The sequence below is a fragment of the Pseudomonas sihuiensis genome (assembly GCF_900106015.1).
GTDB classification, from domain to species: Bacteria; Pseudomonadota; Gammaproteobacteria; order Pseudomonadales; family Pseudomonadaceae; genus Aquipseudomonas; species Aquipseudomonas sihuiensis.
The window spans coordinates 2,777,442-2,832,674 of record NZ_LT629797.1 but is presented as its reverse complement, the minus strand read 5'-3'; the positions used below and the strand labels follow the sequence as shown (position 1 = coordinate 2,832,674).

Genomic DNA, 55,233 nt, shown 5'->3' with positions numbered 1-55,233 from the left:
GAACACCAGCAGGGGCGCATCGTGGTCGATGGCACCGAATTGACCAGCGACCTCAAGCACATCGAAGCGATTCGCCGTGAAGTGGGTATGGTGTTCCAGCACTTCAACCTGTTCCCGCACCTGACCGTGCTGCAGAACTGCACACTGGCGCCGATGTGGGTACGCAAGATGCCCAAGCGTCAGGCCGAGGAAATTGCCATGCATTTTCTCGAGCGCGTGCGTATCCCCGAGCAGGCCAACAAGTTTCCGGGCCAGCTCTCCGGCGGTCAGCAGCAGCGTGTGGCGATTGCCCGCGCGCTGTGCATGAAGCCGAAGATCATGCTGTTCGACGAGCCGACCTCGGCCCTCGACCCGGAGATGGTGAAAGAGGTGCTCGACACCATGATCGGTCTGGCTGAAGACGGCATGACCATGCTCTGCGTGACCCACGAGATGGGTTTTGCCCGTACCGTGGCCAACCGCGTGATCTTCATGGACAAGGGCGAGATCGTCGAGGAGGCCGAGCCGAATGCCTTCTTCACCAACCCGCAGAACGAGCGCACCAAGCTGTTCCTCAGTCAGATCCTGCACTGAGCCGGCATTGCGCCATGGATCAGGGAGCCTTCGGGCTCCCTTTTTCGTTGCCGGTGCCGCTCCCTCTGGCGGCTATGCCACCAATCTGTAGGAGCGGGCCCCGCCGCGAACCGAGGTGGCGCTGATAGGAAAAGCTTCGCCCCGGGGCGGGGCTCCTACGAAAAGCCGTTTTGATTGGCATCAGCCATCGGACTTCCTTGGTTTGTTGCTGAGGCCACTCGATCAGGCGACCATGCCAACAATTTGTAGGAGCGGCGCCCCGCCGCGAACCGGGGCGGCGCTGATAGGAAAAGCTTCGCCCCGGGGCGGGGCTCCTACGAAAATCCGTTTTGATTGGCATTAGCCATCGGACACCTTGGGCGCCTAGTGGCGCCGCATGCGTTTGCGGAAGGCGCCCGGCGTTTCTCCGCATAACTGCTTGAAGCGCTTGGCGAAGGTGGCGCGGTCGGCGAACCCGACCTGACTGGCGACCTGCTCCAGCGACTGCGCCGAATCGGTCAGTGCCTGCTGCGCCAGACTGATACGCAGGCGCTGCAGGTAATCGCCAGGGGTCAGCCCGGTGGCCTGTTTGAAACGGCGTAGCAGGGTACGCGCCGAGCAATGGGCTTGTTGTGCCAGACGGTTGAGATCGATTGTCTCGGCGTGATGCTCGCGTAGCCAGGCCAGCAGCGGGGCAAGGGACTTGTCCTCGCTGCTGGGCAACAGCGGGGCGAAACGGGTCTGCGTACCGCGCTGACGCTCGATCACCATGGCGCTGGCCACCTGTTGCGCCAGCCATTCGCCGGCATGCAGGGCAATCAGGTGCAGGCACAGGTCGAGCCCGGCCTGAGCACCACCGGAGCAGAACAGCGGGCCGTCCTCGGTCAGCAGCAGGTCACTGCGCAGGTTCACTCGGGGGAATAGGCGGGAAAACGAATCGGCCAATGCCCAGTGGGTGGTCGCCTGGCGCCCATCGAGCAGGCCGGCAGCGGCCAGCAGGAAGGCGCTGCTGCACAGACTAGCAACCTGTTGCTGATCACGTTGGGCCAGCCAGGGCAGCAGCTTGGCGTTGCTCTCCAGCGTGCGGGTGATGGCGCTACCGGTGGCGGGAACGATCAGCAGGTTGGCCTGCTCGGCCAGCTCAAGGCCGCCATCGACCTGAACCTGCGCGAACTCCAACTGCACGGGTTGGCCATCAAGGCTGAAACGCTGCAACTGAAAACGGGGCGCGCCGACCAGGCGATTGGCCAGGCTGAAGGCATCCTGCGCCATGCTCAGGCTGGAGCAGATGGTTTGCGGGCAGACGTACAAGGCGATGCGCAGCATGACAGTGACCTGAATTGGATTGGCGATTATTGACACAAAGTTGTCTTTATAGCCAATCGCCACGTCCTCGCCGGACGAACAGACTGGGGTGAACCATCCTTGCGAACGTGTAGGGTGCGCTGTGCGCACCAGTGAGCGACGCCGTGACAGCGGTGCGCGCGGCGCACCCTACGTAATGAAAAGCCTGTAGGAGCGACTCATGAGCCACCCCAATGCCGATCTGATCCAGCGTTTTTACAGCGCCTTCCAGAAACTCGATGCCGAGACCATGGCCGGTTGTTACGCCGAGGACGTGCGTTTCTCCGATCCGGTCTTCGTCGACCTGCACGGCGCGGAGGCGGGCGATATGTGGCGCATGCTGTGCAGCCGCGCCGAAGACTTCTCGCTGACCTTCGACTCGGTGCACGCTGACGATCATGCCGGCAGCGCGCGCTGGGTCGCCAGCTACCGTTTCAGTGCCACCGGTCGTCAGGTGGTCAACCATATTCAGGCGCGCTTCGTGTTTCGCGACGGGCTCATCGTCGAGCATCGCGATCACTTCGATCTATGGCGCTGGGCACGTCAGGCGCTAGGTGGCAAAGGGCTTCTGCTGGGGTGGGCGCCACCGGTTCAGGCTGCCATTCGTCGACAGGCGGCACGCGGGCTGGCCCAGTTTCGTGGCACGCGCTGAGGCGGGCGAAGGAACGCAGTGGTAGGCTAGCCGGTCTTAGCCTTCAATAAAGAGTGCGCACACCGGGTGCCGCACCTCCACTGCCAATCGAGACCTGCCGTGACCGAATTGATCGTTGCCGTAAAACAGGCCAAAGCCTGGGGGGTCCATGCTGTTACCGCCAGTGGCGTGATCCTCGCCCTGCTGGCATTGCTGGCCGTACTCGACGGCCAACCCACGCAATGCCTGTTGTGGCTCGGCCTGGCGCTGCTGGTCGACGGTCTGGACGGCTCGCTGGCGCGCCGCTATGACGTCAAGGGTGTACTGCCGCATTTCGACGGCTCGACCCTCGACTTGGTGATCGATTACCTGACCTACGTATTCATCCCCGCCATCTTTCTTTACCGCTTCATCCCACTGCCGGATTACACGCCGCTGTTCGCCGTGGGCCTGATTCTGCTGTCTTCGCTGTTCTGCTTCTGCAACCTGAACATGAAGAGCAAGGACAACTACTTCGTCGGCTTCCCGGCGGCGTGGAACGTGGTCGTGTTGTATTTCTACATCCTCGACGTGCACCCCTGGATCACCCTGGCCATTATCGTCCTGCTGGCCGGCTTGACCCTGACCAAGATGAAGTTCCTGCACCCGTTCCGCGTGCGTCAGTTCATGCCGCTGAACATCCTGGTGACCTTCGTCTGGATGCTCTCCAGCGCGCTGTTGATCCTGCAGTACCCGGTCAATCAGTTCTGGCTGCTGGCGCTCTGGTGGTTGGCTTCGGCCTACTTCGTCGGCATGTGCCTGTGGCGCTCGGCGCGTGAGTGGTTTCCCGCGCGCTGATGAATGCAGCAGTCGAAAAGGCCTGGTTCGTCTATCTGGTGCGCGCCGCCAATGGTGCGCTGTATTGCGGCATCAGCGATGACCCGCAGCGGCGTTTCGCCCAGCACCAGAGCGGCAAGGGTGCCCGATTCTTCCATACCAGCCCGGCGCTGGCGCTGGCCTACGTCGAAGCCTGTGCCGGCAAGGGTGATGCGTTGCGCCGTGAACGGGCGATCAAGCGCCTGAGCAAAAGCGCCAAAGAAGCGCTCATTCTGGCCGTTGATGGCGTTTCATCAGCCTCAGGCGGTTGCGTGCAGGTGTCGCGCGGGTAAGCTGAGGACTTTTGAGCCGACGCGGAGCGCGCCATGCATGAGTTGATCCTTCATCACTACCCGACCTCGCCGTTTGCCGAGAAGGCCCGCCTGATGCTGGGCTTCAAGCAACTGTCCTGGCGTTCGGTGATGATCCCGCCACTGATGCCCAAGCCCGATCTCACCGCGCTGACCGGCGGCTACCGCAAGACGCCGGTGCTGCAGGTTGGCGCCGACATCTACTGCGATACCGCGCTGATCGCTCGCCGCCTGGAAGCCGAGAAGGCAACCCCGGCGCTGCTGCCCGAAGGTCAGGAGTTCAATGTCAGCCTGCTGGCGCAGTGGGCTGACTCGGTCTTGTTCCAGCATGCCGTGGCGCTGGTGTTCCAACCCGAGTCGATGGCGCTGCGCTTCGCCAAGGTGCCGCCGGAGTTCGCCAAGGCTTTCGCCGCCGACCGTGGCGCGCTGTTTTCCGGTGGTACGGCGACTCGGCTGCCACTGGAGCAGGCCAAGCACAATTGGCCGGCACTGATGGGCGCATTGCAGCGCCAGTTGCAGCGCGAGCAGGGCGATTTCCTCTTCGGTGAACCATCGCTCGCCGATTTTTCCGTGGCTCATTGTTTGTGGTTCCTGCGCGGCACGCCGGTTACCTCGCCGCTGGTCGACGATTACCCGGAAGTCGCCGCCTGGCTTGGCCGTGTGCTCGGCTTCGGCCATGGCTCGTTGAGCGAGATGAGCAGCGAACAGGCGATCGCGGTGGCGCGTGAAGCGACTCCGGCAGCGCTGCCGAACGAGGATTTCGTCGACCCCAATGGTTTCAAAGCTGGCCAGGCGGTGAGCATCGCTGCGGTGGACTATGGTGTCGACCCGGTGCAGGGCGAGTTGCTGCATGCCGGGCGCGACGAGCTGATTCTGCGTCGTGATGACGAGCGCGCCGGCATCGTGCACGTGCACTTCCCGCGTATGGGGTTCCGTATCGAGGCGCGTTGAGGCGTCTCGCGCCGTCTGTCAGTAGGCGGCGCGGATGGCGCGCACGTCGTAACCGTGAATGACCTGCCCGCGCAGGTCGATCACCGGCACGCCGCGGCCGCCGAGTGCCTGGTAACGGGCACGGCCGGCGGCATCGGTCTCGATATTCACTTCGCGATAGGCGATGCCATCCTCGGCGAACAGCTCGCGCGTCTTGGCGCAGTAGCCGCACCATTGCGTGGCGTAGAGCACGATCTCGCCGCTGCCATTGCCGGCCTGCGGTGGGTTGAGCCAGCGGTCGATCTTGTCCCAGTTCTGCCACAGGGCCAGGGCGGCGAGCAGCAGCACAATCGTCTTCATGGTTTCGCATCCTTGTGTGATTGCACGGTCCTGCCAGCCTAAACCGAGCCAGGCCATGCCGCCATATCAGTCTGTGGGGTAGGCGTAGGTTGGGCCGGGCGGCGATCCGTTTTAGTTTTCGTAGGGTGGGCTTTAGCCCACCGAAATAGAACAGATGGGTCAGGATCGTTTTGGTGGGCTAAAGCGGATCGCCGCCCGGTCCACCCTACAAATGCATCAATCCTGACGACGCTTGAGCTGATCCTTCAACTGGGTCGGCAACTGGCGAATGATCAGCATGTCGCGGCCTTCGTCGTACTCGATCTTGGAACCCAGCAGATGCGCCTCGAAGCTGATCGACAGGCCTTCGGCCCTGCCGGTGAAACGCTGGAATTGGCTCAGGGTACGTTTGTCCGCCGGAAATTCCGGGGCCATGCCGTAGTCCTTGTTGCGGATGTGCTCATAGAAGGCCTTGGGGCGCTCTTCATCGATCAGTCCGGAGAGTTCTTCCAGGGTGATCGGCTCGCCCATCTTGGCCTGGCCGGTAGCGTAGCCGACCAGAGTCTTGGTCTTCTCGCGGGCCTGTTCTTCGGGCAGATCCTCGCTTTCCACGTAATCGCTGAAGGCCTTGAGCAGGGTACGGGTCTCGCCCGGGCCGTCGACGCCTTCCTGGCAGCCGATGAAGTCGCGAAAGTAATCCGAGACCTTCTTGCCGTTCTTGCCCTTGATGAAGGAGATGTACTGCTTGGACTGCTTGTTGTTCTGCCACTCGCTGATGTTGATGCGCGCGGCCAGGTGCAGCTGACCCAGATCCAGGTGCTTGGCCGGGGTCACGTCCAGCGCGTCGGTCACCGCTACGCCTTCACTGTGGTGCAGCAGGGCGATGGCCAGGTAGTCGGTCATGCCCTGCTGGTAATGGGCCAAGAGCACGTGGCCGCCGGTGGAGAGGTTGGATTCTTCCATCAGCTTTTGCAGGTGTTCGACGGCCTGGCGGCTGAAGGCGGTGAAATCCTGCTCGCCGTCGAGATAGGCCTTGAGCCAGCCGCTGAACGGGTAGGCGCCGGATTCTTCGTGGAACAGACCCCAGGCCTTGCCCTGCTTGGCGTTGTAGCTCTCGTTGAGGTCGGCCAGCAGGTTCTCCATGGCTTGCGACGTGGCCAGCTCGCTGTCGCGAGCGTGCAGCACGGCGGGGCTGCCGTCGGGCTTCTTGTCGATCAGGTGGACGATGCAGTGGCGGATCGGCATGGCGGTCTCGTGGGCAAATTCAAACAGGGGCGCAGTTTACCCGAAGCGGGTGATGGATTCTGGTGCGGATACATCTGTGAATGGTGTGGACGTCATGTGGCAAGTCGCGGCTAAAGCCCCTCCCACAGTGCTGGCGCAAGCTATAGGAGGGTATATCCACTGCCGTGGTGGAACGATGAAGCGTGATCCACCCTACGCCTGCCGGCGCCGCTGCAGCACGCGCAGTCGTTCGATCACGTAGCGCACATGCATGTGCAGTTCGTACAACTCGTTGGAGTACGACAGCGGCACATCCACGGCCGCCAGCTCGTCTTCCATCTGCTCCAGGCGTTCGATCTCGCTGTCCAGTTCGTCGGGCAAGGAACCTGCGTGCAGCTTGCGGTCGATCTCGCGCAGGTACTTGTACCAGCGGTAGATGCGTGCGCGGATGCGCCACTGGTAAATCGGGCCGACAGCCTTGAACAGCGGAATCATCACCACGATCAGGGGGATCAGCAGGATGATGTAGCGGTCGGCCAGCGAAGCGATGCGAAACGGCAGGTAGCGCTGCAGGATAGGCAGGCCCTTGTCGTAGTAATGCCCGGCATCCTTGTGCAGCTCGAAGGTGCGCGGCTCGGCGCTGGGAAAGGTGCCTGCGGTATCGAGCAGGGTACCGCCCCGCATCACTTCACGGCTGGCCTCGAGAAACAGCGGCACCAGGCCTGGGTTGAAATCGTCGTTGACTACCAGGGTGGCGACCGGAGACAGGGTGATGATGTCGCGGTCCGGTGCGTTGCTGGCCAGATCCAGCAGGCCTTCACCGACCTTCACCTGATTGAAGAACGGCAGGCGCGCCTCGTAGGCGGCGGCGCGCCGAAAGTGTGCCAGGGCGATGTCCGGGTTGGCCGCCAGTTGCTGCACCAGTGAGTTTTCTGCCGGGCCGACAAAGAATGCTGCATCCAGTTCGCCGGCCATCAACGCGCGGGCAGCTTTGCCACCCCCGATGCTCTGCCAGCTTTCGGGATATTGTTCCGGCTCGATGGCATTGGCGCCGAGGATGGCGTCGCTGGCGGCGCGGGTGCCACTGCCTTCGCCGCCCAGACCGAGGCGCAGTGGCAGCAGGTCGGCAATGCGATCCAGCTCCACGTCACGTCGAAAGAACAGCCACAGCGGTTCCTGATAGATTGCCCCCAGGCTTTCCAGCTGACGCTGCTCCTCGGCTGTCAGCTGGCGCTCCAGGCCGCTCTGCACCAAGGCGATCTCCACTTGCGGATCGTTGGCCAGCAGGCGTTGCAGGTTGTCGCGCGAGCCCGAGGTCGGTACCAGATTCAGCTCGAAACCTTCCTTGGCCAGTTCTTCCTTCAGGCGTTCGGCGAACTGCTGGTAGGCGCCCCCTTGGGCGCCGGTGGCCATGCTGGCGCTCATCGGCGGTGGCGGCGCGACGAACTGGAACAGTGCCCAGACCAGACCAGCCACCACCGGGACTATCCACAGGTTGGCCAGAATCATGATTTTCAGGTCATTGAGTACGCGGCGCATGGGGCTTCCTTTCAGCGAGTTCAGGGTAAGGATAGAACCCCATACGCCTCACGGTCACCCTGGAGGGTGGATGACACTCTTTCATCCACCATCAGGTTCGCGGTGGATCGATTACGCCAGCGCCTTGTGCCTTGCACGCAGATGACTGCACAGCAGCAGGGCGGCGAGCAGCCCCAAGGCATACAGCGCATCGCTGCCAAGCATCGCCAGTACCGCGGCACAGAGCAGCCCACTGAGCCCGGCCAGCAGGCGCCAGATGCCACTGAGCAGCACCCAGCCGGCGGTCATGCTCAGCAGGTAGATCAACACGAAGTTGCCGTTGGCGTAGCGGATCAAATCGTCCACCGACAGGTTCAAGGTGGCCGAGAGCATGGCGCACAGCGCGCAGCTGATCACCACCAGCAGCAAGGCTCTGCCGGGTACGCCCTGGCGGTTGCGCACGGCCAGCCTGGCCGGCAGACGGCCTTCATCGGCCAGGCTCCAGATCAGCCGGGCGAAGCCCTGGATGTACACGTTCATCGAGGCGAAGCAGGCCAGGTAACCGAGCACCGCTACCAGGACACGGGCGCGCTCGCCCAGCAGTTGCTCGAACAGACGCGGCAGGGCGGTGGTGTCGCTGTGCACGTCACCGTAAGTGGCAAAGCTCAGCACCGCGACCGAGCAGGCCCAGTACACCAGGCCGGCCAGCACCACGCCGAGCAACAGCGCCAATGGGAAGTCGCGCTCGGGGTGTTTGAACTCCTCGCCCAGGTGGGTGAAGGCCTCGATGCCGACGAAGCACCAGAACATCACCCCCAGCGCCGTCGGCAGCAGGTGCCACTGGCCGTCCATTGCCGGCAGCAGCGGTTGGCTGGCGCGCGGCAGATCACCGACCCACCAGATCAGCGCCACGCTGGCGACGATGGCCAAGGCAATCAGCCCCTGCAGCATGCCCGATGCTTTCGGTGGACGCTGACCGAGCAGGAGGATGGCGCCCAGCGTGGCCAGTTCGATGAGCAGCAGGTCGGTGCGATCGAGATCGAACAGCGCCAGCCAGAAACCGCTGGCGATATGCAGCGCAGCGGGCAGACCGACCGGCAACACGGCAAGGAACAGCAGGGCGCTGACCCCTTCCATGCGCAGGCCGAAGGCGCGGCCGATCAGGTGCGGCGCGCCGCCAGCGTGAGGGAAGCGCTTGCCCAACTGGGCGAAGGTGAACGCCACCGGCAGCACCAGGGCAATCAGGATCATCCATGCCCACAGCGACGCTTCGCCGGCTGCCGTGGCTGCCAGCGCCGGCACCACGAAAATGCCGGTGCCGAGCAGCGAGGTGCTGAGCAGGGCGATGCCCTGCAGCAGGCCCAATTCCTTGTTCAATCGACTCATGGGGTATGCTCATCATTTTCCAGATACCGCCATGGTAGGGCGCCGGCCAGTTGCAGGCTGTCGCCTTTTGCCGACGAAATGGCGGTTTTCACCGTCAATCCGATTGCCGCCCGAGAAGCCCCGTGGACAAGTTCGATCGCCAGATCCTCGCTCTGCTGCGCAGCGATGCGCGCACCTCCGTCAGCCAGATCGCCCGTGAGGTCAACCTGTCACGTTCGGCGGTCAGCGAGCGGATTCGCTACCTGGAGAACAGCGGGGTGATTCGCGGTTATCACGCGCAGGTGGCCGAGCCGGGCGAGGCGGGCGTGAAGGCCTTTCTCGAACTCTTCTATCAGGGCCGCCGCTGCGAGGACTACGTCGAGCGCATGCGCGCCCTGCCCGAGGTGCGTCACTGCAGCGGCATCAGTGGGGAAACCGACATGCTGGTGTTCATCGAAGCCCCGAGCATGACGCGCCTGAGCGAGGTGCGCGGTGCCATCGAGGCGTTCCCCGGCATGCAGAAGGTCAAGACCCATGTGGTGGTCAAGGACTGGGCAATGTAGTGCTGCTCACTCGGCGTGTTCGCCCTGCTCGACGGCTTGCGGGCGCTGCAGGGCCAGCAACGGCAGGCCGGCACCGAGCACCAGCAGACCCAGCAACGCGCCGCTGCCGGCATACAGCGTGCTGGAATACAGCAGACCGAGGCAGGTGGCGGCGAACAGGATCGGCGTCAGCGGATACAGCGGCACGCTGAATGGCCGCCGTACCCAAGGTTGCCTTTGGCGCAGGCGAATCAGCGCCAGCGCGACGAGAAACATGAACAGCCAGAACACCGGCGCGGTGTAGGCCACCATGGTTTGTACGCCGTTCGTACTCAGGGCACCGAACAGGATCAGCGGCAGGGTAAGCGCGCACTGCAGCAGCAAGGCGCGTACCGGGGTGGCGCCGCGTTCGTTCCAGCGACCGATGAATGCCAGTTGCGGCACATCGCGGCCCAGCGCGTAGTAGACCCGCGCACCGGTGAACAGCGTGGCGTTCAAGGTACTTAGTGCGGTCAGGCAGACGAACACTGCCAGCATGGCCTCGGCCCATGGCCCGGCGACGATGTTCATCAGGTCCGCCGCCACGGCATCGCTCTGGCGCAGGCCGTCGAGGCCGAAGATATTGAGAAAGACCAGGTTCGCCAGCAGGTATATGGCTGTCACCAATGCCGTGCCAATCAGCAGCACGCGACTCATGTTGCGCGCCGGGTTGCGCAACTCACCGGACAGGTAGGCCGCCTCGTTCCAGCCGCCATAGGTGAGCAACACGAAGACCATACCCATGCCCAGCATCGCCGCCAGGTTGCCGCCGGCAGGTGCGGCGCTGGCGGTATGCGGCTGCGGTTCGGCCAGCACCAGGCCGACCAGCACCACCAGCAGCAGGGCCAGCACTGTCACGCTGGTGAAGAACAGCTGGGCGCGTCGCGATTCACGCGTGCCCAGCACATTGAGCAGAGTCAGCGCCACCACCACCAGAGCGGCGTGCCAGGCGCTGCCATAGTCTCCAAGCGGCAGCAGGCGCTGGGCATAGTCACCGTAGATGAACGCGACCACGGCGATGGCGCCGGTCTGGATCACCGTACCGCGCGCCCAGGCGAACAGCAGGCCGACCTGCGGACCCCAGGCCAGGCTCAGATAATGGTATTCGCCGCCCTGGTCCGGATGTGCCGCACCCAGCTCGCCGTAACACAGCGCGCCGATCAGCATCACCAGACCGCCGACCAGCCACAGGGCCAGATACAGCTCGGCGCTGCTGGCATGCTGCGCCACCAGCGGCGGCAGGCCGAAAATGCCGACACCGATCACCACGCCGACCAGCATGGCAACGGCATCGATCACCGACAGCCCGGCGCGCTGCGAGGACCCTAGCGATGTCATGGCTTAGCTCCTGCGCGCGACCCAACCCTGCTGTGCACCATCGGCCGGCACCGCCTCGATACGGTCACCGTTGAGCTGGCCGACATACAGCCTGTCGTCGAAGGTGAAGCGCAGCTCGTTGCCTTTCAACTGGCCGCTGAGCACGTCGGGCTGGCCGTCGACCTTGCCAACCACCTTCTGGAAGCGCTGATCGAGTTCGACCTGATGATTCCGGCCATCGAGCTCGAGAGTCCACTGACCCGCGACCTTGGCTGGCACGATCCACAGAAACACTGAACTGCCATTGATCACATCGCTCTGATCAGGCTCCCAGTCGCCGAGGTTGAAGGCGTGCGACACCACCCGAGTACCGGGCTTGAGGGTGTCGAGAATCACCGGACGCAGGCGCATGTTGACCGTGGAGAGCAGGTACATGGTCAGCACGTCGGCCTCGGAAATATCCTTCTGGAACAGGTCACCCTGCTCGAACGTGACCTTGTCCGCCACGCCCTCGCGTTCGGCGTTCTCCTGCGCCTCGCTGATGCGTTCAGGGTCCAGGTCGATGCCGTAGGCCGCTCTGGCGCCGTGGTCCTGCACGGCGGAGATGGCGATGCGGCCATCGCCCGAGCCCAGGTCGATGACATAGTCGTCCGGGCCGATTTCGGCCAGCTGGAGCATATGCGCCACCACAGGCTCTGGTGTGGGCACATAAGGGACGTCGAGTCTGGGCGGTTGGGCCTGCGCGGGGCCAACCACCAGGCTGGCCAACAAGCCGACGGGGAGGGTGAAGGAGGCGAAGCTACGAACGGATAGAGCGCTCATCGGGAAAATCTCCTCACGGGTGGCGATTTTTTTCCGACTGGTGAGCGGGGGCTAGGTTCGTACCGATGTGCAGCAGGATCGTGCAAGAACGCCCTTCAGGCCACTAACCGCAGCGCCTGCGGCTGTGTAACCGGATGTGATCGGTCTATCCGTTACTGCGGCATTGCCAGCCTGCGGGCGCGCAGGCACTGTAGGCGGGTTTTTCGCTTTGGTCGTTTTCGCATGCGCATCCTGCACACCTCCGACTGGCATCTGGGCCAGCATTTCATGGGCAAGACTCGGCAGGCCGAGCACCAGGCCTTTTGCGCCTGGCTGCTGGAGCAGGTGCGTGTGCACGACGTGGACGTGCTGCTGATCGCCGGCGACGTGTTCGACACCGGCGCACCGCCCAGTTACGCCCGCGAGCAGTACTACCGGCTGGTGGTGGAGCTGCGCGACGCCGGCTGCGCACTGGTGGTGCTCGGCGGCAACCACGACTCACCGGCCATGCTCGGTGAAAGCCGCAGCCTGCTGGCGCAACTGGGCACCCAGGTGGTGCCGAGCGTGGGCGTCGATCTGGCCGAACAGGTACTGGTGCTCAATGATCGTACTGGCCAGCCGGGCGTCGTTCTCTGTGCCATTCCCTTCATTCGCCCGCGCGACGTACTCGCCAGCCAGGCGGGGCAGAGCGCGCAGGACAAACAGCAGTCGTTGCAGCAAGCCATCGCCGAGCATTACCGGGCACTGTACGAGCTGGCGGCGAGCAAGCGTGACGAGCTGGGCCTGACGCTACCGATCATCGCCACCGGTCACCTCACCACGGTTGGCGCCAGCGCCAGTGAGTCGGTGCGCGAGATCTACGTCGGCAGCCTGGAAGCCTTCCCCACCAGCGCCTTCCCGCCGGCGGACTACATCGCCCTTGGCCATATCCACCGCCCGCAGAAGGTCGGCGGCCTGGAGCATATCCGCTACAGCGGCTCGCCGATTGCCCTGTCCTTCGACGAGGCACGTCAGCAGAAGGAAGTCCTGTTGCTGACGTTCGAAGGCGCCACCTTGCAATCGATCACGCCACTACCCGTGCCGGTGTTCCAGCCCATGGCCAGCCTGCGCGGCTCGCTCAAGGAACTGGCCGGCGCCATCGCCGAGGTAGCTGCTCAGGGCACGCCCGAGCGGCCCGTATGGCTGGAAGTGCAAGTGAGCACTGACGACTACCTGAGCGACCTGCAAAGCCGCATCAACGCTCTGTGCGAAGGGCATCCCGTGGAGGTGCTGCGCATCCGCCGTGAGCGCGGCAACGCCATGGCCAGTCTGGCCAGCGAAGCGCGGGAAACGCTGGACGAGCTGAGCGTGGAAGACGTCTTCGCCCGCCGCCTGCAGCAGGAGACATTGGAAGAAGAGGATGCCCAGCGCCTGCAGGGTTTGTATCGGCAGGTGCTGGAGGCGCTGCCCAAGGCTTAGCTGCAAGCCTCCGTAGCCCGGATGCAATCCGGGGGTGCCGTCGCGACAATCCGGCTAAGTGCTTGCCGCGCTCACCCCAGCGGGCTGACTACACCGGCAAAGCCCTGTCCCAGCACATGCGTATAAATCTGCGTCGTACGTATATCCGCATGCCCCAGTAGCGTCTGCACTGTGCGGATATCGCTCCCCCGACGCAGTAGCTCGGTGGCGAAACTGTGGCGAAAGGTATGGCAACTGGCAGGCTTGTGCAGGTTGGATTGCCGCACGGCATGTCTGACAGCTTTCTGAATGGCACTGACATGAAGGTGATGACGAACGATCTGCCCGTCCTCATCCGTGCAAAGCCCGGTCGACGGGAACAGCCACTGCCACTCGAAGGAACATCCGGCCTTGGGGTATTTGCGACGTAGCGCAAATGGCAGGCTGACGGGGGCGTGATAGAAACTGTACCGCTGCTTCCAGGCGCGGAACATCCGCTCTCTGCGCTCCAGCAGCGGCGTGATCAAGGGCGCTGGCAGAAGTGTCGTTCGGTCTTTGGCGCCTTTGCCGTCGTGAATGGTGATGACCTGCTTATCGAAATCCATATCCTTGATACGCAAACGTGCAGCTTCCACCACTCGCAAGCCAGCGCCGTACATCAACGAAGCCAGTAGTTGATGTGGTTGGCCAAGCCTGGCAATGAGCGCTGTGGCTTCCTCATGCGTAAGTACACAGGGAATATGTGCCGAGCGTTTTGCGCGCACCACCTCACCCACTTGCCGGAGGGGTTGTTGCAAGACCTTGTCGTATAGGAAAACTAGCGCATTGAGTGCCAGATTCTGGGTGGCGGCAGCTACCTGGCGCTCAACTGCTAGCCAGGTGAGAAAAGCATTGACCTCGGTAGCACCAAGCTCCAGTGGATGGCGCAGTTTATGGAAACGGATGAAATAGCGAATCCAGTACCAGTAGGACTTTTCTGTGCGGATGCTGTAATGATGCAAGCGTATCACCGCCCTGAACTGCTCTTGCAGGCGAGGTTTGCTGGAGGTTTCCATGGCCGACTCCTTGGCTGTGTTTTTGTACAGTGGTAATGGTAGAGCAAAAAGAGGAAGTCAAGCGAATACGTCCGGATATCAGGAGCTGGTTTGTAATACCATGATTTGAAAAGAATTTTTCAGGGCGGCGATGACGATAGTGCGGAGTTAGATAGAAGGCTCTACTATCGGATTAGTACCGCCTTCCATCTAATCACTGTTATACAAACATGCTGAACAAGGAGATCACATGAAAGTCACAGCACTTACGCTTCTAATCCTGCAAATCAACAGTCTGATTGACTCCGGAAAATATAACGACATCACTATTTCCGAAGTACATGAAGCCATTGAATCTCAAGGATTACTGCGTTTCATCAAAAAAAGATGCGGCTCGGATATAGATCTAAGCATTCACCTAGAAAGTACTGCTTATGGCAATTTTGAGAAATTCTATGAAGAACGAATCAATCAAATTTATGGCGGCTATGCCGGAGATGAGGGCCGTAAATGGGGCGTTAAAAACCTCGGTCTCTGCCTTGTTCTAGCCTGGACAAACGAAATCATACAATGGGGCGAAGGCCTAGAACTCTCTAATCGGGGCTAGTTCGTATAACAATGCGCTCAAATCGCTCACTTCGTTCGCTGGGACGGGCTAAAGCCCGCCCCTTAGCTTAATCGTTATGTACATTTAGCTAGTTCAGAGTAAGGAAACACGGACAGATGAATTACTCCACTGGCGAAGTAGTAGAAATCGGTGACTCGGTAGCGTTGGAATACGGTAAAACGCCTGGTGTTGTGCAGGTCGTCATTGAGACCCCGCAACAAATTGAGGAGTGGGCGCTAGATGAACCAGGAATAATGGTTGAGGCAGAACCATTTGGATGGGTTTTCTGGCCTGCATCCGAAACCTACGACCCCGTAATATTTATCGCGCGGAAATGCACATAACAACTGGTTCAAACCGTTCGCTTCGCTCACTGGGACGGGCTAAAGCCCGCCCCTTAACCAAACGTTAGAGCTAAAAGCATGGAAGCACCCCTAGACCTATACAACTTTGTCAGATCAAACTTCCCAGAAATTACCGCCAAAGCTGACCGTGAGCACATTCGGCTTTGGGGCGAGCTAGACCCGGAGTTTGCATATTCTTGGTTTGGCAGTTTGGCTAATGCTCTGAATTCAGAAATGTGCAAAGGCACAAATCACGAGAGCCACTCGAAGCTATTCATATTCATCAGTAACAGTCTTGAAAATTGCACAAAAGAAATTTATAACTGCATTGATGTTTCGTTTACTGAAAATTTGTTCTGGCAGGTTCCAAGTGAAAAAGCAGCTCCCTACTGGCACGCCCTGCCTGAACCACTCAAAGAGCTATATTTAGGTTTCCATCGGCGTGCACCGCTCTAACAAATGGTTCAAATCGCTCGCTTCGCTCACTCGGGACCGGCTAAAGCCGGCCCCTTAACCAAACGTTATGCAGAAGGACATCGCAGTAGATGCTGAAGAAATTTGATTCAACAGTTTATTTTGTAGAAGACATACACAGCGCGGCCAAATGGTATGCGGATCTCGTTGGAGTCGAGGTGAAATATGAAAACGAGATGTATGCTTACATCGAGACCGGTGATATTAAAATCGGCTTTCATCCAGAGGACAGAAAGTCCTGCAGTGGCATAGCCGGTCAAACGACCTATTGGCGTGTTGATTCATTGGGCGTTTCAATCGACATTCTAGCTGGCAAAGGCGCCAAGCTGTATAGAGGGCCGGTTAAAACGTCGCTAAATGAGCATGCATGTATTCTGATTGATCCGTTTGGCAATACTCTTGGTTTAATCTGTGATAATGCATAACAAGCACAGCCAGTGCGACATTTATTCCGGCGCTCGTTTTGTGCCAGAAAAAGCCTGGCACAAAACAATCACCTACATAAATGCGCCTGCTGTGGGCGTTATATGCTGATCTAGACATGAAATATAAAAACATAAAATCAGCAATCCACAATTTCGGGCACAGCTTTGTAAGCTCAATGAACTATGTCGACCATGATTTCGTTGCCGATGAAATTGGGAAGATTCACAAGAAAGGCTATGACATTGAAATAAACTGGCTTGCAAGGGAGTTCAGGCCCACTAAGCTTGAGTCAGAGAGAATAAAAAAATCAATTGGTTGTTGGGGTGACAACCTAAAGAAACATTGTGCATCCCATAGCGTCAATCTGGAAAATCTATGTTCTTTATCGTTTGTCTGGCAGGCAGGTCAAAGTAAATATATGTTTGCCATTGACGACAAAGGCACAGAACACAAAATTTACATCAATGAAGCGCCGTGATACGCATATAACAATTGGTTCAAACCGTTCGCTTCGCTCACTGGGACGGGCTAAATCCCGCCCTTAACCAAGTACTATACATATTTAGTATTTTTACTCAGCTAGAGATGGGGCTGGAAATGAAAAGTAAAGTAAAGCGATCAAAGTTACAGAGGGTATTTAATTCACTTTGCGCGGCCTTGCTTATGAGCTCTGCAATTTACCTCATGGTTATGGGCATCAGCTCCGTTGCTATGGCAGCCATAGCTATTTCCGTTGCTGGAGCAGCTGTACTTCCTGTTCAGAGCAGTGAGGGACTTCTGGAGGTGATAACCGGCACCGTTGAGGCTATGATCGACGGAGTTCTAGCAATTATCGAAGGTATAGCAAGTGCAATCGCTAGCTTGTTCAGTTAGAAATGGAGAGCAACTAGTTCAAACCCCTCGCTTCGCTCACTGGCACTGGCTAAAGCCCGTCCCTTAACCAAACGCTATCGGGCCTCTGAATGACTCTTCTCCCATCATCCTGGGCCAGCGTCTGGCCAGATCTCGGCCTACAGCCTCCGCCTGGTCTGTTCGAGCAACTCGTTCGTGCCTACGAGCAGCCGCAGCGGCACTATCATTCGCTGCAGCATCTGCGCGAATGCCTGATGCATTTCGAGCAGGCGCGGCATCTGGCGCAGCAGCCGGGGGAGGTGGCCATCGCGCTCTGGTTCCATGACGCCATCTACGACGTGCGCGGCAAGGATAACGAGCGCCTGAGTGCAGATTGGGCCATCCGGGTGCTGGCGAGCTGTCAGGCCAGCCAGGCGACGTTGGCGCGGGTCGAACGACTGATCATGGTCACCCGGCATGATGCGACGCCGAACGAGCCGGATGAGCAGTTGCTGGTGGATATCGACTTGGCCATTCTCGGCGCCACGCCGGAGCGTTTCGCCGAGTACGACGCCCAGGTGCGTGCCGAGTACGCCTGGGTGCCGGGCTTTGTCTACCGAATGAAGCGGCGCAGCGTTCTCCAGTCATTTCTGGCGCGCTCGATGATCTACAGCACTGATCATTTCAGGGCGCGCTACGAGGCACAGGCTCGGGTCAATCTGGCTGGCGTGATTTGACAGGAGATTGAGCGAGGTCTGCATCGCATTCGCCGCGACAAGCGTTCTATGCTGTGAATAGTGGCCATTCGACAGGGGAGGCGAACGTGCCGTTGTTCAACGCCTTGCTGCGTGCGCTTGACCCTTTGCATGGAGTGCCTGAAGCGACTCGCCAGGCGTTTGCTTGCTGGTATCTGCAGGCGAAGATTCCGCAGATTCGCTACGTCGCTTTTCTGACCACGGCGCTGTATCTGATCTATGCCGCCATCGAGCAGAATGTCGAGACCGATCAGCCTTTCGCGCGGCTCATCGTCCATGCGCTGCTGGTGCCGGCAGCATTGCTGGCCATCGGGCTGCTGAGTTTCCAGCCAAGGCGGCAACCCTTGATGCTGGGGTTGCTGTCACTCGCGCCCATCATCTCGGTGTTGTCCAATCTCTACTTCAATTTCGGCTCACCGCGTTTTGCCTTTTACGCGCCGGAAATCTATCTCAACCTGATGTGGACCTTCGCCATCTCCGGGCTGGCGCTCAAGCGTGCCATGGCTACGGCGTTGTTCTCACTGGCCGCGATTATGCTGGTCACGCTCGAGCACTCGCTGACGCCCGGCATGCAGCGCCTGCACCTGATCTGGATTCTTGCGTCGTTCTCCTTCGGCCTGCTCAGCGCCTTTCTTCTGGAAAAGGCGCACAAACACATGTTCCTGCATCAGGACAGCCTGGCCCTCAGTGCCAGTGTCGACAGCCTGACCGGGCTGTGGAATCGCTCGCGCACGCTGCATTTTCTGATCGAGGAAGTCGCGCGGTCCAATCGCTATGGCACGCCGTTCTCGGTGGTGCTGATCGACATCGACCACTTCAAGAGCGTTAACGATACTCATGGCCATGCGGTGGGGGACAGTGTGCTGCGCCAGTTCGCCGGGCTGCTGCGCGACGGCGTGCGAGTGATGGATAAGGTCGGGCGGCTTGGCGGCGAGGAGTTTCTCATCATCCTGCCGGAGATCGATGCTGCCCACGCAGAGCAGGCGGTGCAGGCCCTGCAAAAACGTATCAACGGCTTTTCCTTCGACCGGGTGCAACGCAAGAGCGCCAGTTTCGGCATTGCCGAATATCGTCCTGGCGAAAGCCTGGATTGCCTGATGGAGCGTGCGGACCAGGCGATGTACCGCGCCAAGGCCAATGGCCGTGACCGTATCGAGATACTGTGAGCGCTTGGGCCTGAACCGCTCATGTGCGGCTCTGGTCGAAACCGCTGCAACCCTTCCCGTGGAGACCACCATGCTCAGAACTGCGCACTTTCTTCTCGCGGCTGCGGCCGTTCCCCTGCTGCTTGCCGGCTGCGCCAGGTCGTCCGGTGAGCAGGATGCCAGGGTGACGGAGCAATGGTTGGGGCGCTGGAACGGGCCCGAGGGTACCTACCTGGATATCAGTGGCACGCCGGCCGACTACCGCCTGACCATCGCCAACCTCGACGGCCCGCGCCGCTTCGTCGGGCGTGCGCAGGGGGCGAAGATCGTCTTCGTGCGCGATGGCGTGGTGGAGAGCATCAGCGCCACCGACGGTGAAGCTACCGGCATGAAATGGCTGTTGGATAAACAGAACTGTCTGACCGTGCGCAGCGGCGAGGGCTATTGCCGCGATTGAGCCAGCGCGCCGCCGATGACAATGCCAGAATGAGCGCTTCCAACGGCTTACGACCTGTGCATGAAAATCCTCAGCCTGCGCCTCAAGAACCTCAATTCCCTCAAAGGCGAGTGGAAGATCGACTTCGCTGCCGAGCCTTTCGCCGGTAGCGGTCTGTTCGCCATCACCGGGCCGACCGGGGCGGGCAAGACCACCTTGCTCGATGCCATCTGCCTGGCCCTGTACCACCGCACGCCGCGTATGAGCACGCTGTCGGCCAGTGGTAACGAGCTAATGACCCGGCACACCGCCGATTGCCTGGCCGAAGTCGAGTTCGAGGTGAAAGGGCAGGGCTACCGCGCCTTCTGGAGCCAGCGCCGTGCGCGGGACAAGGTCGACGGTGCGCTGCAGGCGCCCAAGGTGGAGCTGGCGCGTATCGCTGATGGCGAAATTCTCACCGACAAGATTCGCGAGAAGGAAAGTCTCACCGCCGAGCTGACCGGCCTCGATTTCGAGCGCTTCACCAAGTCCATGCTGCTGGCCCAGGGCGGCTTTGCGGCGTTTCTCGAAGCCAATGCCAACCAGCGCGCGGAGCTGCTGGAGGAACTGACCGGCACTGAGGTGTATGGGCAGATCTCGCAGCAGGTCTACGAGCGCACCAAGGCTGCCGAACAGGCACTCAATCTGCTGAAAAGCCGCGCTCAGGGCATGGAGTTGCTCGACGAAGCGCAGCGCGCCGAGCTGCAGGCCGAGCAGCAGCGTCTGAGCTTGGAGGAGTCGCCGCTGCTGGCCCGGCAGCAGGCTCTGCAGGCCCAGCGCCGTTGGCGTGAGGCACTGCAGCAGGCCGAGCAGCAACGGGAGCAGGCGCGACTCGGACTGCAGCAGGCCCAGCAGGCTCGTAACGAGGCAGCCGGTGAACTGCAGCGCCTGGCCGCCAGTGAGCCGGCAGCTCGATTGCAGCCGCTGTATCTGGCCTGGCAGCAGGCGCAGCAGGACAGGCAGCAGGCACAGCAGGTGCTGGATGACCTGCATCAGCAGCAACGCCACAGCGCTGAGCGCGAGCACCAGCAACTCTGGCTGGCCAGCCGCTATGCCCAGCAAAGCCTGAGCCTGCGTCACGCGGAGCTGCAGCGTCTGGCCGGGCAGCGTGAAACGCTGCACGCACGCATGAGTACTGCGCCGCAACGGGAACGCCTGGGCGAGCTTCTGGGTAGTTGGCGTGTGCAGTTCGATCAGCGCGGGCAACTGCTCAAGGAGCAACAGGCACTGCACGCACGCATGGCGCAGGAGGGTGAGCAGCTCGCCGCCTTGCAGCAGCAGCGTGATCAGCTCGGTGTGCAGCAGGCCGACGCGCTGAAGCGGCTGGAGGATGCGCGCGCCAGCGAGGCCAGGCAGCAGAGCGAGCTGCAGGCCCTGCTGGGCGAGGGCGACGAGGCCGGACTGCGCCAGCGTTGGCAGCAACTGCAAGTGCAAGGGCGCGTATTGGATCGTCTGGAACAGTTGGCGCAGAGCCGTGAGCAAACGGCTGCACAGGTCGCCGAGTTGACCCCGCGTCTGGCTCAGTTGCAGCAACAGCACACCCGCAAGAACGATGAAATCACCGGCCTGCGCGAGCGTTACAAGGCGCTCAAGCAACAGCAGGCCGACAAGGAAAAGCTGCTTGAACAGGAGCAGCGCATTCAGGATCTGGAAGCCTACCGCGCCCAGCTGCAGCCCGGCGAAGCCTGCCCGTTGTGTGGTTCGCACGAGCATCCGGCGGTCAGTCAGTACCAGGCGCTCAACGTCTCCGCCACGCGCCAGGCGCTGGAACAGTGCCGCAACGAACTGGCGCAGCTGGAAAGCCAAGGCGGCACCCTGCGTGACGAGCTGACTCGGCTGGTCACGCAGATCGCTCAGGTTCAGCAGCAGCTGGAGCAGGCGAGCCAGCAGGCCGCTCAGCAGGATGCGCAGTGGCAGCAGCAACTGACCGAGCAGGCCTTGCAGATTTCTGACGGCGCCGCTTTGCGCGAATTGCAGCGCCAGCATGAGCAGAGTCTGACGCATCTGCAGTCACGACTCGCCTTGGTCGAGACCGGGCAGGCGCAACTGGCACAGGCGCGTGGTGCACGTGAAGTGGCCGAGCGGGCGTTGGCTGATGCGCAGCAGCGCCTGGCGCTACTGGCGCGTGATGAGGAGAACCTGCAGGCGCGACAAGCCGAGCAGGGCCAGGACCTGCAGCGTTTGCAGCAGGCGCTTCGGCGCCACGAGCAAATGCTGCTGAGCAGTCTCGAGGGCTTTGCTGTTGAGTTGCCGTCGGACGCTGGCCTCTGGCTGGACGAGCAGGAGCAGGCCTGGCGCGACTGGCAGCAGGCCCAGGCGCAGGATCAGCAACTGCAGGAGCAGCAGCGCGAGGCGCAGCGCCTGCTCGCCGACGCCGAGACACAGGCCGGGCACTGGCAACAGCGCTGGCAGGACGAAGGTGCGCTGACGCTGGCTGAACCCGAGCCATCGGCACAGCCGCAACTGGCGTTGAATGAAGCCGCCAACAGCCTGGCCAGTGCCCAGCGCGAAAGCGATGCGTTGCGCGGCCGCGAGCAGAGTCAGCAGACCTTGTTGCTGCAGCTGCAGCAACGCTCGAGCGAGGCCGAGCAGCACTGGCTGACGGCTCTGACGGCCAGTCCTTTCAGCGATCTTGCGGCGTTTCTCGCCGCGCTGCTGGAAGAGGGCGAGCGAGAGCGTCTGGCGGCTTTGCAGGCACGTGTGGAGCGCGCGCTGACCGAGGCTTCGACGCTGTTGGCTGCCGCCGACGCGCAGCTGCAGCAACTCAGCGCCACGCCGCAGACCGAGTTGGCGCTTGGTGAACTGGATGAGCAGTTGCAGGTACTGCAGAGCGAATTGCGTGCACTGAGCCAGCGCCAGGGTGAGTTGCGCGCGCAGTTGCAGGCCGACGAGACGCGGCGCAGCAGCCAGCAGGCGCTGTTCGCCGAAATCAGTGCGCAGGAGAGTGAGCAGCGCCTGTGGCAACAGCTCAACGGCCTGATCGGCTCGGCCGACGGCGCCAAGTTCCGCAAGTTCGCCCAGGGCCTGACCCTCGATCACCTGATCCATCTGGCCAACCGCCAACTGACGCGCCTGCACGGCCGCTACCAGTTGGCGCGCAAGGGTAGCGGCGAACTCGAGCTGGAGGTGTGCGACACCTGGCAGGCTGATGTGGCGCGCGACTGCCGTACGCTGTCCGGTGGCGAGAGTTTCCTGGTCAGCCTGGCGCTGGCCTTGGCGCTGTCCGATCTGGTCAGCCACAAGACCAGTATTGATTCGCTGTTTCTCGATGAAGGCTTCGGTACGCTGGACGGCGAAACGCTGGAGGTGGCCCTGGATGCGCTGGACAACCTCAACGCCAGCGGCAAGACCATCGGTGTGATCAGCCATGTCGAGGCGATGAAGGAGCGTATTCCCGTGCAGTTGCGGGTGCACAAGGGCGTCGGCCTGGGCTACAGCCGACTCGACGCACGTTTTGCGGTGAAGGAAGGAGCATAGTGATGCTGATGCGAGCGAAGGATTCCACCCTGCTGGTGATCGATCTGCAGGAGCGGCTGCTGCCGGCCATCGACGGTGGCGCGGCGGTGATCGAGCAGGCCTCGTGGCTGGTGCGTGTGGCGCAGCGCCTGCACGTGCCGGTGATCACTACCGAACAGTATCCCAAGGGCCTGGGCTATACCGAGGCAGGCCTGCATGAGCTGCTGCCGGGCGAGGGGCTAAGGGAGAAGATTCATTTCTCGGCGACCGCAGGAGAAGGGGTATTTGACTTATCGGGTGGTGAACGCAAGCAGTTCATCGTCTGTGGCACGGAAACTCATGTCTGCGTGCTGCAGACGGTAATGGGCCTGCTGGCGGCGGGGCGTGAAGTGTTCGTGGTTGACGAGGCAGTGGGATCGCGTCGGCCGCGTGACAAGGCACTGGGCCTGGCGCGCATGGAAGGTGCCGGGGCGGTAATCGTCTCGCGTGAGATGGTCGCTTTCGAGTGGCTGGAGCGCGCCGGTACCGAGCTGTTTCGCGAGATCAGCCGCGGTTTTATTCGCTAATTCGTAGCCCGGATTGTATCCGGGCTACGGGCTGGCCTGCTCCGGCACGGGTTGGTAGTGGCCGGCCTGTAGGGCGTCGAAGTACTGCTGGTAACGGCCATCCTGGCGAAACTGCTGCAGCCGTGCGTCGAAGCGCTCGCGTAGCGTTTCACTCTGCGTCAGGCGTTTGGGCAGCATCAGATAGCTGAGGTTGACCAGCAGCGGCTTGGGGTGATGAGTGATGCGCTCGGCGTCCTCCCTGGAAAACTCGTTACGCAGCGCGGCGTAGCCGACGTTGAGCTCCTGCGGGTAGAGCACCACACGCTCCTTGAGCAGTTTCTCGAAGTTCTGCCGGTCACTGGAGACGCGTTCGATGCGCACTTTTTCCTTGGCGAGAAAGGCGTCGAACGCCGGACCGTAGCTATATTCCAGGCCGCCGCCGAGGGTCATGCCGCTGAGATCATCGAAGTGCCGCCAGTCGAAGGGCTGCGTTTTCAGGTGGAAGAACACGAACTGTTCATCGAGCAGTGGGGCGCTGAAGAGAAAGTCTGCCTCACGCTCGGTCTTGTGCATCCACACCGCCGTGGCGTCGTAACGGCCGGCGGCGGCTTCGGCGTAGGCGCGTGGCCAGGGCAGGAAGGTGAACTCGACGCGATAGCCTTCCTCGGCCAGCAGGTCGCTAATCAGATGAGCCACCGGCCCCTGGCGTTCGACCCTGGCAGACAGATAGGGCGGCCATTCCCCCGCACTGATACGTAGCAAAGGTGTCTCGACGGCCTCGAGAGGGCCGCAGCAGAACAGGCTAAACAGCACAATCAGCAGGCCGTGGCGCATCTGTAGTCCTCGACAGCTCGGGCAACAGGATGATGGCACTTTAATCCTTTTGCCCTGTTGATCCCAGTCATGCTCCCGCATACGAGGCAGTGGAATGATTCAAGCCTAGCGTCTGGCTTCGCTCTGTGCCGGGGAGTCGTTTGCCAGGTGGCGCCTCCCAGGTGCTGCAGACGGCTTTGGGCGAATTTGCCTATGCTTGGAGCAGGACAAGAAGTCGGTGATAAACCGCGGATCGAATGCCCATCGTCAGGCATTCCGGTGATGGAGTCTGTTTTTTGCACAAAGCGCTGCATTACTGCCTGCTCTGGCTGCTGGCCGGCACCTGCTATGGCAGCCAGCCAACCTTGACGTTCTGTCATGAGGATCAGAACTCCTACCCTTGGGTGATGACCGATGGCACAGGACTCAATCTGGAGCTGCTCAACCTGGTACAGCAGGCGCTAAAGCTGTAGGTGGTATACGTGGCGGTGCCCTGGAGGCGCTGTCTTTCAGGCATGCAGCAGGGGCTCTACGACGGTGCCTTCGCCGCCAGCTTCAAACTCGAGCGCCAGCAGATGGGCCGGTACCCCACCGATGCTGGTGGCCGCCCGGATGCGCTCAGGCGGTTGCACACTTCGCGTTATACCCTGTATCGCCGCGTCGGCAGCGCGGTGTCCTGGGATGGCCAGCGTTTCACTCATGTGACTGGCCGCGTCGGCTCGCTCAGCGGTTTTTCCATTCGCGATCTGTTGCTGGCCCACGGGCTGGAGGTGGACGAGTCAAGCCGCGACCCACTGGCATTGTTGCAGATGCTGGTGCACGGCCGAGTCGATGCTGTCGCCCTGCAGACCATGCGCGGTGATTTCGTCTTGCAAGCCAATCCGCAACTGGCTCAGCAGGTGGAAAAATTGCCGCAGCTGCTCGAGGAAAAGCCCTATTACCTGATGCTGTCCAACGCGCTGCTGATGCGCGACCCCAAGTTGGCCGAGCGGATCTGGAGCGAGGTTCAGCGTCAGCGTGAATCAGCGACCTATCAGGCTCGTGTACAGGCTTACCTGGCGCAGCCCGGCCATTGAGGAAAATTTGCCCGGGCTATTCCCGCGCCGCCTCGGCATCGCTAGAGTCCGCTCCTTCTCACATGCATCCGTTCGGGTAAATCGCGCATGACCTTCGCTGCCTGGTTGACCATCGGCTTGTTCGTCCTCACCTACCTGGGCATGGCTGCCGGCGGTGTTCGCGGCCTGCGCATCGACCGCAGCTGGATCGCCTGCTGCGCGGCAGTGCTGTTGCTGGTCAGCGGTGCGCTGAGCATGGAGGATGCGGCCCATCATCTCGACCCTGGTGCGTTGTTGCTGCTGTTGGCGTTGATGCTGATCTCGGCGCAGTTCGATTTTTCCGGGGTGTATGCCTGGCTCAACCGCTACCTGACCGAGCATGCCGAGCGCCCGGCTGTGCTGCTGATGGGCGTGGTGCTACTGGGTGGCTTGCTCTCGGCGGTGCTGGTCAACGATATCGTCGCCTTCGCCCTGACTCCGCTGTTGTGTCGCAGCCTGCATCTGCGCGGGCTGGAGCCGCGGCCGTTTCTGTTGGCGCTGGCGTTGTCGTGCAACGCCGGCTCGGCAGCGAGCCTGATCGGCAACCCGCAGAACATTCTCATTGGGCAGGCCGGCAGTCTGGATTTCTGGGGTTATGTGGCCGTGGCCGGGCCACCCGCCGTGATCGCGATGGCCATCGTTTACGCGGTGATCTGGCTACAGTGGCGCCATCGTTGGGGGCAAGCCAGGCCGTTGGCCGCGGACGATACGCCGGTCGAGCATATCTACGGCGCGCACAGCTATCTCAAGCCACTGTTGGCCAGCCTGGCGCTGCTGGCGCTGTTCGCCACGGCGCTGCCGCGCGAGCTATCGGCGCTGTTGATCGCGGTGCTGGTGATGGTGTCGCGACGGGTGGACAGCCGCGACTACGTGAACAAGGTGGACTGGAACCTGCTGCTGCTGTTCGTGGGCTTGTTCCTGGTCAGCGGCGCCGCGCTGCAGTTGCCACAGCTGGCGCATGGTGCGGCCTGGCTGGCCGAGCACGGGTTGTTGCCGCAGGGCGTTATATCGCTTGCGACCTCGTCGCTGCTGGCGAGCAACTTGATCGGCAATGTGCCCTTCGTGGTGTTGCTGCTGGGCTTGATGCCGGAGCTGTCGCACTCGGTACTGATCGGCCTGGCAGTGATGTCGACGCTGGCCGGCAACCTGCTATTGATCGGCAGCGTGGTCAACCTGATCGTCGCCGAAGGGGCGAAGCGTCAGGGCGTCAGGCTTGGCTTCGTCGATTATGCGCGCAGCGGCGTGCCGGTGACGTTGCTGAGCATGACGGTGGCCGGGCTGTGGCTGGCGCTGGGCGGCTGGTTGCCCTGGTAACGGCGTCGTAGGGCGGACTCAGAGCGTAGGGCGGACTCGGGAGCCTAAGCGAACAGTCCGCCACTGCTGGTAATTGGCGGGTTGCGTTGGCGTACTGCTGCGCGAGTACGCCCTACTGGTTTGGTGCCTTGGTAACGCCTGGCGTGCCGGCTTAGGGCGGACTCAGGAGCCTAAGCGAACAGTCCGCCATTGGTGATGGTTAGCGAATTGCGGCGGCGTACTGCTGCGCGAACGGACCGCCGCCCGGTATGCCCTACTTGGTAGCTCAGCGCCAACGGTTGTTGCGCCAGGCGCTGCGCGCTTCTCCGTCCTTGAACGTCCAGGCCACCAGGCGGCTCTGCTTCTGCCCTTGCGACATACCGAGGATACGCACCTCAAGCGCGCCTGCCTTGGCCAGCCAGCCCTGTAGCAATTCCACATGGCTGCCTTTGGAGACCAGGCTGCTGAACCACAGCACCTGCTCCGCCACTTGCGCGCTTTCGTTGGCCATGCGCTTGAGAAACGCGGCTTCGCCACCGGGGCACCATAGCTCGGCCGCCTGGCCGCCGAAGTTGAGCACCGGTAGCTTGCGCTTCGGGTCGAGCTTGCCCAGGTTGCGCCACTTGCGCGTGCTGCCACGGGTGGCTTCATCGGCGCTGGAGTGGAACGGCGGGTTGCACAGGGTCAGGTCGACGGCCTCGTTCGCCTGTAGCAGGCCGAGAAATACGTGCTCGGCATTGGCCTGCTGACGCAATTCGATGCCACCCGCCAACTGCGGATTGGCCCTGACGATGGCGCGCGCAGAGGCCAGCGCCGCGTCTGCGATATCGGCCCCGAGAAACTGCCAGCCATACTCGCAATGGCCGATCAGTGGGTAGATGCAGTTGGCGCCGACGCCGATATCCAGGGCTTTTACCTTGGCGCCGCGGGGAGTATGCCCGTCGTTGTCAGTCGCCAGCAGGTCCGCCAGGTTGTGCAGGTAGTCGGCGCGACCGGGAATTGGCGGGCACAGGTAGCCATCGGGAATGTCCCAGTGGCGGATGCCGTAGTACTGCGTCAGCAGCGCGCGGTTGAATACCTTGACCGCTGCCGGGTTGGCGAAGTCGATGCTTGCATTGCCATAAGGGTTGGTGATGACGAAGTCGCCCAACTCGGGGCTTGCCTTGATCAGCGCGGGGAAGTCGTAGCGACCCTGATGGCGGTTGCGTGGGTGCAGCTCACCCTTGGCCGGCGCGGTTTTCACAGCGGCGGGAGCGGGTTTGCGGGGGCGTTTCGGCGGCTGGGGCATGAACGGGCTTCGGCGATTCGGGGGGCGGGATTTTCCCATAGTCGGGCTGGGCACGCACTGCATTCGGGGCAAGGGAGGCTGGTGCGCGCGGCGCACCCTACGTCCCCGGCCTTTGCGATTCGTAGGGTGCGCCGTGCGCACCGCAGACACCTCAGAGCGGGAAAATTACCGGCACCAGCGCCACACTGACGATCATCACCAGCAGGGTGAAGGGCACGCCGATGCGCACGAAGTCGCCGAAGCGGTATTGGCCAGGGCCGAGCACCAGAGTGTTCACCGGTGAGGAGATCGGCGTCATGAAGGCGGCCGAGGCAGCCAGGGCAACGGTCATGGCGAAGGGCAGCGGCGAAACGCCCAGCGCCTGCGCGGTGGCGATGGCCACCGGCGCCATCAGCACCGCCGTGGCGGTGTTGGAGATGAACAGGCCAATCACCGCGGTGAGAGCGAACAGGCAGGCGAGGATTAGTCGTGGCCCGGCATCACCCAGACCGCCCACCAGCCCTTGCACGGCCAGTTCGACTCCGCCGGTTTGCTGCAGCGCCTGGGCGAAGGGCAGCATGCCGACGATGAGGATCAGCGTCGGCCAGTGGATGGCGCGGTAGGCGCTGTCCAGGTCGATGCAGCGAAACGCGCCCATCAGCAGGCAGGCGATCAGCGCGGCCTGCACGTTGGGCACCAGGCCGCTGACCATCAGCAGCACCATTACCGCCAGGCTGAGCAATGCGTAGGGCGCCTTGCGCGCAGCCGGCGCCACCTCGGCCACTTCCGCCGGCAGGCTGAGCACCAGGAAATCGCGGCTCAGCCCCTGCAGGCGATGGATGTCGCGCCAGGCGCCGGCCACCAGCAGGGTGTCAGAGGCCTTGAGTCTCTCGTCCACCAGCACGCCCTCCAGCGCCTGGCCCTGGCGGCGCAGGCCAACCACGTTGAGCTTGTGCCGCGAACGAAAGCCCAGTTCCTGAATGGTCTTGCCCGGCAACTGCGACTCCGGTGGCAGTGCCACTTCGGCCAGGCCCAGTTCATGGGCGTGCAGACTGAAATACGAATGTGGCAGCGGCATGGGTTCCAGCCCCAGTGCCTGGTAGCTGCCGAGCAGGCCGATGGTGGGGCTGGCGATATCCACCAGCAGCACGTCGCCCGGCTCCAGCAGGGTATTGCCGCTGGCCATCAGCAACAGGGTGCGTAGGCGCTGGCGGCGCTCGATGGCGATGACGTTGATGCCATGATCACGGCGCAACTGCAGCTCGTTGAGTACCTGATTGGCCAGGGGCGAGTCGGCGCGTACCTGCAGGCGCCGCTCGCGCTCGCTCAGGCGATAGCGCTCGGCAAGGTCGGCCAGGGTCAGGCGCGGTGGCTCGGCATTGCCGCCTGCTTCGCTGCGTACCAGCCAGCGTCGGGCGATCAGCATGTAGCCGATGCCGAGCACCAGCACTGCCAGGCCGATGGGGGTGAGATCGAAAAAGCCAAAACCCTCCAGCCCGGCGCGGCGCAGTTCGGCATGCACCACCAGGTTCGGCGGTGTGGCGACCAGCGTCAGCATGCCGCTGATCAGCCCGGCAAACGCCAGCGGCATCATCAGTCGCGCCGGGGCGATACGCAGGCGCGCAGCCACTCCGAGCACCACGGGGATGAAGATTGCCACCACGCCGGTGGAGCTCATCACCGAGCCCAGGCCGGCCACCGCCAGCATCAGCAGAATCAGCAGGCGCGTCTCGCTGCTACCGGCCTTGGTCACCAGCCAGTCGCCCAGGCGGTAGGCGATGCCAGTGCGCACCAGGCCGTCGCCGATGACGAACAACGCGGCAATGAGGATGACGTTGGCGTCGCTGAAACCGGCCAGGGTCTGTTGCAGGTCGAGTACGCCGCTCAGCGGCAGGGCGACCAGCACCAGCAGGGCGACCACGTCCATGCGTGGCTTGCCGATGACGAAAAGAGTGACGGCGCCGGCCAGCAGGCCCAGCACCCAGAGCAGATCCGGATTCATCGCAGCTCCAAGAGGTGTGGAGCGATTATTTCAGGGATAACCGAGCGTGGTTTTGATCTGCTGCAGGTTGGCGGCGATCCAGCGTTTGTCGATCGGGCCCCAGTCGCGAATCTGGTAGTGGCCGGCGTTGTTGCGTTCACCCTCGCTCTGCTCGAACTGGCAGTCGATATCCAGCTCGGCCAGTGCAGCAAGGGTGTCCTGTGCGGTGCGTCGGGGCATGCCGGTGGCGTCCATCAGTGCCGGCACGCTGACGGCCTGGCCGCTGTCGATCAGCCAGGCCACGTAGAGGCGACGGTAGAAACTGGTGCGGGTCTTGCTCGTCTGCATGGTGACTCCCTGTTCGTATCCGAGCGCCTTAACAGGCTGTTGAAAAACTACCTACGTTGCCATTGCTGCGTTAAAAACAGGCTCGTGCGCGAGTCCGATCAAAATGCTCATTTACAACTCGTAAACCCGAGTGCGGGCCCAGTGCTTTTTTCGCCTGTTTTTGTGGGGCCGCCATCGGTATTGCACTGGCTGCCTCGCCTACGTTTTTCAACGGCCTGTTATCCAATCAGGCGGCGAACATCAGCATATAGGTGACGGCACCGGCTAGGTAGCCGATGAAGGCCAGGCCGCTGATCTTCTTCAGGTACCAGATGAAGTTGATCTTCTCCATGCCCATGGCGGCCACGCCAGCAGCCGAACCGATGATCAGGCAGCTGCCGCCGGTGCCGGCGCAGTAGGCGAGCATTTCCCAGAAGTTGCCGTTGACCACGAAGTTACGCAGCCATGGCAGCTCGTTCGCTGCGGCCGCCGCCAGGTTTTCCGGGCTGACCAGCGGATACATCTTCATGGCACCGGCAACCATCGGCACGTTGTCCACCACGGCCGAGAGCACACCGATGGAAATGGCGATGCTGTAGACATTGCCCAGGCTGTCCTTGAGCAGCGTCGCCACCTGGATCAGGTGACCGGCGCTGGACAGCGCGGAAACCGCCAGCAGGATGCCGAGGAAGAACAGCACGCTGGTGATGTCGATACGGCGCAATACACCCACTACCGACAGTGGATCCTTGTCTTCGCTGTTCTTGCTGCGGTGGATGATCTCGGTGGTGATCCACAGCAGGCTGAGGCCGAAGAGGATGCCCATGTATGGCGGCAGGTGAGTGATGGTCTTGAACACAGGCACGAAGATCAGTACACCCAGGCCCAGGCAGAACACCAGATTACGCTCGAAGGGCGTGGTCGGGTCGCGGCGGCTTTCGGCGCTTTCCTTGATGCGCGGTTCGGCCACTTCACCCTTGAGGCGAAAGCTCATGATCAGCAGCGGTACCAGCAGGCAGACCAGGCTGGGCAGGAACAGCTTGGTGATGATGCCGGTGGCGGTGACCTGATTGCCGATCCACAGCATGGTGGTGGTGACGTCACCAATTGGCGACCAGGCGCCGCCGGCGTTGGCGGCGATGACCACGATACCGGCGTAGAACCAGCGCTCGTGGCGGTCGGCGATCAGCTTGCGCAGCAGCGAGATCATCACGATGGTAGTGGCCAGGTTGTCCAGTGCGGCGGACAGGAAGAAGGTGATCAACCCCACCAGCCACAGCAGATGCACGCGTTTGTGAGTGCGGATGCGGTCGGTGATGACCTTGAAACCTTCATGGGCATCGATCAGCTCGACGATGGTCATCGCGCCCATGAGGAAGAACAGGATCTCGGAGATCTCGCCGAGGTGGTGGCGCAGTTCCTCGACCACATGATGGGAGTTGGTGCTGGCGCCGGCCGTACCGGTGCCGAGCAATGGCAGGATGTTGTCGGCGCCAAGAACCAGCAGGGTCCAGGCGATCACGGCTGTGAGCAGGGCGGACGCTGCCTTGTCGATCTTTAACGGGTGCTCGAGTGCAATGCACAGGTAGCCGAGGACGAAGACGAGTGCCATCAACGCATACATGTTCGGAGTTCCGTTCTGATTCTTATTGGTTGGGACGTGCCGGAGGGGGGCTGCCAGGCGGGTGAAGATGCCTGAAACAATTGGAAAAAGGGAAGGTTTTTATAGCGAAAAGAGCAAAGAGATGAGCGCTTTGCTACCTAATGAGGAGTTCGAGCCGGTGCACTGGCCGGCCCGAAACGGATCACGCGGCAGTCTGCGGCTTGGGTGGCAGCAGGTAGGCGAGGGCGATGGCCAGTACCGGCATGATCAGGTTGAAGAAGCAGTACGGCAGGTAGCTCAGGGTGGCGACGCCGAGAGTCGCGGCCATATAGGCGCCGCAGGTGTTCCACGGCACCAGCACCGAGGTCAGGGTGCCGCCGTCTTCCAGCGCGCGCGACAGATTGGTCGGCGTCAGGCCGCGTTTCTCGTATTCGGCACGGTACATGCGCCCGGGCAGCACCAGGGCGATGTACTGGTCGGCAGTGATGATGTTGGTACCGATGGTGGTGGTGATGGTGCTGGCGACCAGGCCGCTGTCGCTGCGCACCAGGCGTAGCGCGCTTTTTAGCAGGCGTTGCAGCAGGCCAAGGCGCTCCAGCACGCCGCCGAAGCACATGGCGCAGATGATCAGCCACACCGTGGTGAGCATGCTGGCCATGCCGCCCTTGGACAGCAGGCCGTCCAGCTCGGCGTTGCCGCTTGCCGACTCGTAGCCGGCGAACAGCGCGCTCCATACCGTCTTCAGCGGCGCCAGGCCGCCAGCTTGTGGGTCAGCCAGGCGCGCCATCACCTCTGGCTGGAACACAACGGCGAACACCGCCCCGAGCAGGGCGGCGAGAAATACCGCGGGGAAGGCCGCCCACTGGCGCACCGCGAGCAGCAGCAGGAAGGCTACCGGCAGCAGCAGGTGCCAGCCGAGGTTGAACTGTGCCTCCAGCGCGGTCAGCACCTCGGCGATACGGCTGGTGTCATGTTCGGCGCTGGCCTGCTGGCCGAGGGCGAAGAAGATCACCAGGGCGATCAGCAGCGCCGGCACAGTGGTACGCAGCATGTTGCGGATATGCGCGAACAGCTCGGCGCCGGCAGCGGCCGGGGCCAGGTTGGTGGTGTCCGACAATGGCGACAGCTTGTCGCCGAAGTAGGCGCCGGAAATGATCGCTCCGGCGGTGATCGCCGGGTCCAGGCCCAACCCGGCCGCCACGCCCATCAGGCCGATGCCGAGGGTGCCGGCCACCGTCCAGGAGCTGCCGATCGACAGCGCGGTGAGCGCGCAGATCAGGCAACTGGTGAGGTAGAAGTACTCGGCGCTGATCAGCTTCAGGCCCAGCCAGATCATGGTCGGCACCGTGCCGGCGAGAATCCAGGTGCCGATCAGCGCGCCGACCGCCAGCAGAATCAGGTTGGCCTTCATCGCCATATGGATGCCAGCGAGTATGCCTTCCTCGATCTCGGCCCAGCGCAGGCCGTTCTTCAGGCCGACCAGGCCGGCGACGAAGGCGGCGCTCATCAGGGCGATCTGGTTCGGGCCGCTGGAGGAGCTGTCGCCGAACAGGTAAACGGAGAGGCTGAGCAGCACGACGAGCACGCCAATTGGCAGCAAGGCGTCGAGCAGGGAAGGGGAGCGGGCAGTCATGGGTGTTCCGGGAGATCGATCAAACAAGGGGTAGAGGCCGGGAAGGCGCTCTTATGAAAAGGCCAAGCCTGTTGTTGGACGGGCTTTGCGAGGGCGGCTCAGTTGAGGCGCAGTACCGATTGTGGGCTGAAGCCCACCCTACGAGCTGGGCTGATGCCCTTCCCAAAAAAACAAACCCGCGCCGGTTGGGGCGCGGGTCTGTGGGTGTCGCGCGGTGATCAGAGTGCGGCGATCTTGCCGCGCTGCTCGACCATCTTGGCCAGGGCCTGTTCGGCCTCGGCCAGTTTGGCGCGCTCTTTATCGAGCACTTCGGCCGGGGCCTTGGCGACGAAGCCCTGGTTGCTCAGCTTGCCGCCGACGCGCTGCACTTCGCCTTGCAGACGGCCGATTTCCTTGTCCAGGCGCGCCAGTTCGGCGTCCTTGTCGATCAGCCCGGCCATCGGCACCAGCACTTCCATCTCGCCGACCAGAGTGGTGGCGGACATCGGCGCTTCTTCACCGGCAGCCAGCACGCGCACCGACTCCAGCTTGGCCAGTTTGCTCAGCAGCGGCTCGAAGTCGGCCAGGCGGCGCAGGTCCTCGGCACTGGCGTTGGCGACGATGATGTCGATGCGCTTGGCCATGGAGATTTTCATCTCGCCACGAATCTGCCGTACGCCGAGCATCAGTTGCTTGACCCACTCGATGTCACCTTCGGCAGCGGTGTCGATGCGGCTTTCGTTGGCCACCGGCCAGGCCTGCAGCATGATGGTCTCGCCGCTGACGCCAGCCTGGGCCTTGATGCGCTGCCAGATTTCTTCGGTGATAAAGGGCATGAACGGGTGGGCCAGGCGCAGGATCACTTCCAGCACGCGCACCAGGGTGCGGCGGGTGCCGCGCTGGCGCTCGATCGGCGCGTTTTCGTCCCACAGAACGGGCTTCACCAGTTCCAGGTACCAGGCGCAGTACTCGTCCCAGATGAACTCGTACAAGGCCTGGGCGGCCAGGTCGAAGCGGAAGGCATCGAGGTGGCGGGTCACGTCAGCCTCGCAGCGCTGCAGGGCGGAGATGATCCAGCGGTCTACCGGCGACAGGTCTACGGTTTCGCCATTGATGCCGGTGTCCTGGTTATCGGTGTTCTCGATAACGAAGTTGGCGGCGTTCCACAGCTTGTTGCAGAAGTTGCGGTAGCCCTCGACGCGGCCCATGTCGAACTTGATGTCGCGGCCGGTGGAGGCCAGCGCCAGGTTGGTGAAGCGCAGGGCGTCGGTGCCGTAGGCGGCGATGCCTTCGGGGAATTCGGCGCGGGTTTGCTTGGCGATCTTCTCGGCCAGCTTGGGCTGCATCATGCCGCTGGTGCGCTTGGCCACCAGGGCTTCGAGGTCGATGCCGTCGACGATGTCCAGTGGGTCGAGCACGTTGCCCTTGGACTTGGACATTTTCTGGCCCTGACCGTCGCGCACCAGACCGTGCACGTACACGGTCTTGAACGGGATCTGCCCGGTCAGGTGGGTCGACAGCATGATCATCCGGGCGACCCAGAAGAATATGATGTCGAAGCCCGTCACCAAGACATCCGTTGGGTGGAAGGTCTTGAGAAAATCGGTCTGCTGCGGCCAGCCGAGGGTGGAGAAGGTCCACAGGCCGGAGCTGAACCAGGTGTCGAGCACGTCTTCGTCCTGGCGCAGGTTGGCATCGCCGAGGTTGTGCTTGGCGCGCACTTCCGCTTCGTCACGGCCGACGTAGACGTTGCCGGCATCGTCGTACCAGGCCGGAATGCGGTGGCCCCACCACAGCTGACGGCTGATGCACCAGTCCTGGATGTCACGCATCCAGCTGAAGTACATGTTCTCGTACTGCTTGGGCACGAACTGGATTTCACCGCTCTCGACCACGGCGATGGCTTTCTCGGCCAGCGGCTTGGTGGAGACGTACCACTGGTCGGTCAGCCACGGCTCGATAACGGTGCCGGAGCGGTCGCCTTTCGGCACTTTCAGGGCGTGGTCTTCGATCTTCTCCAGCAGGCCGGCAGCCTCGAAGGCGGCGACGATCTGCTTGCGCGCCTCGAAGCGATCCAGACCGGCGAACTGCGCTGGAATGTTCGCTTCGATCTGCTCGTTGACGCTGCCATCGAGGTTGAACACCTGGGCGGTGGCCAGCACGGCAGCGTTCTTGTCGAAGATGTTGATCAGCGGCAGGTTGTGGCGCTTGCCCACTTCGTAGTCATTGAAGTCGTGCGCCGGGGTGATCTTCACGCAGCCGGTGCCGAACTCGGGATCGCAGTAGTCGTCGGCGATGATCGGGATGCGCCGGCCCACCAGCGGCAGTTCGATGTAGCTGCCGATCAGCGCCTTGTAGCGCTCGTCTTCCGGGTGCACGGCCACGGCGGAGTCGCCGAGCATGGTTTCCGGACGGGTGGTGGCGACGATCAGGTAGTCCTTGCCTTCAGCGGTTTTCTTGCCATCGGCCAGCGGGTAGCGCAGGTTCCACAGGTGGCCTTTCTCGTCGTGGTTTTCCACTTCGAGGTCGGAAATCGCGGTGTGGAACTTGGTGTCCCAGTTGACCAGGCGCTTGCCACGATAGATCAGGCCGTCCTCGTGCAGGCGGACGAAGGCTTCTTTCACGGCTTCGGACAGACCTTCGTCCATGGTGAAGCGCTCGCGCGACCAGTCCACCGAGCTGCCCAGGCGACGGATCTGGCGGGTGATGGTGCCGCCGGACTGTTCCTTCCACTCCCAGACTTTCTCGAGGAATTTCTCGCGGCCCAGGTCGTGGCGACCGATGCCATCGGCGGCCAACTGGCGCTCGACCACCATCTGCGTGGCGATACCCGCGTGGTCGGTGCCTGGCTGCCACAGGGTATTGCGGCCCTGCATGCGGCGGAAGCGGATCAGGCAGTCCATGATCGAGTTGTTGAAGCCGTGGCCCATGTGCAGGCTGCCGGTGACGTTCGGCGGCGGGATCATGATGGTGTAGGGCTCGCCCGAGCCTTGCGGGGCGAAATAGCCCTTGGCTTCCCAGTTCTGGTACAGGGCGGTTTCAATGGCGTGCGGCTGGTAGGTCTTGTCCATGCGCGGCGGGACCCTTTGACGGCTGATCGGAAAAGCCGACAAGTATACCGCTTCTGAGCGCCAAGCCATAAGCCCCGCGCGGCAGAGCAGACCTTTTGTAGGAGCCCCGCCTCGGGGCGAAGCTTTTGCTCTTTGCTGTCTGGCATTCGCCCCGGGGCGGGGCTCCTACAGGGCAGGGCTTACTTGCGTGGAGGCAGCAGACGCGGCAGGCGGGCTTCGAGGCGGCGCTTGAGTTCAGCCTCGATCTGCGGCACGAAATCGTCGATCACGTCCTGCAGGATCAGTTGCGCAGCGGCGCGCAGTTCGCCATGCACATGCTGCAGATCGCGGGTGCTGTCAGGCAGGCGCGGCTCGATGCGCTCGCGCAGCGTGCTTGGCGCTGGCTGCGGGGCTGGCGTTGGTTTGGGCGTCGGCGTGGCATGAAAGGGCGGCGGCGGGCCAGGCGGCGCGCTGACGATATCGGACAGTACCGGAATGCTGTCCGGGTCCAGCGAGTCGATCAGCAGCGGTGGTTCACTGCCGTTATCGCCCAGCAGCTCGCGAATCGACTCCAGGTCGTGCAGCAGTTGAGCAGGTTTTTGCGGAGGCTTGGGGGTGTCCATGATCATCGGCGCAGCGAGAAAAGGGGCTGGAATGGCTTGTGTTGTGAGCGTGCACGGACACTAAAGTTCGACGCGTTGCGGATCATACCCGCGCTGGCGATAGGTACGGAAATTCTCGCGACAGGCGTTGAGCAGTTCAGGCTGCTGATTGACGATCTCGATAATGCGGGAAAAGCGCTCGACATGCGGCGACAGGCTGCTGCCGAGGTTGATCAGCACGCCCTGCTCGCTACTCGGCACTTCGTCGATGCCCAATACCACGGGTGACAGTGGCGCTTCATGGTGCAGGTCATGGGGTACAAAGCGTTCGGCTTTGAATGTCCACAGCAGTTCGTCGAGTTCACCACACTGCGCCTCGTCGCTGCCGCGAACGAACACCGGCAGGCCGGCACTCCAGGCCTTGAGCGCCAGTTGGCAGGCGGCGCGCAGGCGGCCCACGGCGTCGTTGGAGGAGAGAACGTAGAACTCGATTCTGGGCATTCGGTTTTCAACGGTTGGAGGGTAATGGGCTGGATGTTGTAGGAGCGGATTAATCCGCGATTTCATCGCAAATTATCGCGGCTGAAGCCGCTCCTACACGAGCATGGCCCGGATGCTGGATCAGGCCTTGGCGCGATCCAGCAGGTACTGGGTCAGCAGCGGCACCGGGCGGCCAGTGCCGCCTTTGTCCTTGCCGCCGCTGATCCAGGCGGTGCCGGCGATATCCAGGTGCGCCCAATGGAAGTTCTTGGCAAAGCGCGACAGGAAGCAGCCGGCGGTGATGGTGCCGGCCTTCGGCCCGCCGATGTTGGCGATGTCGGCGAAGGGGCTGTCCAACTGCTCCTGGTACTCGTCGTACAGCGGCAGTTGCCAGGCGCGGTCGTCGGCGCTTTCGCCAGCCTTGAGGATTTGCTTGATCAGCGCGTCGTTGTTGCCCATCAGGCCGGAGACGTTGCTGCCCAGGGCGACGATGCAGGCACCGGTGAGGGTGGCGATGTCGATCACCGCCTGCGGTTTGAAGCGCTCGGCGTAGGTCAGGGTGTCGCACAGCACCAGACGGCCTTCGGCGTCGGTGTTGAGGATCTCCACGGTCTGCCCGCTCATGGTGGTGACGATGTCGCCGGGGCGGGTGGCGCGGCCGCTGGGCATGTTCTCGGCGCAGGCCAGCAGGCACACCAGGTTGATCGGCAGTTGCAGCTCGAGCACGGCCTTGAGGGTGCCGAGCACGCTGGCGGCGCCGCACATGTCGTACTTCATCTCGTCCATGCCGGCGGCCGGTTTGATGCTGATGCCACCGGTATCGAAGGTGATGCCTTTACCGACCAGGGCGAAGGGTTTGTCGTCCTTCTTACCGCCCTGGTAGTGCATGACGATCATCCGTGGCGGCTGCTCGCTGCCCTGAGCGACGGCGAGGAAGGCGCCGGCGCCGAGTTCCTTGAGTTTCTTCTCGTCGAGGATTTCCACCTTGAGGTTCTTGTAGGCCTTGCCCAGGGTCTTGGCTTCTTCGGCCAGGTAGCTGGGGTGGCAGAGGTTGGGCGGCAGGTTGCCCAGGTTCTTGGTGAAGGCGACACCCGCGGCGATGGCGCGGGCATGCTGCAGGCCGCGTTCGGCATCGGCCAGCTCGGCCTTGTCGACGACCAGGGTGATCTTCTTCAGGGCACGTGGGTCGGTCTTCTGGCTCTTGAACTGCTCGAACAGGTAGCTGCCGTCGGCCAGGGTTTCGATGATCAGACGAGTCTTGCCGTAGGTATCGCGGCCCTTGACCTTGAGCTCGTCGAGGGCGAGCAGGGCATCGCTGCCGCCCAGGCCCTTGAGTACGCCATGCACGCTTGCAACCAACTTGCGTAGTTGACGGTCGGATAGATCACCCTTGCCGCAGCCCACCAGCAATACACGCTCGGCCTTGAGTCCCGGTAGGCTGTGCAGCAGCAGGGTCTGGCCCGGCTTGCCGGCGATGTCGCCACGCTTGAGCATGGCGCTCAGCGCACCGTTGCTGGCCAGGTCGACGGCCTTGGCCGCAATGCCGAGCTTGCGGCCTTCGCCGATGGCGACGACCAGGGTCGCGGTTTTCAGGGTTTCCGGGCGGGTGCTTTTGACGAGGAATTCCATAGTGAGCTGTCCCCAAGACAAAGAGTCGGGTTTGACGGATAATAGCCGCCATTTTTCGAGGGTCCACCCTGCGGTGGGCCGGCAAGTAGGTGCGGCTAGTGTGAGCGCTCGCGCCTGAGCCTGACAACCCTGGAGCGTCCGGTTTGATCGTCTTCCGTTATCTGTCCCGCGAAGTGCTGGTGACCCTCAGTGCGGTGAGTGCCGTGCTGCTGGTGATCATCATGAGCGGTCGTTTCATCAAGTATCTGGCCCAGGCCGCGCAGGGCGTACTCGACCCGGGCGTACTGTTTCTGATCATGGGTTACCGGATTCCCGGCTTTCTGCAACTGATCCTGCCGCTGGGCCTGTTCCTCGGTTTCCTGCTGGCCTACGGGCGCCTCTACCTGGACAGCGAAATGACCGTGCTGTCGGCCACTGGCGTCAGCCAGCAGCGCCTTACTGTTTACAGCATGGCACCGGCGCTGGTCGTCGCCCTGTTGGTCGCCTGGCTGAGCATGGGCCTGGCGCCGCAAGGCGTGGCCAGCGTGGCGCGCATCCTCAATGAGCAGGATGCCCTGACCGAACTCGATACCCTGGTGCCGGGGCGCTTTCAGTCGCTCAAGGATGGCTCGCGGGTGACCTATTCGCAGGAGCTGTCAGCGGATCGTAGCGAGCTGCGCGGCGTGTTCATGTCGGAGAAGCGCTTCGCCGCCGATGGTCGTACCGAGCGCGGTATCACCGTGCTGGTCGCCGAAAGTGGTCGTCAGGAAATTCAGGCGGATGGCAGTCGTTATCTGATTCTGGAAAACGGCTATCGCTATGATGGTGAGCCGGGCGAGGCGGATTACCGTGCCATCCAGTACGACACCTATGGTGTGTTGCTGCCCAAGCCTGAAGTCGCCGTCGAAGCCAGTGAGCGCGAGGCCACACCGACTCGCGAGTTGTTCGGTAGCGACGATCCACGCCTGCAGGCTGAACTGCAATGGCGCCTGTCGCTGCCGCTGCTGGTCTTCATCGTCACCTTGCTGGCGGTGCCGCTGTCGAAAGTCAATCCGCGTCAGGGGCGCTTTCTCAAGCTGCTGCCGGCAATTTTCCTCTACATGGCCTACCTCGGCCTGCTGATCGCCGCCCGTGGTGCGCTGGACAAGGGCAGGCTGCCGCCGGCCCTGGGCTTGTGGTGGGTGCATGGCATCTTCTTCGCCGTCGGCATGCTGTTGTTGTACTGGGAGCGTCTGAGTCTGTGGTGGGCCACTCGTCGTGCGTCGGTGGCGGAGGTGGCTCATGGCTAAGTTGGATCGCTACATCGGCACACAGGTGTTCTTCGCCATTCTGGCAGTACTGGGGATCATTCTCGGGCTGGCATTGCTGTTCGCCTTCATCGACGAGCTCAGCGACCTCAACAAGGGCGACTATGGCCTGGGTCAGGTGCTCTGGTATGTGCTGCTGACGGCGCCGCGCCGCGCCTATGAAATGCTGCCGATGGCGGCGCTGATCGGTTGCCTGATCGGCCTCGGTACGCTGGCCAGCAACAGTGAGCTGACCATCATGCGCGCCGCCGGTGTCTCCATCGGGCGTATCGTCTGGGCGGTGATGAAACCCATGCTGGTGCTGATGCTGGCCGGTATTCTGATCGGCGAATACGTCGCGCCGCTGACCGAGAATCAGGCCCAGGCGGATCGCGCATTGGCCCAGGGCGGTGGCGCGGCGCAAAGCTCCAAGCGTGGCATGTGGCATCGCCAGGGCCAGGAGTACGTGCATATCAACGCCGTGCAGCCCAATGGCATCCTGTTGGGGGTGACGCGTTATCGCTTCGATGACGAGCGTCGCCTGCTCTCGGCCAGCTTTGCCCGTCGTGCCGAGTACCGGGACAGCCACTGGATGCTGCGCAATGTGCAGACCACCGTGCTGCATGAGGATCGCTCCGAGGTGATCAACCAGCCTGAAGAGCGCTGGGATATCGAGCTCAATCCGGAACTGCTCGGCACTGTCGTGATGGAGCCCGAGGCGCTGTCGGTCACCGGGCTGTGGCAGTACATCCATTATCTGGGCGAGCAGGGGTTGAATAACGCGCGCTACTGGCTGGCATTTTGGACCAAGGTGCTGCAGCCACTGGTAACCGGCGCGCTGGTATTGATGGCGATTTCCTTCATCTTCGGCCCGCTGCGCTCGGTGACCCTGGGGCAGCGTGTGTTCACGGGGGTGCTGGTGGGTTTCATCTTCCGTATTGCCCAGGACCTGCTCGGCCCATCGAGCCTGCTGTTCGGTTTCTCGCCGCTGCTGGCGGTGCTGGTGCCGGCCGGTATCTGTGCCCTGGCCGGGGTGTGGTTGCTGCGGCGTGCCGGTTGAGCAGATTGTCGTGGGCATGAAAAGCCGGTTCGATGAACCGGCTTTTTTGCATCTGCGCCACTACTTCTTGTGAATGTTCTTCGGCAGTTGCACCACGCGGCTGTCGGAGTAGATGTCGTGCCAGGTGCGGCCCTGCTTGTCCCACAGCAGCCAGAGAAAGCCCAGGCCGGCAAACAGCCAGGAGCCAATGGCGACCACGAAGCGCAGCAGAGCCTGCCACAGGTCGATGGCGCTGCCGTCGGCGTTCTGAATGCGCAATCCCCAGGCCTGCATGCCCAGCGTCTGGCCATTGTGCGTCCAGAACTTGGCGAAGAAGGCGAACAGTGACAGCAGCACCAGGCTGGCAAGCAGCGGGTCGTTATCCAGTGCGCCGGCTTCGGACATGGCCATCAGCCTATCGCCGCCGTGGATCAGGCGCAAAATGCCCTGCTGATAGATCAGGGTGACCACCATGATCAATGCCACGCAGAGCAGAGAATCGTAGAAGAGGGCCGCCAGGCGACGAATCGGCCCTGCAGTGGGGAAGTCACCCTGCGGGCGTAACTGGTGTTTCGGCATGATGGGCTCGCTGAGACGAAAGTGCGCGCCATTCTAGCAGGCCGTTGAAAAACGTAGGCGAGGCAGCCAGTGCAAGGCAAAAACAGGCGAAAAAGCGGAGTTTACGAGTTGTAAATGAGCATTTTGAGCCTGTTTTTAACGCAGCAATGGCAACGTAGGTAGTTTTTCAACAGCCTGCTAACCGCGACTTTGCGATCGATATAAAGATGTGCGCGGGCTATCTGTAACCTGGCGCTGCTACGGGAAAGACAGGCAAAAAAAACCCCTGACAGTTATCAGGGGTTTTTCAAGGCGGCGGCGATTAACCCAGGACTTGAACCTGGTCAGCCTGCATACCTTTTTGACCTTGCACAGCTACGAAGCTGACTTTCTGGCCTTCTTTCAGGCTCTTGAAGCCGTTACCTTCGATCGCGCGGAAGTGCACGAACAGATCCGGACCGCTTTCGGGAGTGATAAAACCAAAACCTTTCTCGTCGTTAAACCACTTGACGGTACCGTTCTGACGATTCGACATGTCTTTTTCCTTGAAACTAGAGTTGATGACAGCCTCCACATAGATAGAGGGCTGAGACTGGTTGCAAGGAGTAATAGAAGTCGAGCGGGATGTAGCGGATCTTGATGATCTGCTGCACCAGAGTCACGATTCACAGCGACCCATGCAAACAGTGGGTTCACTCTACGCTAAGTTTTGCGCAAATGCCAACCCCTGCCGGCAAGGTCGCCGGCCAGGTTTTGCGGGGGCTGTCCGGGCGCAATACCGGTGTAGCAGTAAGCTGCCCGTGAGTGGCGTCCGGGTTGCTCGGACGCAAACGAAAAAGCCCGTAAGACCAATGTCTTACGGGCTTCTTGTATCGTGGTGCCCCGGGGGAGACTCGAACTCCCACTCCTTTCGAAAACGGATTTTGAATCCGCCGCGTCTACCGATTCCGCCACCGGGGCACGATGGCGGCGAAGTATAGGGATGCGTCTGGCGCCGGTCAATCGGCGTTGCTGTTGTTCTCTGGTCAATGCTGAGTCCGTCTGCGTGCAAGCCGTTGTCATCGGGCGCGGCGGTGTTGTTACGGTTTGCCGGCCCTTGGCGGCGAGCGTGATGGCTATGGCCTGTAATTCATGCTCGCACTGGATGAGCGCTTGCCAGAACAGTTGCAAGCCAGTCGTCCCTTGCCGCCGCTGCGCACGCAGAAGCTGTTTCGCGAGGGGGCGCTGCAGATTGAGTGTTGCGTGAGCAAGCACTGGCGCCGTGATGCCGGGCAGGGTGAGGTGTCGTTGTGGACGGTGCCGGTGCTCGAGGCCGAGGAGATGCTGGTTTTCGCGCCAGGCAGGCGTTTTGCCTATCAACGGCTGCAGAATTTGCGTGGGCGTTCGATCGCGACCGTGCGTGGTTATGGCTACGTCGGCAGTGAGTATTTCCAGCGTCACGATGGTGCCGATGTGCAGGCGCTGATTCACCTGGTCGCGCAGGGGCGTAGCGAGGTCGGCATTCTGGATCGTCTGGAATGGCGCTACCTGCAGCATGAGCATGCGATGTTGCAGGGGGCTCGTTGGCAGGTAGAGGAGGGGCCGACGATCAATCGCTCTCAGTTGCGTCTGCGCCTGCATCAGCAGCAGGCGAACAGGTTGGCGGCCTTTAATGCTGCGATCCGTTCTCTGCAGGCCGATGGCACCCTGGCGCGTATCGTTGCCCGCTATGCCCCGCAGGCTCACGTGGCCGGGCCAGTGGAAATCCGGTAAGCTCTGCGACCCTGCAAAAATGCCCCCTCCGAATCATGCGTGTTGCCGATTTTCACTTCGACCTTCCCGAATCGCTGATTGCCCGTCATCCGTTGGCTGAGCGTCGTGCCAGTCGCCTGTTGCAGCTCGACGGGCCAACGGGTGCGCTGCGCCATGGCCAGTTCACCGATGTGCTGGAGCAACTGCGCCCCGGTGATCTGATGGTGTTCAACGACACGCGGGTGATCCCGGCGCGTCTGTTCGGCCAGAAGGCCTCGGGCGGCAAGCTGGAGGTGTTGGTCGAGCGTGTGCTCGATCAGTATCGGGTGCTTGCGCATGTGCGTTCGAGCAAGTCGCCCAAGCCGGGGTCGCAGATTCTTATCGACGGTGGCGCAGAGGCCGAGATGGTCGCGCGCCACGATGCGCTGTTCGAGCTGCGTTTTGCCGAGCCGGTGCTGCCGCTGCTGGAGCGTGTCGGCCATATGCCGCTGCCTCCTTATATAGACAGACCGGACGACGAAGCGGATCGTGAGCGTTATCAGACCGTCTATGCGCAGAAGGCGGGGGCCGTCGCTGCGCCGACTGCCGGTCTGCACTTCGATGACGAGCTGTTGGCGGCGATCCGTGCCAAGGGTGTGGAAACCGCATTCGTGACCTTGCACGTCGGTGCGGGCACCTTCCAGCCGGTGCGGGTCGAGCGTATCGAAGATCACCACATGCACAGCGAATGGCTGGAGGTTGGCCAGGGTGTGGTCGACGCCGTGGCGGCCTGCCGTGCGCGTGGCGGGCGCGTGGTTGCCGTGGGTACCACCAGCGTGCGCTCCCTGGAGACGGCCGCTCGCGATGGCGAGTTGAAACCCTTCAGCGGTGATACCGACATCTTTATCTACCCCGGTCGTCCCTTTCATGTGGTCGATGCCCTGGTAACCAATTTCCACCTGCCCGAGTCGACCCTGCTGATGCTGGTGTCGGCCTTCGCCGGTTATCCCGAAACCATGGCCGCCTACCGCGAAGCCGTGGCGCAGGGCTATCGCTTCTTCAGTTACGGTGATGCCATGTTCATCACCCGCAATCCCGCCGCGCGCGGGCCCGAGGTTTGAGTATGTCGCGCACCTGTCGCATGTCCTTCGAGTTGCTGGCCACCGACGGCAAGGCCCGACGCGGTCGCCTGACCTTTCCGCGTGGCGTGGTGGAAACCCCGGCGTTCATGCCGGTGGGTACCTATGGCACGGTCAAGGGCATGTTGCCGCGTGATATCGAGGCCATTGGCGCGCAGATCATCCTCGGCAACACCTTCCACCTGTGGCTGCGTCCAGGTATGGAGGTGATCAAGAAACACGGCGACCTGCACGATTTCATGCAGTGGCAGGGGCCGATCCTCACCGACTCTGGCGGCTTCCAGGTGTTCAGCCTCGGTGCCATGCGCAAGATCAAGGAGGAGGGCGTGTACTTCGCCTCGCCGGTCGATGGTGCCAAGGTGTTCATGGGGCCGGAAGAGTCGATGCAGGTGCAGCGTGACCTGGGCTCGGACATCGTGATGATTTTCGATGAATGCACGCCGTACCCGGCCGAATTCGATGTGGCCAAGCGTTCCATGGAGCTGTCGCTGCGCTGGGCCAAGCGCTCCAAAACTGCGCATGGCGAGAGCACGGCGGCGCTGTTCGGTATCGTTCAGGGTGGCATGCATGAAGAGCTGCGCATGCGCTCGCTCGAAGGGCTTTGCGAAATCGGCTTCGACGGCCTGGCCATTGGCGGGCTGTCGGTCGGCGAGCCGAAGGAAGAGATGATCCGTGTGTTGGATTTCCTGCCGCCGCACATGCCGGCCGACAAGCCGCGCTACCTGATGGGCGTAGGCAAGCCGGAAGACCTGGTCGAGGGTGTGCGCCGTGGCGTGGACATGTTCGACTGCGTGATGCCGACGCGCAATGCGCGCAACGGCCACCTGTTCGTCGATACCGGCGTGGTGAAGATTCGCAACGCCGTGCACAAACACGACGACTCGTCGCTGGACCCGACCTGCGACTGTTACACCTGTAAACATTTCTCGCGCGCTTATCTGCATCATCTGGACAAGTGCGGCGAAATGCTCGGTAGCATGCTCAATACCATCCATAACTTGCGGCATTATCAGCGGGTTATGGCTGGTTTGCGCGAGGCTATCGGACAGGGTACATTGGCCGCCTTCGTCGAAACCTTCTATGCCAAGCGCGGCCTGCCTGTGCCGCCGCTTGACTGATTCCCGAACGATTCAAGATCTTTTCCATTAGGAGTGATACATGAGCTTTTTCATCCCCGCCGCTTACGCTGACACCGCGGCTGCCGGCCCTGCCGGCAGCGGTTTCGAGTGGGTTTTCCTGATCGGCTTTCTGGTCATCTTCTATCTGATGATCTGGCGTCCGCAGGCCAAACGCGCCAAGGAACACAAGAACCTGCTCGGCAGCCTGCAGAAGGGCGACGAAGTGGTCACCAGCGGCGGTATCGCTGGCAAGGTGTCCAAGGTCGCTGACGATTTCGTGGTGATCGAGGTGTCTGACACCGTCGAACTGAAATTTCAGAAGCAGGCCATCGCTGCCACCCTGCCCAAGGGCACGCTGAAAGCCATCTGATTCGGTTCTTAGTTTCCATTCGACGGGGCGCTTTAGGGCACTTCTAAAAACGTAGGCGAGGCAGCCAGCGCAAGGCAAAAACAGGCGAAAAACGGCCGGGGTCGCGAGCGACTTTACGAGCGTTTTTCGAGCATTTTGAGCCTGTTTTTAACGCAGCGATGGCAACGCAGGTAGTTTTTAGAGGTGCACTTTAGCGCCCCGCGTCATAAAGCGGGCGGCTCGTTCATGCTCAATAAATACCCTCTGTGGAAGTACCTGCTGATTTTGTCCGTTCTGGCAATCGGCCTGGTGTACTCCATTCCCAACCTTTATCCAGACGATCCTGCCATACAGATCAGCGGCGCCAGCTCGGCGCTGAGCATCGAGCAGGCGGATGTCGACCGTGCCAGCAAAGCGCTGCAGGACGCCGGTATTGCCGTCAAGGCTGCCAGCATCGACGAGCGTGGCCGCGCTGGCCTGATTCGTCTGACCAAGCAGGATGACCAGTTGCCGGCCAAGGACATCGTCCGCCGTGCGCTGGGCGATGATTACGTCGTGGCGCTGAACCTGGCGCAAACCACCCCCGACTGGCTGCGTAGCCTGGGTGCGAGCCCGATGAAGCTCGGCCTGGATCTGTCTGGTGGTGTGCACTTCCTGCTGGAAGTCGACATGGACAAGGCGCTGGATGTGCGCCGCAAGGTTTATGAAGGTGAGATCAAGAGCCTGCTGCGCAAGGAGCGTATTCGCTACCGCAGCATGCCGGAAAGCAATGGCCGGATTCAGCTCGGCTTTGCCGACAGCGACACGCTGGACAAGGCGCAGCGCCTGATTCGCAAGGATTACAGCGATTTCGAACTGACCACTGTCGAGCGTGGCGGCCAGCATATTCTGCAGCTGGGTCTGACTCAGGCGAAGATCGCCGAGATTCGTGAGTACTCCATTCGCCAGAACCTCACCACTGTACGCAATCGCGTTAATGAACTGGGCGTGGCCGAGCCGCTGGTGCAGCGCCAGGGTGCCAACCGTATCGTGGTGGAGCTGCCGGGTGTGCAGGACACTGCCGAGGCCAAGCGTATTCTCGGCAAGACCGCCAGCCTGGAGTTCCGTCTGCAGGCCGACCCCAATGCGCCGCGTGGCGCCACCGAGACCTTCAGCTTCCGTGAGGAAGGTCGTCCGCCGGTACAGCTGGAGCGTGAGCTGATCATCACTGGCGATCATGTGACCGACGCCCAGGCCAGTTTTGACGAGAATGGTCGCCCGCAGGTGAACATTCGCCTCGACGGTCACGGCGGCGAGCTGATGAACCGCGCCACCCGCAACAACGTCGGCCGCAGCATGGCGGTGATCTTCATCGAGCAGAAGCCGGTCACCCGCTACGTGCGTCAGACTATCGACGGCGTCGAGCAGGAAGTTGCCATTTCTTCCTTCGTGGAAGAGAAGAAGATCATCAGCCTGGCGACCATCCAGTCACCACTGGGCAGCCAGTTCCGCATCACCGGGCTGAATGGCCAGGGCGAATCGTCCGAGCTGGCACTGCTGCTGCGCGCGGGGGGGCTGGCGGCACCGATGTACTTCGCTGAAGAACGCACCATCGGTCCGAGCCTGGGGGCCGAGAACATTGCCAAAGGTATCGCCTCCACCGAGTGGGCGATGATCTTCGTGTCCCTGTTCATCATCGCCATCTATCGCTTCTTCGGTGTGCTGGCGACCGTTGCCCTGGCGTTCAACCTGGTGCTGCTGGTCGGTCTGATGTCTGCCATTGGCGCGACCCTGACCCTGCCGGGTATCGCCGGTATCGTGCTGACCCTGGGTATGGCGGTAGACGCCAACGTACTGATTTTCTCGCGGATACGCGAGGAGCTGGCCAATGGACTGCCGGTGCAGCGTGCCCTGCACGAGGGCTTCGATCGTGCCTATTCGGCGATTCTGGACAGTAACCTGACCACCTTGTTGGTGGGCGGCATCCTATTCGCCATGGGGACCGGTCCGGTGAAGGGCTTCGCGGTAACGCTGTCGCTGGGCATCATTACGTCGATGTTCACCGCCATCATGTTCACCCGTGGTCTGGTCAACCTGATCTTCGGTGGCCGTAACTTCAAGAAGCTGTGGATCTGAGGTGCAGCCATGATCAAGTCAACCATTCGTTTCATGGCGGTCCGCAATATCGCCTTCTCCATTACGGTCGTGCTGACGCTGATTGGTCTCGGCGCGCTGTTTACCAAGGGGCTTAATTTCGGCCTGGATTTCACCGGTGGCACCCTGATCGAGTTGCAGTACGAGCAGCCGGCCAACCTAGAGCTGATCAAGGCCGAGTTGAGCCAGGCCGGTTATACCGACGCCGTGGTGCAAAGCTTTGGCGCCAGCACGGATGTACTGGTGCGTCTGGCTGGCGATTCCCCTGATCTGGGTAATGAGGTCGCGGCTGCGCTGCGCAAGGTCGACGAGGCAGCGCGCTTCGAGGTCAAGCGCGTCGAGTTCGTCGGCCCGCAGGTGGGTGAAGAGCTGCGTGACCAGGGCGGTATCGCCATGCTCCTGGCGCTCGGCGGGATCATGCTCTACCTAGCTTTCCGCTTTCAGTGGAAGTTTGGTGTTGGTGCGATCGCTTCGCTGGTGCACGACGTGGTGATCACCCTGGGTGTGCTGGCGTTCTTCCAGATTCCATTCGACCTGACGGTACTGGCGGCGGTGCTGGCGATGATCGGTTACTCGCTCAACGACACCATCATCATCTACGACCGTATCCGCGAGAACTTCCGCGTACTGCGCAAAACCTCGCTGACCGATAACATCGACATTTCGATCACCCAGACCTTGCTGCGCACCATCGCGACCTCGTTGTCCACCGCTCTGGCCCTGCTGGCACTGCTGTTCTTCGGCGGTGACGTACTGGCGGCCTTCGCGCTGACCCTGTTGGTCGGTGTGGTGGTGGGGACCTACTCGTCGGTCTACATCGGCGCCACGGTGCTGGTATGGCTGAAGCTTAGTGTGGAGGATCTGATTCCTCCTGTGGCCGAGGCCGAGGCCGACGACGGTCGTCCATGATGTTGTGACGCGCTTCATGAAAGTCAGTGAAAGCCGCGGCAAGTCGAACTTGTCGCGGCTTTTTGCTGTCCTAGGCAGGGAGAAGGGCGCGAGTCGCCGAGCCTAGGAGACACAAAAATGAATAAATCAATGTTGGTAGGTGCCGTACTGGGTGCTGTGGGTGTGACCGCTGGTGGGGCCGTCGCCACCTACAGTCTGGTCGATCGTGGCCCGGACTATGCCGAGGTGCTGGCCGTAACCCCGATCAATGAAACCGTGAAAACGCCGCGGGAAGTGTGCAAGGACGTGGCTGTCACCCGTCAACGTCCTGTGCAGGACCAGCACCAGATCGCTGGCACTGCTATCGGCGCCATTGCTGGTGGCCTGCTGGGTAATCAGGTCGGTGGCGGTACTGGCAAGAAGATTGCCACCGTGGCTGGTGCGGTCGGCGGCGGTTACGCCGGCAACAAGATTCAGGAAGGCATGCAGCAGCGAGATACCTATACCACCACCGAAACCCGCTGCAATACCGTGACCGACACCAGCGAGAAGCTGGTGGGCTATGACGTGAAATATCAGCTGGGCGAGAAGGTTGGTACCGTGCGCATGGATCGTGATCCGGGCAGCCGTATTCCGGTCAACAAGCAAGGTGAGCTGGTGCTGGTGCAGCAGGCTCAGTAAGAATACAAAGCAATAAAAAACGCCCCTCGGGGCGTTTTTTTATTGCTCGATGGAACTCAGCGCTTCATCGAGGGTGCCAGATGTGGCTGGATTGCGGTCAGCACGGCCTTGAAGCATTTGGTGTTACCGGCAACGATCTGGCCTTTCTCAAGGAATTCGTGGCCACCAGTGAAGTCGCTGACCAGGCCGCCTGCTTCCTGAATCAGCAGGGCGCCGGCTGCCATGTCCCACTCGGACAGGCCAAACTCCCAGAAGGCGTCGTAGCGGCCGGCTGCGACATAAGCCAGATCCAGGCTGGCGGCACCGGCACGGCGTACGCCGGCGGTCTGGCCGACCAGGCTGCGGAACATGCCCAGGTAGTTCTCGAGGTTGTCCAACTGCTCGTTGCGGAATGGGAAGCCGGTGCCCAGCAGTGCGCCGTCCAGGCTCTTGCGGTTGCTCACGCGCAGGCGGCGACCGTTGAGGGCGGCGCCACGGCCGCGGCTGGCGGTGAATTCTTCCTGGCGTACCGGGTCGAGAACGATAGCGTGCTCAAGGCGGCCGCGATATTTGCAGGCGATGCTGATGGCGAAGTGCGGAACACCGCGGATGAAGTTGGTGGTGCCGTCCAGCGGGTCGATGATCCACTGGTAGTCGGCGCCGTCGCCACTGCCTTCCAGCACGCCGCCTTCTTCACCCAGGAAACTGTGGGTCGGGTAGGCCTTGCGAATGGCCTGGACGATCATCAACTCGGCGGCCTTGTCGACCTCGGTGACGTAATCATTGGCATCCTTCTCGTCTACCGAGATGACGTCCAGGCGCTCGATGGAGCGAAAGATCATTTCACCGGCGCTGCGAGCGGCGCGCAGGGCGATATTCAGCATGGGCTGCATGGGAGGTTCACCTGGGGCGTTAAAGAAAGCCGGCCATGTTAGCAGAAAACCGTTGCCGATGAAGCGCCGTCTGTACGCTGCATGGCATTAATCGAAGGGCTTGGGTAAGATCGTTGCCCCCTGAAGATTTCTGAGAGTGTCTGCGTTGCTGGACAATATTCGCGTGGTTTTGGTGGGCACCAGTCATCCGGGCAATATCGGCGGCGCGGCGCGGGCGATGAAAAACATGGGTCTGTCGCGTCTGGTGCTGGTCGAGCCAGAGGATTTTCCCAGTGGCGACGCTGTGGCGCGCGCATCCGGCGCGACCGATGTGCTGGATGCTGCACAGGTTGTCGGTAGTCTTGAAGAGGCGCTGGTCGGTTGCAGTCTGGTGATCGGCACCAGTGCTCGCGATCGGCGTATTCCCTGGCCGCTGCTGGATCCGCGCGAGTGCGGCGTGACCAGTTGCGAGCAGGCCGCTGCTGGCGGCGAAGTGGCGTTGGTGTTCGGGCGTGAGTACGCCGGCTTGACCAATGAGGAGCTGCAGCGATGTCAATATCACGTGCATATCCCGTCCAATCCCGAGTTCAGTTCGCTGAATCTGGCGGCGGCGGTGCAGGTGCTGGCCTATGAAGTTCGTATGGCGTGGCTCACGGCGCAGAATCTGCCGACCAAGGTAGAGAAGCTGGAGGCTACGGCCATGCTCAACTCCCAGGCGGCGACGGCGGATGAGCTGGAGTCTTTCTACGGTCATTTGCGGCGCGTGCTGGTGATGATCGGGTTTCTCGATCCGCAGAAGCCGCGGCACCTGATGACTCGCCTGCGTCGGCTTTATGGGCGCAGTGCGGTGAGCAAGTTGGAGATGAATATCCTGCGCGGCATCCTTACCGAGACAGAGAAGGCCGTGCGTGGAGAGCCTCACAAGCAGGGGAAGTCTGATGTTTGAACGCATTCGAGAAGATATCCAGGGCGTTTTTCACCGTGATCCGGCAGCGCGTAATGCCTTCGAGGTGGTGACCTGCTATCCGGGGCTGCACGCCGTGTGGTTGCATCGTGTGGCGCATGCGCTGTGGCGTTCGGGCTGGAAGTGGCTGGCGCGCGTGGTGTCCAATTTCGGGCGCTGGATGACCGGTATCGAGATTCATCCGGGGGCGAAGATCGGGCGTCGCTTCTTCATTGATCACGGCATGGGTATCGTGATTGGCGAGACCGCCGAGATCGGCAATGACGTCACGCTCTATCAAGGGGTGACGCTGGGTGGTACCAGCTGGAACAAGGGCAAGCGCCATCCCACTCTGGAGGACGGTGTGGTGGTCGGTGCCGGGGCCAAGGTGCTGGGGCCGTTCACTGTCGGTGCGGGTGCCAAGATCGGCTCCAATGCGGTGGTGACCAAGGCTGTGCCGGCGGGTGCGACTGCGGTGGGCATTCCTGGCAAGATCATCGTCAAGTCCGACGACGAGCAGGAGGCCAAGCGCCAGGCCATGGCCGAGAAGATCGGTTTCGATGCCTACGGCGTCGGTCAGGATATGCCCGACCCGGTGGCGCGTGCCATCGGCCAACTGCTCGATCATCTGCATGCTGTAGATGGTCGGCTCGAGGATGTCAGCAAGGCACTGGCCTCGATGGATTGCGGCTACCGCGCCAAGGCCCTGCCTGCATTGCGCGATGAAGACTTCGCCGAGGTGTGCAAGGGGCAGGGCGACAAGCCTGCCGCCTGATGCGCGCAGAGGCGGCATTTGCTATCATGCCGCCTCTTTTTGCGGTCAATCCTGAGTAAATCAATCGGTCTTATAGTTGACTTAAATACTCGGAAATTGCATACTTCGCCGCAATTCAGTGATTCGTGGTAGAGCCATGCGACTGACCACCAAAGGCCGTTACGCCGTTACCGCCATGCTGGATCTGGCGCTGCACGCACAGCACGGTCCCGTTTCCCTGGCCGATATATCCGAGCGGCAGGGCATCTCCCTGTCTTATCTCGAGCAACTGTTCGCCAAGCTGCGCCGTGGCAGTCTGGTTTCCAGTGTTCGCGGGCCAGGTGGCGGCTATCAGCTTTCGCGTGACATGCGCGGCATTCAGGTGGCTCAGGTGATCGATGCGGTCAACGAGTCGGTAGATGCCACGCGTTGCCAGGGGCAAGGCGATTGCCATTCTGGCGACACCTGTCTGACCCATCACCTGTGGTGCGATCTCAGTCAGCAGATTCATGAGTTCCTCAGTGGCATCAGCCTGGCCGATCTGGTCGCGCGCCGTGAGGTTCAAGAGGTCGCGTTGCGCCAGGATCAGCGCCGCTGCAATGGCAGGACGCCGCGCCTGGATAAGATTGAAGCGTCTGCCATCGAGTGAGCAGGGCGTTTGCCTGATAGGAGAAACCTAATGAAATTGCCCATTTACCTCGATTATTCCGCCACCACGCCGGTAGATCCGCGTGTTGCGCAGAAGATGAGTGAATGCCTGCTGGTCGACGGTAACTTTGGCAACCCGGCTTCGCGCTCCCATGTGTTCGGCTGGAAGGCCGAAGAAGCTGTGGAAAATTCACGTCGCCAGGTCGCCGAATTGGTCAATGCCGACCCGCGCGAGATCGTCTGGACCAGCGGTGCAACCGAGTCCAATAACCTGGCAATCAAGGGTGTTGCGCACTTCTATACCAGCAAGGGCAAACACATCATCACCTCGAAGATCGAGCACAAGGCGGTACTGGATACCACTCGCCAGCTTGAGCGCGAAGGTTTCGAAGTGACCTATCTGGATCCGGGCGAGGATGGCCTGATTACGCCGGCCATGGTCGAAGCCGCGCTGCGTGAAGACACCGTGTTGGTGTCGGTCATGCACGTCAACAACGAAATCGGCACCATCAACGACATCGCCGCCATCGGCGAGCTGACTCGTTCGCGCGGCGTACTGCTGCATGTCGATGCGGCGCAGTCCACCGGCAAGGTGGAAATCGACCTGGAGAAGATGAAGGTCGACCTGATGTCTTTCTCCGCGCACAAGACCTATGGTCCCAAGGGCGTCGGTGCTCTTTACGTTCGCCGCAAGCCGCGCGTACGTCTGGAAGCGCAGACTCACGGTGGCGGTCACGAGCGCGGTATGCGCTCGGGTACCCTGGCCACTCACCAGTGCGTCGGCATGGGTGAAGCGTTCCGCATCGCCAAGGAAGAAATGGCTGCAGAGAATCAGCGTATCGCCGCTCTGCGTGATCGTTTCTACCGCCAGCTGGAAGATATGGAGGAGCTGTACGTGAATGGCAGTCTGACTGCTCGCGTGCCGCACAACCTCAACCTGAGTTTCAACTACGTCGAGGGTGAGTCGCTGATCATGGCGCTCAAGGATCTCGCCGTATCGTCCGGTTCGGCATGCACCTCGGCTTCCCTGGAGCCGTCCTACGTGCTGCGTGCCCTGGGCCGCAACGATGAACTGGCGCATAGCTCGATTCGCTTCACCTTCGGTCGTTTCACCACCGAAGAAGAGGTCGACTACGCCGCTGCCAAGGTCCGTGAGGCCGTGGACAAGCTGCGCGAACTGTCGCCCCTGTGGGATATGTTCAAAGAAGGTGTCGACATTTCCTCCGTGGAATGGGCAGCACACTGATAGCTGCCGAGGCGGATCGCTCGATGGGCGGTCCCACCTGAAGAGCGGCACCTGATGAGAGAGGAAGTACAACATGGCTTACAGTGACAAGGTCATCGACCACTACGAAAATCCGCGTAACGTCGGCAAGCTCAATGCCGAAGATCCGGATGTCGGCACCGGCATGGTCGGTGCGCCGGCCTGTGGCGACGTGATGCGCCTGCAGATCAAGGTCAACGAGAGCGGCGTTATCGAAGACGCCAAGTTCAAGACCTACGGTTGCGGTTCCGCTATCGCCTCCAGCTCCCTCGCTACCGAGTGGATGAAGGGCAAGACCCTGGATGAGGCCGAAAGCATCAAGAACACCCAGCTCGCCGAAGAACTGGCGTTGCCGCCGGTTAAGATTCACTGCTCCGTGCTCGCCGAAGATGCCATCAAGGCCGCTGTGCGCGACTACAAGCAGAAGAAAGGCTTGCTCTGATACGAGGTTTGTAATGGCCATCACCATGTCTGAAGCAGCTGCCCGCCACGTGCAACGCTCTCTTGAAGGGCGCGGCAAGGGTGAGGGTATTCGCCTGGGTGTGCGCACTACCGGTTGCTCCGGCCTGGCCTACGTGCTCGAGTTCGTCGATGAGCTGGCGGCAGAGGATCAGGTATTCGAGAGCCATGGCGTCAAGGTGATCATCGATCCCAAGAGCCTGGTCTATCTCGATGGCACTGAATTGGACTTCGTCAAGGAAGGCCTCAACGAGGGCTTCAAGTTCATCAACCCCAACGTGCGCGGCGAATGCGGTTGCGGCGAAAGCTTCAACGTTTGAGGCATTCTCGTGGGTAATCCGTGTCATTTCGCCCTGTTCGACCTGCAGCCGAGCTTTCGCCTCGAT

58 protein-coding genes and 1 tRNA gene (2 of these 59 running past the window's edge) are annotated in these 55,233 nt (G+C 61.8%); 37 read left to right on the top strand and 22 right to left on the bottom strand.

Annotation, left to right across the window (positions count from 1 at the left end):
* Positions 1-573: the 3' portion of an amino acid ABC transporter ATP-binding protein gene (locus tag BLT86_RS13330; RefSeq protein WP_017675242.1), read on the top strand. The gene continues 189 nt to the left of window position 1, outside the view; 573 of the gene's 762 nt are visible here — the last part of the coding sequence; its start codon lies off the left edge, out of view; its stop codon occupies positions 571-573.
* A gap of 363 nt (positions 574-936) precedes the next feature.
* On the opposite strand, the gene BLT86_RS13325 is transcribed toward BLT86_RS13330, so the two are convergent.
* Entirely contained in the window at positions 937-1,878 is a 942-nt protein-coding gene (locus BLT86_RS13325; RefSeq protein WP_092377333.1) for a GlxA family transcriptional regulator, read from the bottom strand.
* A gap of 199 nt (positions 1,879-2,077) precedes the next feature.
* On the opposite strand from BLT86_RS13325, the gene BLT86_RS13320 reads away from it, so the two are divergent.
* From BLT86_RS13320 to BLT86_RS13305, 4 genes are all read left to right on the top strand, one after another.
* Positions 2,078-2,548, top strand: a complete 471-nt coding sequence (locus BLT86_RS13320) for a nuclear transport factor 2 family protein (protein WP_045734823.1) — start codon at positions 2,078-2,080, stop codon at positions 2,546-2,548.
* A 99-nt stretch (positions 2,549-2,647) separates the two neighbouring features.
* Positions 2,648-3,364, top strand: coding sequence for a phosphatidylcholine synthase (pcsA, locus tag BLT86_RS13315; protein ID WP_092377329.1), 717 nt, complete (start codon positions 2,648-2,650; stop codon positions 3,362-3,364).
* Complete coding sequence (locus BLT86_RS13310; RefSeq protein WP_021488706.1) at positions 3,364-3,675, top strand: GIY-YIG nuclease family protein; 312 nt, start codon at positions 3,364-3,366, stop codon at positions 3,673-3,675. Before pcsA ends, BLT86_RS13310 begins: the two co-directional genes overlap by 1 nt.
* A gap of 33 nt (positions 3,676-3,708) precedes the next feature.
* Entirely contained in the window at positions 3,709-4,644 is a 936-nt protein-coding gene (locus BLT86_RS13305) for a glutathione S-transferase family protein (protein WP_092377326.1), read from the top strand.
* An 18-nt stretch (positions 4,645-4,662) separates the two neighbouring features.
* On the opposite strand, the gene BLT86_RS13300 is transcribed toward BLT86_RS13305, so the two are convergent.
* The 4 genes from BLT86_RS13300 to yjeH all read right to left on the bottom strand — a co-directional run bounded on the left by BLT86_RS13300 (position 4,663) and on the right by yjeH (position 9,090).
* Positions 4,663-4,983, bottom strand: a complete 321-nt coding sequence (locus BLT86_RS13300) for a glutaredoxin family protein (protein ID WP_092377323.1) — start codon at positions 4,981-4,983, stop codon at positions 4,663-4,665.
* 216 nt (positions 4,984-5,199) lie between these two features.
* Positions 5,200-6,207 (bottom strand): nucleoid-associated protein YejK, encoded by a 1,008-nt coding sequence (gene yejK, locus BLT86_RS13295; RefSeq protein ID WP_017675235.1) that lies wholly within the window; start codon positions 6,205-6,207, stop codon positions 5,200-5,202.
* A gap of 192 nt (positions 6,208-6,399) precedes the next feature.
* Entirely contained in the window at positions 6,400-7,725 is a 1,326-nt protein-coding gene (locus BLT86_RS13290; RefSeq protein ID WP_092377320.1) for a TAXI family TRAP transporter solute-binding subunit, read from the bottom strand.
* A gap of 111 nt (positions 7,726-7,836) precedes the next feature.
* Positions 7,837-9,090 (bottom strand): L-methionine/branched-chain amino acid transporter, encoded by a 1,254-nt coding sequence (gene yjeH / locus BLT86_RS13285; protein ID WP_092377317.1) that lies wholly within the window; start codon positions 9,088-9,090, stop codon positions 7,837-7,839.
* A 122-nt stretch (positions 9,091-9,212) separates the two neighbouring features.
* On the opposite strand from yjeH, the gene BLT86_RS13280 reads away from it, so the two are divergent.
* Positions 9,213-9,632 carry an Lrp/AsnC family transcriptional regulator gene (locus BLT86_RS13280; protein WP_021488701.1) on the top strand — a complete coding sequence of 140 codons (420 nt, stop codon included), beginning with the start codon at positions 9,213-9,215 and terminating at the stop codon, positions 9,630-9,632.
* A 6-nt stretch (positions 9,633-9,638) separates the two neighbouring features.
* Here BLT86_RS13280 and BLT86_RS13275 read toward each other — a convergent pair whose 3' ends face one another.
* Both BLT86_RS13275 and BLT86_RS13270 read right to left on the bottom strand, forming a co-directional pair.
* On the bottom strand, positions 9,639-10,988 hold the full coding sequence (locus BLT86_RS13275; protein ID WP_092377314.1) for an APC family permease: 1,350 nt from the start codon (positions 10,986-10,988) through the stop codon (positions 9,639-9,641).
* Positions 10,989-10,991: 3 nt separating this feature from the next.
* Entirely contained in the window at positions 10,992-11,789 is a 798-nt protein-coding gene (locus tag BLT86_RS13270; protein ID WP_017675230.1) for a 50S ribosomal protein L11 methyltransferase, read from the bottom strand.
* A 222-nt stretch (positions 11,790-12,011) separates the two neighbouring features.
* Here BLT86_RS13270 and sbcD point away from each other — a divergent pair, with 222 nt between their 5' ends.
* Positions 12,012-13,226 (top strand): exonuclease subunit SbcD, encoded by a 1,215-nt coding sequence (gene sbcD / locus BLT86_RS13265; protein ID WP_092377311.1) that lies wholly within the window; start codon positions 12,012-12,014, stop codon positions 13,224-13,226.
* Positions 13,227-13,297: 71 nt separating this feature from the next.
* On the opposite strand, the gene BLT86_RS13260 is transcribed toward sbcD, so the two are convergent.
* Positions 13,298-14,260 carry an integron integrase gene (locus tag BLT86_RS13260; protein ID WP_092377308.1) on the bottom strand — a complete coding sequence of 321 codons (963 nt, stop codon included), beginning with the start codon at positions 14,258-14,260 and terminating at the stop codon, positions 13,298-13,300.
* Between the two features lie 229 nt (positions 14,261-14,489).
* Between BLT86_RS13260 and BLT86_RS13255 the strand changes: the two genes are divergently transcribed.
* The 11 genes from BLT86_RS13255 (at position 14,490) to BLT86_RS13210 (ending at position 23,318) form a co-directional block, all read left to right on the top strand.
* Positions 14,490-14,846 (top strand): hypothetical protein, encoded by a 357-nt coding sequence (locus tag BLT86_RS13255; RefSeq protein ID WP_092377305.1) that lies wholly within the window; start codon positions 14,490-14,492, stop codon positions 14,844-14,846.
* 116 nt (positions 14,847-14,962) lie between these two features.
* Entirely contained in the window at positions 14,963-15,190 is a 228-nt protein-coding gene (locus BLT86_RS13250) for a hypothetical protein (protein WP_092377302.1), read from the top strand.
* A gap of 78 nt (positions 15,191-15,268) precedes the next feature.
* A complete protein-coding gene (locus BLT86_RS25795; RefSeq protein ID WP_157719680.1) occupies positions 15,269-15,646 on the top strand; it encodes a DUF7674 family protein in 378 nt (125 codons plus the stop codon).
* An 89-nt stretch (positions 15,647-15,735) separates the two neighbouring features.
* Positions 15,736-16,089 carry a VOC family protein gene (locus BLT86_RS13245; protein ID WP_092377298.1) on the top strand — a complete coding sequence of 118 codons (354 nt, stop codon included), beginning with the start codon at positions 15,736-15,738 and terminating at the stop codon, positions 16,087-16,089.
* A gap of 80 nt (positions 16,090-16,169) precedes the next feature.
* Positions 16,170-16,568, top strand: a complete 399-nt coding sequence (locus BLT86_RS13240; RefSeq protein ID WP_197676062.1) for a hypothetical protein — start codon at positions 16,170-16,172, stop codon at positions 16,566-16,568.
* A gap of 119 nt (positions 16,569-16,687) precedes the next feature.
* Positions 16,688-16,963, top strand: coding sequence for a hypothetical protein (locus tag BLT86_RS13235; RefSeq protein WP_092380418.1), 276 nt, complete (start codon positions 16,688-16,690; stop codon positions 16,961-16,963).
* Positions 16,964-17,052: 89 nt separating this feature from the next.
* Positions 17,053-17,658, top strand: a complete 606-nt coding sequence (locus BLT86_RS13230; protein ID WP_092377294.1) for an HD domain-containing protein — start codon at positions 17,053-17,055, stop codon at positions 17,656-17,658.
* Positions 17,659-17,744: 86 nt separating this feature from the next.
* On the top strand, positions 17,745-18,842 hold the full coding sequence (locus BLT86_RS13225) for a GGDEF domain-containing protein (protein WP_082107505.1): 1,098 nt from the start codon (positions 17,745-17,747) through the stop codon (positions 18,840-18,842).
* Between the two features lie 70 nt (positions 18,843-18,912).
* Complete coding sequence (locus BLT86_RS13220) at positions 18,913-19,278, top strand: hypothetical protein (RefSeq protein ID WP_059392926.1); 366 nt, start codon at positions 18,913-18,915, stop codon at positions 19,276-19,278.
* A gap of 60 nt (positions 19,279-19,338) precedes the next feature.
* Positions 19,339-22,773: an AAA family ATPase gene (locus tag BLT86_RS13215; protein ID WP_092377291.1), complete on the top strand. Its 3,435-nt coding sequence runs from the start codon at positions 19,339-19,341 to the stop codon at positions 22,771-22,773.
* Between the two features lie 2 nt (positions 22,774-22,775).
* The gene (locus tag BLT86_RS13210; RefSeq protein WP_092377288.1) at positions 22,776-23,318 is read left to right on the top strand and encodes a hydrolase; all 543 of its coding nucleotides are present in this window, start codon (positions 22,776-22,778) and stop codon (positions 23,316-23,318) included.
* A 24-nt stretch (positions 23,319-23,342) separates the two neighbouring features.
* Here the strand turns inward: BLT86_RS13210 and BLT86_RS13205 are convergent, their stop codons facing one another.
* Positions 23,343-24,131, bottom strand: a complete 789-nt coding sequence (locus tag BLT86_RS13205; protein ID WP_017675220.1) for a substrate-binding periplasmic protein — start codon at positions 24,129-24,131, stop codon at positions 23,343-23,345.
* Positions 24,132-24,406: 275 nt separating this feature from the next.
* Here BLT86_RS13205 and BLT86_RS25995 point away from each other — a divergent pair, with 275 nt between their 5' ends.
* The 3 genes from BLT86_RS25995 (at position 24,407) to BLT86_RS13195 (ending at position 26,518) form a co-directional block, all read left to right on the top strand.
* Positions 24,407-24,583 carry a hypothetical protein gene (locus BLT86_RS25995; protein ID WP_197676061.1) on the top strand — a complete coding sequence of 59 codons (177 nt, stop codon included), beginning with the start codon at positions 24,407-24,409 and terminating at the stop codon, positions 24,581-24,583.
* Between the two features lie 42 nt (positions 24,584-24,625).
* Positions 24,626-25,186: a hypothetical protein gene (locus tag BLT86_RS13200; RefSeq protein WP_197676060.1), complete on the top strand. Its 561-nt coding sequence runs from the start codon at positions 24,626-24,628 to the stop codon at positions 25,184-25,186.
* Between the two features lie 87 nt (positions 25,187-25,273).
* Positions 25,274-26,518 carry an SLC13 family permease gene (locus tag BLT86_RS13195; RefSeq protein WP_064495680.1) on the top strand — a complete coding sequence of 415 codons (1,245 nt, stop codon included), beginning with the start codon at positions 25,274-25,276 and terminating at the stop codon, positions 26,516-26,518.
* 265 nt (positions 26,519-26,783) lie between these two features.
* Here BLT86_RS13195 and rlmF read toward each other — a convergent pair whose 3' ends face one another.
* From rlmF to BLT86_RS13150, 9 genes are all read right to left on the bottom strand, one after another.
* A complete protein-coding gene (gene rlmF / locus BLT86_RS13190) occupies positions 26,784-27,785 on the bottom strand; it encodes a 23S rRNA (adenine(1618)-N(6))-methyltransferase RlmF (protein ID WP_092377285.1) in 1,002 nt (333 codons plus the stop codon).
* Between the two features lie 151 nt (positions 27,786-27,936).
* Positions 27,937-29,766 (bottom strand): SLC13 family permease, encoded by a 1,830-nt coding sequence (locus BLT86_RS13185; RefSeq protein WP_092377282.1) that lies wholly within the window; start codon positions 29,764-29,766, stop codon positions 27,937-27,939.
* 30 nt (positions 29,767-29,796) lie between these two features.
* Positions 29,797-30,093 carry a winged helix-turn-helix domain-containing protein gene (locus tag BLT86_RS13180; RefSeq protein WP_021488685.1) on the bottom strand — a complete coding sequence of 99 codons (297 nt, stop codon included), beginning with the start codon at positions 30,091-30,093 and terminating at the stop codon, positions 29,797-29,799.
* Positions 30,094-30,319: 226 nt separating this feature from the next.
* Positions 30,320-31,696, bottom strand: coding sequence for a sodium:proton antiporter NhaD (nhaD, locus tag BLT86_RS13175; RefSeq protein WP_092377279.1), 1,377 nt, complete (start codon positions 31,694-31,696; stop codon positions 30,320-30,322).
* 181 nt (positions 31,697-31,877) lie between these two features.
* Positions 31,878-33,308: a Na+/H+ antiporter NhaC gene (nhaC, locus tag BLT86_RS13170; protein ID WP_092377276.1), complete on the bottom strand. Its 1,431-nt coding sequence runs from the start codon at positions 33,306-33,308 to the stop codon at positions 31,878-31,880.
* A 218-nt stretch (positions 33,309-33,526) separates the two neighbouring features.
* On the bottom strand, positions 33,527-36,358 hold the full coding sequence (locus tag BLT86_RS13165; protein WP_092377274.1) for a valine--tRNA ligase: 2,832 nt from the start codon (positions 36,356-36,358) through the stop codon (positions 33,527-33,529).
* Between the two features lie 179 nt (positions 36,359-36,537).
* On the bottom strand, positions 36,538-36,960 hold the full coding sequence (locus BLT86_RS13160) for a hypothetical protein (RefSeq protein ID WP_003459654.1): 423 nt from the start codon (positions 36,958-36,960) through the stop codon (positions 36,538-36,540).
* A gap of 60 nt (positions 36,961-37,020) precedes the next feature.
* A complete protein-coding gene (locus BLT86_RS13155) occupies positions 37,021-37,440 on the bottom strand; it encodes a DNA polymerase III subunit chi (RefSeq protein WP_092377271.1) in 420 nt (139 codons plus the stop codon).
* A 120-nt stretch (positions 37,441-37,560) separates the two neighbouring features.
* Positions 37,561-39,048, bottom strand: a complete 1,488-nt coding sequence (locus BLT86_RS13150) for a leucyl aminopeptidase (protein ID WP_092377268.1) — start codon at positions 39,046-39,048, stop codon at positions 37,561-37,563.
* 143 nt (positions 39,049-39,191) lie between these two features.
* Between BLT86_RS13150 and lptF the strand changes: the two genes are divergently transcribed.
* Positions 39,192-40,316: an LPS export ABC transporter permease LptF gene (lptF, locus tag BLT86_RS13145; RefSeq protein WP_074859270.1), complete on the top strand. Its 1,125-nt coding sequence runs from the start codon at positions 39,192-39,194 to the stop codon at positions 40,314-40,316.
* The gene (gene lptG, locus BLT86_RS13140; RefSeq protein ID WP_092377265.1) at positions 40,309-41,373 is read left to right on the top strand and encodes an LPS export ABC transporter permease LptG; all 1,065 of its coding nucleotides are present in this window, start codon (positions 40,309-40,311) and stop codon (positions 41,371-41,373) included. Before lptF ends, lptG begins: the two co-directional genes overlap by 8 nt.
* Before the next feature lie 60 nt (positions 41,374-41,433).
* Here the strand turns inward: lptG and BLT86_RS13135 are convergent, their stop codons facing one another.
* The 3 genes from BLT86_RS13135 to BLT86_RS13125 all read right to left on the bottom strand — a co-directional run bounded on the left by BLT86_RS13135 (position 41,434) and on the right by BLT86_RS13125 (position 42,870).
* Positions 41,434-41,931: an RDD family protein gene (locus tag BLT86_RS13135; RefSeq protein WP_092377262.1), complete on the bottom strand. Its 498-nt coding sequence runs from the start codon at positions 41,929-41,931 to the stop codon at positions 41,434-41,436.
* Between the two features lie 301 nt (positions 41,932-42,232).
* A complete protein-coding gene (locus BLT86_RS13130) occupies positions 42,233-42,445 on the bottom strand; it encodes a cold-shock protein (protein ID WP_003459665.1) in 213 nt (70 codons plus the stop codon).
* A 340-nt stretch (positions 42,446-42,785) separates the two neighbouring features.
* Positions 42,786-42,870, bottom strand: a tRNA-Leu gene (locus BLT86_RS13125).
* Between the two features lie 171 nt (positions 42,871-43,041).
* On the opposite strand from BLT86_RS13125, the gene BLT86_RS13120 reads away from it, so the two are divergent.
* From BLT86_RS13120 to BLT86_RS13090, 7 genes are all read left to right on the top strand, one after another.
* Entirely contained in the window at positions 43,042-43,662 is a 621-nt protein-coding gene (locus BLT86_RS13120) for a substrate-binding periplasmic protein (protein ID WP_074859264.1), read from the top strand.
* 35 nt (positions 43,663-43,697) lie between these two features.
* Positions 43,698-44,741: a tRNA preQ1(34) S-adenosylmethionine ribosyltransferase-isomerase QueA gene (queA, locus tag BLT86_RS13115; RefSeq protein WP_092377259.1), complete on the top strand. Its 1,044-nt coding sequence runs from the start codon at positions 43,698-43,700 to the stop codon at positions 44,739-44,741.
* A 20-nt stretch (positions 44,742-44,761) separates the two neighbouring features.
* A complete protein-coding gene (gene tgt, locus BLT86_RS13110; protein ID WP_092380416.1) occupies positions 44,762-45,877 on the top strand; it encodes a tRNA guanosine(34) transglycosylase Tgt in 1,116 nt (371 codons plus the stop codon).
* 40 nt (positions 45,878-45,917) lie between these two features.
* Entirely contained in the window at positions 45,918-46,247 is a 330-nt protein-coding gene (gene yajC, locus BLT86_RS13105) for a preprotein translocase subunit YajC (RefSeq protein WP_017675190.1), read from the top strand.
* A gap of 225 nt (positions 46,248-46,472) precedes the next feature.
* Positions 46,473-48,341, top strand: a complete 1,869-nt coding sequence (gene secD, locus BLT86_RS13100; protein WP_003459675.1) for a protein translocase subunit SecD — start codon at positions 46,473-46,475, stop codon at positions 48,339-48,341.
* Positions 48,342-48,350: 9 nt separating this feature from the next.
* On the top strand, positions 48,351-49,268 hold the full coding sequence (gene secF / locus BLT86_RS13095) for a protein translocase subunit SecF (protein ID WP_092377256.1): 918 nt from the start codon (positions 48,351-48,353) through the stop codon (positions 49,266-49,268).
* 117 nt (positions 49,269-49,385) lie between these two features.
* Positions 49,386-49,928, top strand: coding sequence for a glycine zipper 2TM domain-containing protein (locus tag BLT86_RS13090; RefSeq protein ID WP_026088404.1), 543 nt, complete (start codon positions 49,386-49,388; stop codon positions 49,926-49,928).
* 56 nt (positions 49,929-49,984) lie between these two features.
* Here the strand turns inward: BLT86_RS13090 and suhB are convergent, their stop codons facing one another.
* The gene (suhB, locus tag BLT86_RS13085) at positions 49,985-50,800 is read right to left on the bottom strand and encodes a type III secretion system regulator SuhB (protein ID WP_072426070.1); all 816 of its coding nucleotides are present in this window, start codon (positions 50,798-50,800) and stop codon (positions 49,985-49,987) included.
* Positions 50,801-50,945: 145 nt separating this feature from the next.
* On the opposite strand from suhB, the gene trmJ reads away from it, so the two are divergent.
* The 7 genes from trmJ to hscB form a co-directional block, all read left to right on the top strand.
* A complete protein-coding gene (gene trmJ / locus BLT86_RS13080) occupies positions 50,946-51,725 on the top strand; it encodes a tRNA (cytosine(32)/uridine(32)-2'-O)-methyltransferase TrmJ (RefSeq protein ID WP_139271268.1) in 780 nt (259 codons plus the stop codon).
* On the top strand, positions 51,718-52,497 hold the full coding sequence (gene cysE / locus BLT86_RS13075; RefSeq protein ID WP_072426068.1) for a serine O-acetyltransferase: 780 nt from the start codon (positions 51,718-51,720) through the stop codon (positions 52,495-52,497). Before trmJ ends, cysE begins: the two co-directional genes overlap by 8 nt.
* 136 nt (positions 52,498-52,633) lie before the next feature.
* Entirely contained in the window at positions 52,634-53,125 is a 492-nt protein-coding gene (iscR, locus tag BLT86_RS13070; RefSeq protein WP_037001944.1) for a Fe-S cluster assembly transcriptional regulator IscR, read from the top strand.
* A 30-nt stretch (positions 53,126-53,155) separates the two neighbouring features.
* On the top strand, positions 53,156-54,370 hold the full coding sequence (locus tag BLT86_RS13065) for an IscS subfamily cysteine desulfurase (protein WP_092377252.1): 1,215 nt from the start codon (positions 53,156-53,158) through the stop codon (positions 54,368-54,370).
* 73 nt (positions 54,371-54,443) lie between these two features.
* Complete coding sequence (iscU, locus tag BLT86_RS13060) at positions 54,444-54,830, top strand: Fe-S cluster assembly scaffold IscU (RefSeq protein WP_003246233.1); 387 nt, start codon at positions 54,444-54,446, stop codon at positions 54,828-54,830.
* 13 nt (positions 54,831-54,843) lie between these two features.
* Positions 54,844-55,167: an iron-sulfur cluster assembly protein IscA gene (gene iscA, locus BLT86_RS13055; RefSeq protein WP_017675181.1), complete on the top strand. Its 324-nt coding sequence runs from the start codon at positions 54,844-54,846 to the stop codon at positions 55,165-55,167.
* A 9-nt stretch (positions 55,168-55,176) separates the two neighbouring features.
* Positions 55,177-55,233 carry the start of a co-chaperone HscB gene (hscB, locus tag BLT86_RS13050; RefSeq protein ID WP_092377249.1) on the top strand. Its footprint extends 465 nt past the window's final position, so only the first 57 of its 522 coding nucleotides appear in the window; its start codon is at positions 55,177-55,179; its stop codon lies off the right edge, out of view.

Coding starts and splice junctions, on each gene's coding strand:
- BLT86_RS13325 (WP_092377333.1), bottom strand. CDS start 1,878: ATGCTGCGCATCGCCTTGTACGTCTGCCCGCAAACCATCTGCTCCAGC.
- BLT86_RS13245 (WP_092377298.1), top strand. CDS start 15,736: ATGCTGAAGAAATTTGATTCAACAGTTTATTTTGTAGAAGACATACAC.
- iscU (WP_003246233.1), top strand. CDS start 54,444: ATGGCTTACAGTGACAAGGTCATCGACCACTACGAAAATCCGCGTAAC.
- BLT86_RS13290 (WP_092377320.1), bottom strand. CDS start 7,725: ATGCGCCGCGTACTCAATGACCTGAAAATCATGATTCTGGCCAACCTG.
- BLT86_RS13155 (WP_092377271.1), bottom strand. CDS start 37,440: ATGCCCAGAATCGAGTTCTACGTTCTCTCCTCCAACGACGCCGTGGGC.
- BLT86_RS13215 (WP_092377291.1), top strand. CDS start 19,339: ATGAAAATCCTCAGCCTGCGCCTCAAGAACCTCAATTCCCTCAAAGGC.
- nhaD (WP_092377279.1), bottom strand. CDS start 31,696: ATGTATGCGTTGATGGCACTCGTCTTCGTCCTCGGCTACCTGTGCATT.
- BLT86_RS13185 (WP_092377282.1), bottom strand. CDS start 29,766: ATGAATCCGGATCTGCTCTGGGTGCTGGGCCTGCTGGCCGGCGCCGTC.
- BLT86_RS13200 (WP_197676060.1), top strand. CDS start 24,626: ATGCAGCAGGGGCTCTACGACGGTGCCTTCGCCGCCAGCTTCAAACTC.
- suhB (WP_072426070.1), bottom strand. CDS start 50,800: ATGCAGCCCATGCTGAATATCGCCCTGCGCGCCGCTCGCAGCGCCGGT.
- cysE (WP_072426068.1), top strand. CDS start 51,718: ATGTTTGAACGCATTCGAGAAGATATCCAGGGCGTTTTTCACCGTGAT.
- rlmF (WP_092377285.1), bottom strand. CDS start 27,785: ATGCCCCAGCCGCCGAAACGCCCCCGCAAACCCGCTCCCGCCGCTGTG.
- BLT86_RS13135 (WP_092377262.1), bottom strand. CDS start 41,931: ATGCCGAAACACCAGTTACGCCCGCAGGGTGACTTCCCCACTGCAGGG.
- yejK (WP_017675235.1), bottom strand. CDS start 6,207: ATGCCGATCCGCCACTGCATCGTCCACCTGATCGACAAGAAGCCCGAC.
- BLT86_RS13130 (WP_003459665.1), bottom strand. CDS start 42,445: ATGTCGAATCGTCAGAACGGTACCGTCAAGTGGTTTAACGACGAGAAA.
- lptG (WP_092377265.1), top strand. CDS start 40,309: ATGGCTAAGTTGGATCGCTACATCGGCACACAGGTGTTCTTCGCCATT.
- tgt (WP_092380416.1), top strand. CDS start 44,762: ATGTCCTTCGAGTTGCTGGCCACCGACGGCAAGGCCCGACGCGGTCGC.
- BLT86_RS13230 (WP_092377294.1), top strand. CDS start 17,053: ATGACTCTTCTCCCATCATCCTGGGCCAGCGTCTGGCCAGATCTCGGC.
- BLT86_RS13220 (WP_059392926.1), top strand. CDS start 18,913: ATGCTCAGAACTGCGCACTTTCTTCTCGCGGCTGCGGCCGTTCCCCTG.
- yajC (WP_017675190.1), top strand. CDS start 45,918: ATGAGCTTTTTCATCCCCGCCGCTTACGCTGACACCGCGGCTGCCGGC.
- BLT86_RS13165 (WP_092377274.1), bottom strand. CDS start 36,358: ATGGACAAGACCTACCAGCCGCACGCCATTGAAACCGCCCTGTACCAG.
- BLT86_RS13270 (WP_017675230.1), bottom strand. CDS start 11,789: ATGAGCGCTCTATCCGTTCGTAGCTTCGCCTCCTTCACCCTCCCCGTC.
- iscR (WP_037001944.1), top strand. CDS start 52,634: ATGCGACTGACCACCAAAGGCCGTTACGCCGTTACCGCCATGCTGGAT.
- BLT86_RS13150 (WP_092377268.1), bottom strand. CDS start 39,048: ATGGAATTCCTCGTCAAAAGCACCCGCCCGGAAACCCTGAAAACCGCG.
- BLT86_RS13250 (WP_092377302.1), top strand. CDS start 14,963: ATGAATTACTCCACTGGCGAAGTAGTAGAAATCGGTGACTCGGTAGCG.
- BLT86_RS13180 (WP_021488685.1), bottom strand. CDS start 30,093: ATGCAGACGAGCAAGACCCGCACCAGTTTCTACCGTCGCCTCTACGTG.
- sbcD (WP_092377311.1), top strand. CDS start 12,012: ATGCGCATCCTGCACACCTCCGACTGGCATCTGGGCCAGCATTTCATG.
- BLT86_RS13065 (WP_092377252.1), top strand. CDS start 53,156: ATGAAATTGCCCATTTACCTCGATTATTCCGCCACCACGCCGGTAGAT.
- BLT86_RS13305 (WP_092377326.1), top strand. CDS start 3,709: ATGCATGAGTTGATCCTTCATCACTACCCGACCTCGCCGTTTGCCGAG.
- BLT86_RS13255 (WP_092377305.1), top strand. CDS start 14,490: ATGAAAGTCACAGCACTTACGCTTCTAATCCTGCAAATCAACAGTCTG.
- BLT86_RS13240 (WP_197676062.1), top strand. CDS start 16,170: ATGCGCCTGCTGTGGGCGTTATATGCTGATCTAGACATGAAATATAAA.
- secD (WP_003459675.1), top strand. CDS start 46,473: ATGCTCAATAAATACCCTCTGTGGAAGTACCTGCTGATTTTGTCCGTT.
- BLT86_RS25795 (WP_157719680.1), top strand. CDS start 15,269: ATGGAAGCACCCCTAGACCTATACAACTTTGTCAGATCAAACTTCCCA.
- iscA (WP_017675181.1), top strand. CDS start 54,844: ATGGCCATCACCATGTCTGAAGCAGCTGCCCGCCACGTGCAACGCTCT.
- BLT86_RS13205 (WP_017675220.1), bottom strand. CDS start 24,131: ATGCGCCACGGCCTGCTGATTGTGCTGTTTAGCCTGTTCTGCTGCGGC.
- BLT86_RS13160 (WP_003459654.1), bottom strand. CDS start 36,960: ATGGACACCCCCAAGCCTCCGCAAAAACCTGCTCAACTGCTGCACGAC.
- BLT86_RS13275 (WP_092377314.1), bottom strand. CDS start 10,988: ATGACATCGCTAGGGTCCTCGCAGCGCGCCGGGCTGTCGGTGATCGAT.
- BLT86_RS13195 (WP_064495680.1), top strand. CDS start 25,274: ATGACCTTCGCTGCCTGGTTGACCATCGGCTTGTTCGTCCTCACCTAC.
- BLT86_RS13320 (WP_045734823.1), top strand. CDS start 2,078: ATGAGCCACCCCAATGCCGATCTGATCCAGCGTTTTTACAGCGCCTTC.
- BLT86_RS13120 (WP_074859264.1), top strand. CDS start 43,042: ATGCTCGCACTGGATGAGCGCTTGCCAGAACAGTTGCAAGCCAGTCGT.
- BLT86_RS13310 (WP_021488706.1), top strand. CDS start 3,364: ATGAATGCAGCAGTCGAAAAGGCCTGGTTCGTCTATCTGGTGCGCGCC.
- nhaC (WP_092377276.1), bottom strand. CDS start 33,308: ATGACTGCCCGCTCCCCTTCCCTGCTCGACGCCTTGCTGCCAATTGGC.
- BLT86_RS13210 (WP_092377288.1), top strand. CDS start 22,776: ATGCTGATGCGAGCGAAGGATTCCACCCTGCTGGTGATCGATCTGCAG.
- secF (WP_092377256.1), top strand. CDS start 48,351: ATGATCAAGTCAACCATTCGTTTCATGGCGGTCCGCAATATCGCCTTC.
- BLT86_RS13300 (WP_092377323.1), bottom strand. CDS start 4,983: ATGAAGACGATTGTGCTGCTGCTCGCCGCCCTGGCCCTGTGGCAGAAC.
- BLT86_RS13260 (WP_092377308.1), bottom strand. CDS start 14,260: ATGGAAACCTCCAGCAAACCTCGCCTGCAAGAGCAGTTCAGGGCGGTG.
- yjeH (WP_092377317.1), bottom strand. CDS start 9,090: ATGAGTCGATTGAACAAGGAATTGGGCCTGCTGCAGGGCATCGCCCTG.
- queA (WP_092377259.1), top strand. CDS start 43,698: ATGCGTGTTGCCGATTTTCACTTCGACCTTCCCGAATCGCTGATTGCC.
- BLT86_RS13090 (WP_026088404.1), top strand. CDS start 49,386: ATGAATAAATCAATGTTGGTAGGTGCCGTACTGGGTGCTGTGGGTGTG.
- BLT86_RS13235 (WP_092380418.1), top strand. CDS start 16,688: ATGAAAAGTAAAGTAAAGCGATCAAAGTTACAGAGGGTATTTAATTCA.